The sequence below is a fragment of the Nostoc sp. DedQUE04 genome, from assembly GCF_034530995.1.
Lineage (GTDB): Bacteria > Cyanobacteriota > Cyanobacteriia > Cyanobacteriales > Nostocaceae > Nostoc.
The window spans coordinates 57,672-115,342 of sequence record NZ_JAVRCA010000012.1; the positions used below are offsets into that span (position 1 = coordinate 57,672).

Consider the following 57,671-nt stretch of genomic DNA (forward strand, 5'->3'; position numbering starts at 1 on the left):
ATTGATTCCATGAACGTTCATGTCGTGCAAGATGAGTCCAAATAATTTGACGACGGAGTGGAGGATGATAACTATCTTTGCGATTTAATAAACTATCCCAAGTTTGTAAAGCAAGTTCATGCCTTCCATATAAAGCATCAAGTTTGCCTCGACATTCTAATTCTAATGGGCTTGGTTCCCCTTGCCCTTCACGATTACGCCTAACCTGCTCCAAAAGATATTCAGCACGTTCAAGACTATTTAGCAAGAAAGGATCTATACCGGGAGTTGAAAGGTAGCCAAGAACTCCATTCTGATGTTTTGTACCTACATAATCTAAAATCTTAGCAAGCAATTGTACTTCACTAATGTGTCCATGTTCATCATCTGGGCTTTCTTTTCTTGCATCTTCAAAAGAACTGCTGGCAATTTTTGCAAGAGCTACAATGGCTTGTAAATCACTTTTTTCTTCAATAAGGTTATTGATTTGATAACGTATAACCATACCCTTCATATGATGAAGAACATGATCTGTTCCATTAGTTAGTAATATTGCTCGTTCAGCACATTCAAGAGCTTGTGTATAATTTTTCAACTGAGAAGCATAAAAACGTCCCAGATGCGCCCAAAAATGAGCTTCTTCTGGATAAAGTTGAGTTAATTGCCGTAGTGTCTCAAGCCTGCCTTCAGGCGATGGAATATCTTGTAACAATTGTGAAAAGCTTTGAAGTGCTGGTGCTATCATTTTTTCAGTTCCCAGCACATCATAATTATTACGATAAATAAATGCACGTCTGACTAACTCTAACATTTCCTCACTAGGTATCAAGCTACTGCCACGGCAGAACTCTGCAAAACTTTTTGCCAAGATTGACAAACTTTGCTTCCATGTTCGCCTATCTGCACTAGCAGCTATTAACCCTTGTTCTAACACTTCTTGCGCTACTAAATGGTGCGTTGTGCGCCAAACATTCCCTTCCAATTCAATCAAAAGGTCAAGCACTTCCTTATTCAAAGAGAAAGCATCATTAAGATTAACCTTTTGAGTTGAGGGAATACTCAAGAACTCCGAAAAAGCTTGTGCTTTTATTGGATGTTGAGCATAATAATGTGCAAGTGATAAGAAAACTAAAATATTTTTTTGATCAGAACTTAATTTTTTTAATCTATTAGCCACATATCTTTCTAAACCAAGAAATTCACGTTCAAAAGTTTGTAATCCAAAATAAAAAGCAGTTTTTACCTTCTGTTCCTGACTCGAAACTAATCTTTCTAATTCTAGGCGCTTTCCGGGCTTAAATTGTGAAAATTTTTCTACAAATTGCCAAGATTCTTTATTTGACAATATAGCTTCCAAATAAGTAACTCTTTCCCTCTCAGTTTGTGGTCTAAGACGGCGTTGAACATGCAAAATAACAACCGAAATTTGTCTACTGCGAAGGGAGATATAGAGTTCATCAACTTGTCTTTCAGGAACTTGAGCATTATCTACCAAAAGTAATATTGGCTGTCCAGCTAATGATGCTAATTTAAAAAGTCTATCAGAAGTTTCAAGAGGTTTACTTCGTTTAAGAACTACACATGGATATTTAGTATGTAAATCCCAAATAATACGTCTAGCAACAGTAGTTCCACCTGCTCCTGCTTCATGATAAAGATTCACTCTCCATGCACGTCTGCTTGATAGTTCAGCTTCTATCTGCCGTTTAATTTTATCAGCTTTATCTCGGTCAACATCACAATGCAAGCTTAATTCATGCCAAGTAATTTCTGCTCCACACAAAAAGCGACGACCAATTGGTTCATTTAAATCTGGTATCGTTATGCCTGTATTAAGGTGAACAATTTCCATTTCTTCTTCTAACCATTTCCGGTCATCAGAATTTAGAGGTATAGGTGCATTAGAACTAGAAGGTAGTAAAAAATCCTCAGTCTCCATTCTAACTCTATTAGAAATTAAGGCGCTTAAGCCTGAGCATAATTGGTGAAGGTCAATATTAATTATTTCTACATCAACTTCATCCATTACTTGCTGGAGTTCACCAGGATACTTGGTAGCTATGACAAACTCAACAGCATTTTCAAATGCTACTTGTATTGAGCCAAGGGTTGATTGTAAATGACGAACTAGCTGTGGTTCCTGATACCAAAAAATAATACAGGTAATAGGAGCCGGACTTATAGCTCTTGCAAAATTTTTTAGCTGTTCATCCATTTCACCTTTGTAACTTTTTTGCCAAGTTTTATACTCTCCAGTCTCTACAGTGCCTTCTCTACCTTCTAGCCCACGAGTAAAAAACCAATATGTTGTCCCCTCTGGATTAATAGTTATACGATCTTTCTTAACTAAGGTATGTAAGCTTTTTTTAAGTACACTTTTAACCTTTTTTAGTAAGCCACTTACATCACTTTGAGGATCAAAGTCTAGTACTAATGAACTAGGAATTTCACCTAACACAGATAAGTAATCTATATTTTCTTCTCTAAGTGGACTTACAACCATAATGTATTTTCGGCATAAGTCAAAGCCAGAAGAAGTGTTAATATAAGTCGTTTCTAAAAAATTATCCCACGCTGATCTTATTTGAGATAAAACAGGATAATTTATATCTTCTTGAAACCAACGCATAATATTATAAGTTTCTTCTGGTGTCCTTGTTAGGTCATTAGAAGAACCTCGTCGAAAATAAATATGATTACCTATTTTAATTTTTTCACCATGACTCTTGACAAATTTACAAGGGCCAATCTTTTTTGGAGGGATTGTAATAATTCCAAAATCCATTCCCTCATAATTTAAAATATCAATTTTAAACTCTGGAAAAGGCTCAGTGCGAAATTTCTCTAAAAATAATGCTTGAAGGTCTGATAAATCTAAATGTTGAGAATTAGTATTCGCATCTAAACCAGCAAGAGTATAAGTTCCCCTAGAAGACTTTTTGATACCCAGAATAATATGTGAATTTTCTTTACGGGGAGTATTATACATACATACTATATCTTTCACAAATTCTAGCTTTTTTTCTTCATTTGAAAGATTATAAGCATCCTTTTTAAAGTCAAGAATCTCGCTTTCTTGACGCTCAATAAGAGATAAAAAAAGAGATAAAAGTTCTTGCTGAATAGACATGAAAGATTAATAGCTATGACAGAGAATATTTGGACACTAGTATAACTCAGTATTTTTTAAATGCCTGCGACTTCATTAAAGTCTTCCCTACCTGCAAAATGGTTCAAGTCTCATTAGCTATGGAAAGCATCAAACTTTCTTTTGCTTTCCTTTGCTGCTTCAACTATTTCTTCTAAAGTGCATTGGTACACTTCTAAAAATTTAGGAATGTCCTCAATTGGCAACCTGGGAGTGTGCCGTCCAATATCCCAGTTGCGAACAGTTGACTCGGCAATTCCCAATTTAGATGCCACATCTACTGTTCGTAACCCTGCTTTTTCCCTTAACTCCTTCATATCCATAACAGAATAGTACTACCAATAAAATATCAGTTAGTTAACATGGTTGACAAGCGCAGTTAACTAGCGAATTATAGATACATAAGAGAAGCGCCCATGACTGCGAATCTGAAGCGCTTCTTTTGCCCTAAATTTAAAGAGCCTTCCAATTATGACCCACATTATCTACACAACAGCTGCAACTGAAATCCATTGCCCGTGTTAAGCAAATCTACAGCGAGATCGCCTGCACAGTCGAAGTAAGCGACAAACGCAAGGATGCATGGATTACTGCGATCGCTGAATATCAGTCAAGCAAGATTCAGAAGCTTGTCCCTGTTGCCCCCGACAACCAAGCCCTCGCCCAAGCCGAACTCGACAGCTACATCGCTGACCAAGCCCAAGCCATAGCTCCCGAACCCCTCACAATAGCCGAAATCTCGTTTGACCATCACGAATATTACGCTGATGACAAACTGGTAGCCAGCATCAGCCATGACGACAACCACTTAACGCAACGCTGGGTAGCCAAACCAATTCGCAATTACCAATTCGCAGTTACTTTCTAGTAGGGGCTAGGCTACCCACTAATTTACAATTATCCAATTGGAATTTGGCTAGGAAATTGCGAATTGCGAATTGCGAATTGACAATTGTTTTAGGTGCGTTGCGATCGCTTCATCTGCACTCACTACAAAGATGGCACACTGCCAGTGCAAGAAGCAGAGGTGCAAGGGAGCAGGGGTGCAGAGGGAAAAAACTTACAACAGCTTTCTCCTCTGCCCCTCCGCTCCTCTGCGCCCATGCCTTCCGCTTCTACTGAAAACCAAATCATGGCGCATATCTTCAACGAGTGCCAGAATTATGGGTTTGAAATTCTCAATGATGGCATTTACAACAACAACGGCGTGAAACTGGGGCAAGTCGGATGCACTAACGGGAACTGGTGGGTGAAGAGGCGTTATTCAGTCCAGCAGAAGTATTCTAACTCTGTGTTTGATTCTGTGCGCTCATTGTCGATGGTGGATGTGTCTACTGATAGTAGATCCATTTTTGATGAATATTTTTTAGAGCAACCGTTAGAACAGCTAACTGGCAATAAATTGCAACACCTGCTGGAGAGAGCAGAGTTAGTCACAGCGTAGTCTTAGGCTTCGCTTGGGAAAAGATTAAAGGGGAAGGGGGAAAGGTAAATTTCTTCATTTCCTTTCCAGGGCTATTTCATTCTATTTTTACGGCAGTTTTTACGAATCTTTTTGAGAAAAATAATAATTTAGCAACTAATCTGAGAATTTCATAGTCATGACTTATTTGAGTAGCTGGTTTTATGGCTTTTACTTTTGGCCCAGAGTAAGTTCCGGGTAAATAGCGTCATGCCGATGAATCAGAACGCGCCCGGAACTCTTCAAAGGTTTCGGGCTTTTTTGTTAGTCGAATATAAGGGAGCAGGGGAGCGGCGAGAATAATTAATGCCCCATGCCCATTACGAACAGGTATGACAGTTAAAGCTAGTCTAACGGCCTCAGAAACTACCAGACCAGCATCACAAAACCTATTTAATAAGGAACTTACAATGGTTAAAACTAACCCTGCACAATCTAATAATACTCTTGCCCGATTACTGGTAAGCGTAAAGCTAAATATCATTATTCCAGCAGGAGTAATGCTTAGTTTTTTAGTCTATAGTTTTCAAGCTGCTTCTCATCCTCAGCAGCTTGAACAATCTGCCCAAGTTCAACTTCGCCCCTTTGGTCATGCAGAGTATGAACAGTTGAAAATAGGAATGTCATTAACGGATGTGCGGTCAATCTTATATCAAGGTACTGAGGTTAACAGCTCTGCAACAATAGCAACCTTTGTCTGGGAAAATCCTGATGGCTCTAAAATCACCGTCATTTTTGAGCATGACAAGCTCAAAGATAAATCACAGTCTGGATTGAAGTAAGAAACCAGAGGTAGGCGATCTAGTTGGACTGCGATCGCTTGACTTAAACAGAAAGGCGATCGCACCCCCCATCGGCGTAGGCGTTGGCGTAGCCTCTCGTAGAGAAGCCCGTCGTAGACATCGCTCGACAACTGTGATCGCTTGTGAAGAAAGACTAAAGGTAAAGCAAGAGGAATGACACTGGTCGGCTTAATCATCAAAACGCACTCCAAAATCCACGCCTAAAACTTCTTCAATTTTACGAAGGGTTGGTTCTGGTAAAACATCATTTTCTTCACGTTCAATCCGATACCAATTAGCACGAGTCATATCGGCCGCTTTTGCCAATTCTTCTACTGATCGTGGATCTCGCTCTCTGGCTTCTTTAATTCTTGCTCCGATGCCAGGGGCATCAACCCGTATAACCCGTTCTATTTGCACATCTATAGACATGAACAATCCTCTCTATTCAATCATTTCGTAGATTCTATGTAAATTGTAGAGTGACACTTGACAAAATGTCTAGTGAGAGGATACAGTATAAATATAAAGAAAGCGCCCCGACTGCCAATCTAAAGCGCTTTCCGTCCCGTTAGGAACTTAATCAATCATGACATACCAAATCTACAGCCAACAACAGCTGCAACTGAAATCTATTGGTCGACTCAAGCAAATCTACAGCGAAATCGCCTGCACAGTCGAAGTAAGCGACAAACGCTGTAAGGATGCCTGGATTACTGCGATCGCTGAATATCAGTCAAGCAAGATTCAGAAACTCGCCCCTGCTGCCCCCGATGAACAAGCCCTCGCCCAAGCCGAACTCGACAACTACATCGCTGACCAAGCCCAAGCCGTTACCCCTGAAGAACTGACAACAAGAGAAATATCCTTCTACGATCACGAAATTTACTGCGGCGACGAACTGATAGCCAGCATTACCCATGATGATGACCTAACCCAACCTTGGGTAGTAGTGGTAGAAGGTGTAGAAAAATTCCGCGCTAATACATGGGCTAGATGCTATCGCTTCATTACTTGGCATCACCAGGACACTACACTCAACGAACCCGCCCAAACAGAAACCCCATGCACCTCCGAAAACCAAATCATGGCGCATATCTTCAACGAGTGCCAAAATTACGGGTTTGAAATTCTCGACGATGGCATTTACCACAACGGCGTGAAACTGGGGCAAGTCGGATGCACTGATGGTAACTGGTGGGTGAAGAGGCGTTATTCAGTCCAGCAGCAGTATTCTAACTCGGTCTATGATGCAGTGCGTTCATTGTCAATGGTGGACGTGTCTACTGATGGCAAATCCATTTTTGATGAATATTTTTTAGACCAACCCTTAGAACAGCTAACTGGCAATAAATTGCAACGGCTGCTGGAGAAAGCGGAGTTAGTCACGGCGTAAGTCTTGGGCTTCGCTTGGGAAAAGGTTAAAGGGTAAGGGGTAAGGGGGAAAGGTAAATTTCTTCATTCCCTTGCCCTTTCCCCCTTTCCCTAATTATTTATTCACCAATCCCCCATTAAATCAATGCAACCCACGATCTCAATCCCCCAACACTGGGGCTACCCTCGCTTTGCTTTGGATCAGCGTACTGAACGAGGCACGATTCTAGGACTTTACTACTATCCCTCTGGTACAGAACTGGCTGAACAATTTGATGAAGGATGGCGTTATGTATTGATGCCTAATAAGAATTCTGACGAGATATCGTACTTGCAAGAGAATCAAATCCAACCGCTCACACCAGAAGAATTATTTCAGCAAATTACCGCAGAGATTGACTTTTATCAACAACAGAGAAACATTCTCAACCGGCAGTTAACTGTATTAACTAAGGGTGCAAACAATGGTTAAGGAAGCAAACAACGACTTTGACCGTAGAGCCAATCATTTACTGCGTTCGATTCAACTTTGTGGTGGTTGTGTTCCATTGCATCGTTTACAATTCCAATTCTTGGATTCAGTCATTCAAACTCTGCTGGATAAAGAACTGGTGCAAATACAGAATACGGGACGCGGTTTTTTGTTGGAGATTGCCGAGGATTTTTAGGTTATTAATCCCAGGGGAGAAAATCATGAAACTTTATGCCAAGACCATTGCACAAACTTTACCCAATTGGGCAACTGTAGTTACAAAGAGCGCAGATTTATTTGAGGTTGAAATCAACGATAAACATCCAACCTTTCAATCTCTACTAGAAGAGTTAGAGACGGAAATTGAACCAGTAACTTTTGGTGTCAAGGCAGAAGATTTATGTTTCAGATTGGGTATCGAGATGTCTAACCCACCTCTTCATCGCTTAGTTGAACAAGCTCAAGCTCTGATATCAGAAATTGCTATACACCCACACTACAGACAACTGTTGGACTTGGGATATCAACCTGATTTAAACATTGCCGATGCTCAAACTGGACTGACCTATCTGGAATGGGAGTTAGACCGGAATCAACAGCCTTCTGTTTAGTAAAGAAGCGATTGCTTGAATATCAGCTTTTCTTCAAGCAATCGTAAGGCACTGAAAGTTTACGCTACAAACCACTAATTATTGCATAGGTCAACAAAATATGGTTGCTGAAATTAAACTAGGTTTATGTAACCCTCCTGAACCCGTCTATTTATTTGTCAATCAGGGGGAAGTAGATGGCGAATCTTACGTTTGGTACAAGTTCAATATCAACCAAGACAAGAAAATCCCAGTTCCCCAAAGAGCGTTAACTGGGTACTTGTCAGAACTGCGATTGACCACTAAGGAGTTCAAAGGTAAGGACAACCTTAAACTCGATATTATTGTGAGTGCCGATGAACTTTATGTAGTGAGAACTGGCATTGAAACCAATTTTGCCAAAAGCTTCCTTTTAGCTGCCTCATTAATTCAAGATTTTGACAAGCCACTGATTATCGTTGCTAATGCTGGCGACGAAAACACAGTTTTCTGCAATCTTTACGATGCTGCAACCAAGACCAAGATTTACGGGGAATGGAGTAGAGATTTGAATTGGACAACTATCATTCGTGATATCCAATCTTTATTGGGTGCAACTTCAAACTCGATTCCCGAACCCCCACTGACTCCACCAAAACTTAGTGTAGTTCCTCAACCAGTACATTCTCAAGACTTACGAGTAAAAAATATTCGCACTTTGCTTGATTATCCCCTTGATTTAGTCAAAGAGTGGTTGCAATTTCAGGATGTTGACCGCCCAAGTTTACTTGATATTAACCAGATTAATGAACTAATCAAAACCATATGTTTGGCTTGGGCGGCAAACAAGTGTGACCATTCCAATCATGCCGAATCTTCGTATCAAAAGCAGGTTGTTGATGCTGTTGCTAGCGGAATGGATGAGCTAACAGCAATCAGCGCATGGATGCAACAGGTGCAAGGGGTAAAGACTGGGGCAGTGTAAATCAGAAGTCAAGATTCAGAAGTAAAAATATTCTGAATCCTCAATTAATCACACAGGAATTAAGCCATGAAAGTCATCGTTACAGTAGTCGATAAAATCACAAGTGAAGCGCACCTAAATATTCCTGATGGACTCGATGAGTCGGCAATCAAGCAGCACATTACAGACCTCTACAACAGTGGTGAGATGCTGATTGATTTGAATCTTTGTCAAGTGGAATTTGAATCTCTTAGCGCTCAAATTATCTCAGAACATTCTTTTACAATTCGCAATTCGCAATTCGCAATTTCACACCTCATGTCTAAAGTTAGAGACTTGTATATTGATTGTGGTTTTTTATGATCAATAGGTTGAGGGATTTATATGCAAAGTGAATTAGTTATCAAATTGTGTCTTAATTGCGAATTGCGAACTGCAAATTGCGAATTGTTTTGATAACCCGCCACAATCAATTAAAAAACGTATCACCTCTCTTGATCCAGAAGCAATTAATTACTTGTTAGGGAGAAAAGCATGACAGAAAAAATCACTCCCCTCAAAACTCAAAAAGTTCTTGACCTCTGCTCTGGTATTGGTGGCTTCACCCTCGGTCACTTGATTAGTGGTGGTTTTGAAACTGTGGCATTTTGCGAGATTAATCAGTACTGCCAACAAGTTCTAAATCTGCGCTTCCCACATATTCCAATTATTCCAGATATCCATGACATTACAACTGAGTCTTTGGCAAGAATCGGAGTTGGAGAAGTTGACGGTATCATCGCCGGACTTCCCTGCCCTCCATTCAGCCTCGCGGGGAAACGCCTTGCTTCCCAAGACTCGCGCAACCTGTTCGGAGAGTTCTTTAGAATCATTTGCGAGGTTCGACCACAGTGGGCAATTGTGGAAAACGTACCCGGATTGCTCACTGCTGAAGGCGGTCAATTTTTCCGCGCTGTACTATGGGAGTTTGCCTCGTTGGGGTTCGATATTGAATGGGGAGTGCTTTCGGCGAACCAAGTGGGGGCCATTCATAAGCGTGAAAGAGTTTGGATTATTGCCCACTCCCAAAGCTCAAGACGGCATACATCCTGGTATTCAGAAACACAAGAGCGGACAAACGCTGCATCTGTCGGCGGCTGTCATACCCACGCCAACCAAGATAGATGCCAACAACAATTACAGGAAACCAACAAAAGGGGACACAAACCAAGGTTACGAATTGGGCAGTACGAAATATCGTTCTCTCAATCCACTTTTCGTCAACAGTATGATGGGCTATCCAAGCAACTGGACAGATATCTCATGCGACAGCCAGACGTTGATGGATGGCTTAGTGCTGCCTCAATCCCCAGCTTTAATCGGCTCAATTGTAATGAAATTGCAGCGCTTACACCAGATTGCCAGAAGGAATATCGCCAACTCTATGCAGAATACCAAAGCATCAGAAGACAACACAAGCAACAGTTAATGGCTCTGGGCAATGCCATTGTTCCCCAATGCGCTGCACTAATTTTTGAACGATTGAAAACAATTTTTAAGCAACAACAGAAAAACTCATGATTGACCATATTTACTCTGAGCGTAGTCGAAGGGTTAACGCACTTCAAACAAGTTGGTATCTCTCCCCACCTTGGGGGCAAACAATTCCACCTGTTGCAGTTAATTTACTGGAGAGAGTTTTCCTACGCACAACAAGAACATTCGGCTATTGCTGCGGTATGCAATGGAAACACGAATGTTGGGTTTATTCAATTGATTGTGGAAAAGAAATACTCCACGCTACACAGAACCAAATCATCGGGACGGGAGAATTAGAAGCCATCAAAGTACAAAAACCTGCTTTTGTTCTGGGTGAAAGAGTAATCCTCTGTTCTCACGATAAAGGAACAAAACAACGGCTGATTTTGGGGATTGCGCTGGTGCATGATTCTTGGTTTTACCTTGTTGAATTGATGTCGCCAACGTTAATTAAGACACCAACTATATCTAATCGTTTCTCACTGGTTGGTGAAAAAAGTTTGGTGCGGGTAAATGCTTGAATTTCTTAGATTGCAATTCCTCTTTCTTCATTCTTTGAACAATAACCAAGGAGTTAATTATGTTGATACACAAATGGCGTGACTCATATATCAACCAAATGCCAGAAGTTGGGCAGCTAGGCAAATACAGCATACCCAAAGGCTACGTGAATGCAACTCAGATGTGCCATGCAAATAATAAGTCTTGGGGGCATTACAAAGAACGGAAGTCCACAAAAGCTTACTGGATGGCACTTTCAAACGACATCGGAATCCCGATATCGTCTCTTGTCATCGAAGTTGAGGGCTATGGCAGTTCTCAAGGGACTTGGATTCATCCAGAAATCGCAATTGATTTAGCTCAGTGGGTTTCTGTCGAGTTCCGCATCTGGGCTAACAGAACCTTAATGAAAGTGATGATGAGTCAAGAGCCTGTACAGCAGCAATCAATGACTCAAGTACAGTTACTCGCTGCTCTAGCACAACAATTGGCAGAGCAAGAACAGCATTTACTTCAACAACAACAGCAACAGACCGAAATTTTGCACCGACTAAAAGCGGTTGAAGTTGAGCAAGACAGAGTAAACACCCCATGCGGTCACAAATATAGTGTTGTTGGATTCGCTAATCTTCAAGGGTTAGAAATATCTGTAAAGGAAGCGGGTACTAAAGGTCGAAAAGCCAGTGCATTGTGTCGGAAACAAGGAATAGAAATAGAACGCATTCATGACCCACGTTTTGGGAAAGTTGGTTTGTATCCAGAAAGCATTTTGGTTGAGGTTTTTAAAGCTGAACAGAACTAATAGCAGTTTCAAAATTTGAGAGAACTACCATGCAACAACTCACACTTTTCTCTGAATCTGTACCACTTTTACCAGCCATCTACTACCCCGATTTCTTGAGTCTTGAACAAGCCAATCAACTCTACCAACACTGCTTGAAACTGGAATGGCAGCAAAATCAAATCAGGATTGCGGGTAAAACAATGCCCGTTCCCCGCCTGGAGTGTATTTATGGTGATGCCGGATGTGATTACCTTTACTCGAACAGCGTGTTTTTGAAACCACTATGGTGGACAGAGGCTCTGCAAGTAATGCGCGATCGCATAACTGCGCTAACTGGCTACAAGTTCCGTATCGTCATCGGCAACCAGTACCGCAGTGGACAAGACAGTATCGGCTGGCACGCTGACAATGAACCATTGATGGGATCTAACCCTGCAATCGCATCGGTAAGCCTGGGGTCATGTCGCAAATTCCAAATCAAACCGAGAAATGGCAAACCTACTGACTTCTGGCTGGAACATGGGAGTTTACTTGTGATGCACCCTGGCTGTCAATCTACTCATCTGCATCAGGTTCCTAAAACCAATAAAGTTGTTAGCACGCGAATTAATCTCACGTTTCGACCGCACACCGGAGGCGAGAGATAACGCTATAGCTGGCTTAATGACGACTTCATAGCCAGCTATAAGCATCGCAAAAAGTTTGAACTGGCGGCACAGACTCAAGTGCCGCTCCATTTCCATGCGTCAAAAAATAGAGGAAATATGCGTACAATCGAATCTGATTCTCAAGCTAAACATCTACAAGAATGGCTCAACAGTGGCGTTGACGAAGAAATCATTGCCCTAAATGTGCGTTCCCTTCCAGGGTTGCCGCAGGCATCGCTATACGGGACAACACCCTACGAATATCTGCTCTACAGTCCCAAAATCTCTCGTCGCAATGATGGGCGGCTCAGAGACAGGGACTTAAAGAAATACCAGCACATTGAATTAGGCGGCTGGTGGTGCAATGGCGTTGACCCCCTCAACGATTACAAATTAATGATGTGGGGCTGCTTCAAACCCGACCATCCCCGACGCGACCGCCAAAAGATCCACAAACTCATCAAGTACGAACACCCCTACAGAGAAGAAACACGCGCTTTCTTCCTCATAGTACCGAATCGCATCTGGGTAAAAGTCTCAAATCGCTCTGGTATCCCCATCACAGAAGAAGACTTGCAGCATCCTGGTGGGTTCTGGCACTGGGTTGTCAGACATAATGTACCAGTCACAATTGTAGAAGGAGTCAAGAAAGCGGGGGCATTACTGACTGCTGGTTATGCAGCGATCGCTATCCCCGGTGTTAACGCTGGATACCGCACACCCCATGATGAATACGGTACAGCTAATGGCAAACCATACCTCATCCCAGACTTGAAACATTTTGCAACACAGGGGAGACAGGTTAATATCTGCTTTGACCAGGACAACAAACCTGAGACAGTCCAACGAGTGAGAACCGCTATCAGTCGCATGGGACGGCTGCTGGTAAATGAGGGCTGTTCCTTGCGAGTGATTGATTTACCGTTAGGTACAGAGAAAGGGGTTGATGATTTTATCGTTGCTCACGGTCAACCGGCATTTGATGCACTCTACAACACTGCCGTTGCACTGGAGTTGTGGGAGATTAAGCTGTTCACTCTGCTGACTTACCCTCCGTCCATCGCACTCAATCAACGTTTCTTGGGCCAGCTTTTCGTCCCCGAAGGTGAAAAACTAATTATCCTCAAAGCCCCCAAAGGTACTGGTAAAACCGAATGGCTGGCAACTGAGGTGACAAAAGCGCATGACCAAGGGCAGAGAGTATTAATCATCACCCACCGTATTCAATTAGGGGAGGCACTCTGTAATCGGTTTGGTGTGAACTATGTTACTGAAGTCCGCACTTCGGGAACAGGCACATTATTGGGATACGGGGTGTGTGTTGATTCATTGCATCAAGAGAGTCAGGCGCGATTCAACCCTAACGACTGGGTGAATGATGTCATTATTATTGACGAGTGCGACCAAGTATTCTGGCATTTACTCAACTCTGGTACGGAAGTGCAAAAGCGTCGGGTATCCGTTCTCAAAAACCTCAAACAACTGGTACAGAATGTTTTGGGCAGCAGCCAGGGAAAGATTTACCTGTCTAGTGCCGATGTTTCCGACACAGATGTGAAATACGTTCTTTCTCTTGCGGGAGAATATCGAGTTAATCCATTCGTCATTGTCAACAATTATCAGGATAGTGCTGGCAACTGTTACAACTATTCTGGGAGTAACCCGAAAAACCTCATCGCTGCACTCGACAAAGCTATTACCAAAGGGGGGCATTATTTACTCTGCTGCTCTGCTCAAAAGGCAAAATCCAAATGGGGGACGCAAGCATTGGAGGAACGTTTTCGCCGCAAGTTCCCTCACCTGCGAATCCTGAGAATTGACAGTGAATCTGTTGCTGACCCTTCTCATACGGCTTTCGGTTGTATCGCTCACTTGAACGAAATTCTTACCCAGTATGATTTGGTTATCGCATCTCCAAGTTTGGAAACTGGGGTCAGCATCGATATTCGAGGACATTTTGATAGTGTTTGGGGAATTTTTCAGGGAGTGCAGCCGGTTAACTCGGTGCGGCAGATGTTGGCACGGGTTAGGGAAACTGTTGACCGCCACATCTGGGTCAGAGAGTGGGGGATGTCGGTTGTTGGGAATGGCTCTACATCTATAGGTGGATTATTGAGAAGCCAACACGTCGCAACACAAGCGAACATTGCGTTGTTGTCGGCAGCGGATAATGATGATTTGAGTTACATTGACCAGAATTTTCAGCCCGAATCTTTGCAGACTTGGGGCAAGCGTGGTTCTGTGATTAACGTTGAGATGCGGCGCTATCGAGAATCTGTACTTGCGGGATTAGTCGAGGATGGCTACACCATTATTGATGCAGCCGATGCTGATGATGATGAGAGTGGGGCAGTAATCGAGTCGGTTAAAGCGGCAAGTCAAGAATTGTATGCTGCGGAGTGTAAAGCGATCGCGGATTCTCCAACCATCTCTGATGCCGAACTCAAGAAGCTCCTTGACACAAGGGCGAAAACCAAGACCGAACGATACCACCAGCGTAAGGCGGAATTGTCCCGTCGCTACGAAATTGACGTAACCCCTGATTTGGTCGAGAAAGATGACGACGGCTGGTATCCTCAACTGAGAATGCACTACTATTTGACGCTGGGGCGGGAATTTCTGACCAACCGTGATGCTAAACGGGCTAAGGCACAAGCCGAAGCTGAGAATAATGCTATCTGGAAGCCGGATTTTAACAAGGGGCAGTTATTACCTGCTGTGTTGTTACTTGAAAATCTGAATCTGTTGCAGTTTCTCACGCCAGACGTTCAGCTGCGTGGCAGCGACGAGAAGATGCTGGAGTTTAAGGCACTGGCTGTAACGCATCGGCACGTTATCAAGAATTACTTGAATGTCAGTATCTCAGAAAAACTTACTTCCATAGCGATCGCACAGAAGTTACTTGCCAAGATTGATTTGAAACTGGATTACGTCGGTCGGTTGGGTAAGCGTGAAAACCGGGAGTGCGTTTACCAGTTTGTTGCACCTGATGATCGGCGTGATTCGATTTTCCGCCAGTGGTTAAATCGGGATGAACTGTTTCTTAGTGAGTCGGTGTCAGTCACGAATAATATAAGTACAACTACACCAGTAACTGACACAACCTCCCAAATATTAGAAGAGGTAGTGGAAAGTCCCCAAGGACAAACCTGGAAAGGGCTGAAGCTGAAATTGCAGCAAGGCTTGGACAACGCTGGCTCGTTCTACAATCAGTTAGTCTCCACAATCGGCAATGCTATTGGAGTGGCTGATGGGGAGCCGTTTTGGAATGGGTATCTGGGGCAGTGGCAGATTGCTGTTAACTTTGCTTCGGGATGTAAGTCTGTACTGTGTGATTGGTTGATAGTGGTTTAATTGTAGATATATTTGGAAGGAGCTTCCACAATTAAATGAGTCGTCAATTCATATCTTCGGGTTCTATCTTTGAGCAAGAAATTGGTTATTCTAGAGCCGTTATTGATGGAGACTGGGTTTTTGTTTCTGGTACCACAGGTTTTGATTACAGTTCGATGACCATATCTGATGATGTTGTAAAACAAACAGAGCAGTGTTTTAAAAATATTAATGCTGCACTAACAGAGGCAGGACTGGTAATGCAGGATATAGTGCGAGTTCGTTACATTTTACCCATTCGAGAAGACTTTGAACAAAGCTGCCCAGTAATTCGTAGATATTTAGGAGATGTCAAACCGGCAGCAACAATGATTGTTGCAGGGCTTTCAGATCCGAGAATGCGGATTGAGATAGAGGTGACAGCAAAAAAAAATAGGGGCTAGGTTTGAGGAGCAATTTTGTGACAAATCACCTAACTTCTTGGCTACTCGTATTGCTGAGAAACACACCCTTGTGTTTGAGTTTGGGGGAAACCTTGTTAAAGAATTACTCAGTATCCTAACGATTGATGAGCGTTGCGGAGTGACGCTGGAATTTGAAGACGCAAGACCTGACAAATTTGCTCCAACTGGTGACAGATACGCCGCATTAGACTGAGTGGATGGCGCGATCGAGTTGGGCACAGAAAGCGATCGCTAAAAGGAAAGTCGGCACGTGTCGTCCCCAACTCTGGACGATGAAAAATCGGTTCCCGTTGTCTAAGTTCGTTCAAAACATTTAGTATCTTTGGATCTGTGACTAAATTAGGTTCCATATTCTTTGACACAATATCACAGTCAATACCCCCTAATATTAGATGGGGCGGCTCAAAGTCGTTTGAATTTTTCTGGAGAAATCTTAATGACCATTTCAATGTACCAAGCTTTAATACCCGTATCTATTCGCGCACTGAATAATCTTATAAACATTCTTGAAAAAGGTGCTGCTTATGCTGAAACTAAAAAAATAGATCCGAATGTCTTGATTAATAGTCGTCTATCCCCAGATATGTTTCCATTATCAAAACAAGTGCAAATTGCCTCTGACATAGTAAATAGAGGTGCTGCACGGTTAGCAGGAATAGAACCACCTAAATTCGAGGACAATGAAACTACATTTTGTCAACTTATTGACCGCATTCAAAAAACTATTTCTAATTTAAATACTTTTAAACCTGAGCAAATTGACGGTTCAGAAGAGAAAGAAATTACTCTACAAATGCGTGACAACACTCTCTCTTTTCAAGGAATGCCATTTCTCCTATATTTTGTTTTACCAAACCTTTATTTCCATGTCACAACAGCGTATGACATTCTTAGGCACTGTGGTGTAGAACTTGGCAAAGGAGACTTTCTTGGTCAGCCTTAATCAGAGTAATATCTAACGCAATTTTTTCGAGATTTTCCGATCTTGCTTGGGTTAGTAAAAAATAGACTTCTTCACTTCAAGGCATTGTGGGGAAAAGTTTTTTCTTCAACATTTCCCTTTTCTCTTTCTCAGTAATTACACTGGCTTGAATTTCGCCGATTAATTAGTAAAATCTAATACTACATCAAATTCAATATTTGTTCGGTTATGAGTATGATTTCGTTTAGACCAATGATATTGATTATAGGCATAAATATTGGTTTACTGCCTCTGTTGTCCAACTGGCACGTCCTTGCACAAAATCAATCACAAAACATTGAGCTAAAAGTTTATAGTGAAAACGAGCAAAAACAAAGCTGTCCAGACAAAGTAATTGTCACTGAAAGACCCCATCCTTATCAAGAAGGCAGTTTTGCAACAGATGGCTCTGTTAACCTGAGTGCCTACGCCAGTAATATCTCTGTTCAAGCCAGTAATAGCTTTAGCGTTACATGGGTTGGTACACTCAAGCCGAGATATGCTAAATGCTTTGCTTCTGCTGGAATGACTAAGGTTGATGGACAAGCCTACTCTCTTCACCTTAATTATTTACGGATGCACTTCGTTAAAGGTAAGGTTTACTTCATCTTAGATTTAGCTGGTGGCTCCGATCCAAATAATTATCCTCTAGTCGTGCTAAACAACAGTTTCAAGAATGGCAATCCTGCCTGGACTTGGGGTGGAAGTGACTAAAGGTCATACTGACACCATCCCAGATGTCTATTAGAAGTATTCCAAGAGCAAAAGTCTGTTGCGCTGTCTGCTGTTGTGGAAGTTCTACCCGATGATGAGCCTTACACAGAACGCATACCTGGGGCAGTGGCTCCTTTGGGCTAAGTTTGCAGACGAGTGTAGGTCTGTGGTTTGCGATTGGGTGGTCGTGGTGTAGAGCGAGAAAGCTTTGATAAAGAGTTGAGTAATTCATGCTTTACTATTTCATCTTACCAGTTTTTTTAGAGACAGCAATTGCACCAACTCCAAACAATAGACCTAGTAGGGAAGCAGGTTCTGGTACTGATGTAGATGAAGAACTCAGGGTAATATTGGCAGCAGAATCTTGATAGATGTATGTTCCTGCCCGTCCCACTTCACCCGTTAAGGTAATTTCAGAGCTTGAAGTTTTTTCTAAGGTATATCTTGGAGCATCAAAAGCAATGCCAAAATCAACTACTAAATTCCAATTCGACCTAGAATCAAGCTCAAAATCGACATCTGGGGTTAAGTTACCGCCATTAGTAGATCCTCTCTTCAAATTCAGGTCTAGATTGTTGACGGATAGCTCCCAATCGCTCAAAGTCCCAGACTCTGAATAAACCACGAATCCAGAATATTCGCTCTTGAATGGCAAAGAGTTCGTAAGGAATGGGCTAGTAGCATTGACTAAGGTAAAATCACCTGAAAATTCTTGTCTAGTTAGAATCGCTCCCAGCACAGGAGTAGCATGAAATATGCTTGCAACTACCAAACCAATCACGGCGACGCTAACTTTGGGGAGTCGAACTTGATTCATGGATTGGGTATGCTACTTAAATTTGTTGAAGGTATGCTATCACATCCTTGGCAACTCAAGATACACTCATGTCTTGTCCGTCGCTTAAAGTAATCTGCTACTGAAAACCTTGATATCACTCCATTGTGGCAACCCAAGTAAAAACCTCAGTTTTAAAGTTTCTTACTAAGAGGTTTTTAAAAGCATTTTTCGCCTCTGCTTGCGGCTGGCGATCGCTAAAAAGAAGAGATGGAAATATCAATTTTGTCGTTAAATGTCTAGTACAACACGGCGGAAATAAACCAAACCACCTATTCACAATCAGTGAAATGCTTGCGCTGTATTAATTTGGAATTTGGAATTCCGCCTTGCGGTACTAGTGTCCTTCGACACTAATCTCAACTTGCTGCCAATTTTGGGATTAGTCTGAGTGTATTAGCAGTTTTAGCTGTTACCTGATTGTGTTCCCACAGCATCGGGTGATATTCAATCTTGCGCCAGGGGTCAACCATGTCGTTGTAGTGGCTATGGAAGGCATGACCTGATTGTCCGGGGGTATGAATAGCTAGTGAATTACCGAGATTTCCTAAATCTACAATCATCCGCAAAGAAGGAATATCAGTCACTTCAAAGGATTTGTTTGCTCTCCAACGATTAGCATTCACGGTTTCCCCATTACCAGCAGTGGCGAAGGAACCACGATTAAACAAAGCCTCAATAGGTGCAACTCCAGATTTGCCCAAGGTAGCATTGCCAAAAGTAATGGTATGCAGTTTACCCCAGTTCCAATTTTTTGAGTCTTTGCCTTGAATATTTTCTAATTCTTCTACAGCTTCGGTAAAAGCAAGTCGCAGAATTTGGTCGCGGTTCTCTACTTTTAAGGTACTGCGGTTGTCCCACCAGTAACTATCTGGCTGTTTAACGAGATTTTGGATTACAGCATACCAGCGATCGCCACCATCAGGAAAATATTCTTTAGGCAACTGGTCATCAAAGGTATCTGCTAGCAAATGTTTCCAGAATACTTCAAATAAAGCAGCTGTCGGCGATGTCATTCCTAGCTGTAAGTTCCAATCTCGCAGGAGTTTTTGGGCTGTTTGCAACTGGGGAGTATCAAAAGAGATCGCTTGTAGTAATGGCACTAAGGTCTGGGCATTCAAATTGCGATTGTCGCCCTGTATGCGCTGCACATCAGTGATGGAAATTGGCTCTTTTTGCTGTGTAATCATTTCAATAATGCGCTGTGCCCGATAACCATAAACCCAATCTTTGGTAATCAGGTAAGGATAATCATTGGCGACTAAATTATTGGCGGTAGCAATATAACCTTGTGATGGATTGAAACTTTTAGGTAATTGCTCAAAGTCAATATAGCCTTGCCACTCATATTCATCTGTCTAACCGGGAATCGGATAGCGTCCATCTCCCTGCTTACGAATCGGGAATTTCCCTGGCATTTGATAGCCAATATTACCTTCAATGTCAGCGTAAACCAAGTTCTGGGCAGGTACATCAAAGTTACTTGCAGCCGTGCGAAACTCTTGCCAGTTTTGGGCGCGATTTATTTGGGGAACTGAATACACAAGCCTGGATGGTTCTAAAGCTGTCCAACGCAGGGCAACAGCATAACTTTGTGTTAGTTTTATCGCTCTACTTGAGTTGAACTGCTGTAAGTTGCGTGAAACATCCGAGAGAATTGGCCCGTGTCGGGTGTAGCGTACTGTTTGCACAATTGGTTGACTCCCAGCAACTTGAATTGTCTCTGGCACAAGTTGCATATCCACCCATTTACCATTGACTTCGTACTGATTGGCGTTGTTGGGGTTGATTTTTTCAATGTATAAATCCATGACATCGGATTGTACATTAGTTACACCCCAAGCAATGCGATCGCTATGACCAACTATCACCCCCAGCATCCCAGCAAAGGAAAAGCCAGTCACGTTGTAAGGACATTCTGCACCTTTAGGCGTGCAGTGTAAACCAACCTCATACCAGATAGAAGGTATTTGCACACCCAAGTGGGGGTCATTTGCCATCATTGGCTTACCTGTAGTCGTGCGTTTACCAGATATGACCCAGTTGTTAGAACCAATGCCTATTCCTGTAGGCCCGATGAGTTTCTCTAAAGCCATCATTGGCTGAGTAATTGTCTCGAAAGTGGGGGCTACAGCTTCTGCTACCAAAACATCTAGAGTAGAGGACTGTAAGGGTAACGTTGAATGATTAATTTCCTCCCCTGTGCCAATACCTGCTTGAAATTCAGGTAAAATTACAGGCAAGTCTTGAGGATATGGTGGAAAAAGCTCGTCTACCTGAGCAAGTGTGAGGGTTTTAAGCAAGATGGTACGCTCAACTTCGCTCTGAAAGTTTCTGCCCAAGTCGTAAGCCATCACTTTGCCCCAAGTGAGGGAATGTAACGGTTGCCAAGGCTCTGGTTTATACCCGGAATTTAATAATTTTAAGACAGCATATTCTAAACTGAGGGCGCTGCCTTGATGTTGTGCTAGATAAGCATTAACACCATCAGCATAAGCTTGCAAATCTGCCTTCATTTGGGCATCCATTTGCTGGATTTCTTGCTGTGCTACTCTTGCCCAACCCATTGTCCGCAGATATCTGTCAGTTTCTACTTGAGATAAACCAAACATTTCTGCTAGTCGCCCTGAACCGATGTGTCGCCAAAAGTCCATTTGCCAAAAACGGTCTTGAGCATGGGTATAACCTTGCGCCATGAATAAATCATGAGAGTTAGCAGCCCAAATATGGGGAATTCCCCAGTTGTCTCGCTGAACTCTAACTTCAGATGTCAGTCCAGACAGCACAATCGTGCCACTTTCTACAGGAAAAGATTGGCGCACAGTATCAACAGTAAATCCAACTAGCGACAGCCCCAGTACTAACACCCAAACCAAGCCGATTTTGAGTTGATTACGCAACCAACGTTTCTGGGACTTTTTCATCTATGTAGGTATTGTCGCATCATTAGTGAAACCACGCGACATTATACCAATTCAATTAATGATTGCAACACATCCTTGTTCCACCACCGACTGTTGTTGCCGAACGTCATAAATCGGAACGGGAGCGATTAGCTATTTGCACGGACTGGAGCAATCATTCTACCGCGTGGTTAATGCGTCATCGGCTCGGACTCAGGGCAGTCTTGATCGATCTGATGGCTGGGGTTGAGATTAAAGGCGACGAGGCGATGATTCAGGCTTTGGCAGAGTTCTCCAAACGCAATGCCTCTCACGTTAAGGGTATTCTCAATCTGACCATACCGCTATCGGAGTCTGCTTTGTGGATTTTAGGACAATTCCTCTCGCAACTGGGTTTGTCTACTGAGTCGCGGCGACCAATGGAGGATGGGCAGAGGGTTCGGTATTATCGGCTCAATACTTCTGATGTCGAGTTTGCCCAAAAGGTATTGGAGTATCGTCAACGGCAGAGGGAGGACAGGGAAAGGAAGCGGCAAGAATCACTTGAGCTTCAAGCTACTTATGCTGCTAGAATGCAATCTCAATATGGGATTAATGCTCCGTCCACACCCCCCATTAATGAAGATGGAGATAATAATCGGGGGGGTATGGACACAGATCCAGAACTCAGTGATTATTGGTGGGAGCAGGTTAAATATTATGCTCGACTTCTCTTTTGGTCTGGGAAAAGGTTAAAGGGCAAAGGGGAAAGGTAAATTCAAACCCTTTCCCTTTCCCCCTTTCCCCTTAACCGAAAAGTATTGAGTGTTAACCTTTAAAAAACGCAGTAATTCCCGAATTACAGCCATCATTAATGGATCTTCCTGTTTTTGCACAGTAAATTGGATTAAAGAATCAAATTGATCTGCATTATGCATATTTAATTTATTTAAGAACCTTCCGTTATAGCTCCTAGTGCCAAAAGTGACGATCGCACAGATTCTGTCAAACCAACGACCCCTGTAATATTCATGCCTTCATAAGGTCTAGGAGTTCTGAGAATTTTCAGACATTCACCTGTTTCGACATTCCATAAGCGGATGGTCTGGTCTTCACTGCTGCTAGCAAGAATTGGACTTTTAACCGGAGAATGGACAAATGCGATCGCAAAAATCCATCGTGTGTGTCCAATCAATACTCTTAAGCACTTCCCAGTTTTCATATCCCAAATTCTCACGGTTTGGTCGGTTCCTCCGCTTGCCAGCAGATAACCATCGGGACTGGCAGCACTGATCGCAGCATCAGTATGTCCTTCCAAGGTTCTTAGACATTGGCAAGTCTTGAAATCCCAAATTTTGATGGTTGCATCTTGACTGCTACTATACAAAGTTTGCCCATCTGGACTAAATTTAGCTGACCACACACCGTTTGTGTGCCCACGAAAAATTTTCAAGCATTCCCCTGTAGCAACATCCCAAGCTCGAATTAGCGAATCTGCACAGCAACTAATTAGCATTTTGCCATCAGGACTATAAACAAGTGATGAGACAATATTAGTGTGATTACATAACACACCCAAGCAAACACCTGTTTTGACATCCCAAATCCGTACTTGCTTGTCGCTACCACTACTGGCTAAGGTTTGTCCATTGGGACTGTAGGTAACTGAAAGTAGCCAGTTTCTATGACCTCGTAAGACTTGTAGACATTCTCCTGTCTCTATGTCCCAAATTCTCACTGTTTCATCTGCACCGCCACTGGCAATGGTATTACCTTGGGGATGAAAAGCTACGGTTCGTACCCAATTAGTATGACCAGTAAAGGTTTTGATACACTTACCAGTATGAATATCCCATAATTTAACTGTTTGGTCTTCACCACTGGCTAAGACTTGGCTGCGGTCTGAATCATCAAATGGAGAAGTCGCTAATGCCCACACACCGCTACCATGTCCGCGAAAAGTTCGGAAACACTGTCCTGTATGAATATTCCAGAACTTAACAGTTTGGTTGTCATCACTGGCAATCAAGGTTTTTCCATCTGGAGTGAATGTCAGCGATCGCACTGTGTGGGTGTGCCCTGACAAAGTTTTCACACATTCTCCAGTGTGAATATCCCACAAGCGAATTGTTGTATCAGCACTGCCACTTGCTAGCGTTTGACCATCAGTACTACAACCTACACACCAGACATGGCCTGTATGACCTTGGAGAGTTTGCAAACACTGCATTGCTTCTAAATCCCAAATCCTCACAGAGCCATCAGCGCTACCACTTACCAGCATTTTATCATCAGCATTAAATGCTACAGACCACACAATACCCATGTGTCCTTGTAGTGTTTTCTGGCACTCACCTGTATTGAGATACCAAAGTTTGATCGTATGGTCGGCGCTACCACTTGCTAAAATTTTACCATCTTTACTCAAAGCGATCGCCCAGATCCAATCTGTGTGTCCTTCAAGACTTTTCAGACATTCCCCTGTCTGAATGTCCCATAATTTAACCGTTTGATCCATACCACCACTGGCAAGGACTGAATAGTTTTCTTGCCGAGCCTGGGCTACAGACCAAACAAAGCCTGTGTGCATCCTGAATACTTGTAAGCATCGACCTGTGAGATCCCATTGTTTAACAGTTTGGTCATCACTGCCACTAAATAAAGTTTGTCCGTCAGCACTAAATACAATAGAACGCACCCAACCTGTGTGTGCTTCCCAGGTTAAGCATTGCTGTCCATCTGTTGTTTGCCATAGGGAAATTTGACCAAGGGTATCCCCGATTGCCAGAAGATTGCCATTTGGACTAACTGCTAGCGTAAAGGTATAGCTGAGATTTGCCGTAAAAGTAGATTTAGTTAAATCTGAGTAGGCGAAATTGGTTTGGTGTAAATTCACACCTTTTAAATCAGCTTGCCAAATCGTCAAACTAGAAAAGTTGCGATCGCTTAAATCCACTTGCAGCTGACGAAGTAAATTAATCGTGTTTCCACCCACATAACCAGCATCCATTGGCTTTTTGCCACGAAGTGGTGCCAGAATTGTCATCAGTTGAGCTTCAATCCGATTTGCCGTTCCGAACAAAGAAAGCAATTTTTTAATCACAGGGTTGAGAATTAAGTAAAGCTGAATTTCTTTGATATAATCTTTCGCAGTCGCTTTGATCAGTGCATGGGTTTTGAAGAGAGAAATATTTTGAGTTTCAACTTCAACACAAACCTCTTGAATCAAACAAATGGTAATGTACTCCATCAACACAGGCTGTAGTGTGAATAAACCACTACCTTTTTCAATCAGGCTGCGTCTTTCTAAAGCTGACAATGCTTCTAGGAGTTGAGAAGACGCAATCAAGGATAATAAATCAGCCTGTATTTCGGGAAAATTTACAGGTTCGCGGTTGATTGCCAACCAATACATGACTGATTTCTCTAAAGCTGATAAGCGTTGAAACTGTTGTTCGAGCAAATCTTGAATATCACCGAATACAACAGTACCTTGAGCAAGAAAATTAGAAATATTACTATCAAATAAATCCCGGATGGTGGTTGCCACAATCTTCAGTGCCAGTGGATTACCTGCATAGGATTGAATTAGAGTTTGCCATTCATCAGTCGATCCAATAAAGCTACCTTTACAGCTAAAAATTGCTTGTCCATCAGCGATTGATAAACCAGATAATTGCATAGTTCTAACAGGCAACTTTTCGCCCTCAAGTACTGCCACCTCTTTAGGCTTTTCTCGACTCGTCAGCACTAAACAACTTTGGTGGCGAAACTCACCAATTCGCTTAAAAAGCTCACCATATCCTTCGTAACCAGAGCGATATTGACCTGTTCGACCCTCATTGCTGCTTAAGATTGTCTCTGCATTATCGAGAATTAGCAGACAGCGATGTTTTTGGAGATAGTTAAGCAGTCGAGAAATGCGATCGCTGACAGATTCGGATAAATCCCCCTGCTGTTGGTGAGAGAGAACTTGAATCAAGCTAGTCAGTAACGCTTCAATAGTGGGGGCATTATAGAGCGATCGCCAAATAACATACTCAAATCCCTGAAGTTTCTCACTCAACTTCACAGATAAAGAAGTTTTACCAATTCCCCCAATCCCCAATAGTGCCACTAATCGACAACGGTCTTGATTAATCCACTGCTCTAAGGTGGCAATTTCTTGGAAACGTCCGTAAAAAATCGAAACGTCGAGCGCTTCACCCCAGTCTTGATAAGTTTTTATGGGATTATCAGGCTTGATTTCTCCAGTATTCTTCTGACGATAACACCATCTTCTCAAAGACGAATGGAGGTTATCTTTAGTAACTTTCTCACCCATCGCATGGGAAAGCATTTTCCAGAGTCGAAAGCCAACAATTTTGATGTAGTCGGCATCATAACCAAACTTTTCCGCAATCTCTGGATACGTTTTCTGTTCCCATGACTGTCGAAAAATAATCTCTTGCAAGTCATTTAGAGATGTTTTTCCCAGAATTATTTCAACAATGGCTAAGGCTTCTTCGACGGTCATTTATCCAGAGGTTGCTTACTAAAGTTAACTTCAACTTGTAACTTTGAATAACTATTAGTTACTGCAAAGATTTAACAACTTTTTTAAGATGCTATCAGTTGTTGATTCAGGGCGAACAACAACTTTAAATCATCAACAAAATCCTTGAAATTATTCTAAACTATGACTACTACCTTACAAAGACGCTCTAGCGCCAATGTCTGGGAGCGCTTCTGTGAGTGGATCGCCAGCACCGATAATCGTCTATACATCGGTTGGTTCGGTGTCCTGATGATTCCCACCCTGCTAACAGCTACCACTTGCTTCATCATCGCCTTTATTGCTGCACCCCCCGTAGATATCGATGGTATCCGTGAGCCTGTTGCTGGTTCTTTGATTTATGGCAACAATATTATCTCTGGTGCGGTTGTTCCTTCTTCAAATGCGATCGGCTTACATTTCTACCCCATTTGGGAAGCAGCTTCCCTTGATGAGTGGCTTTACAACGGTGGCCCCTACCAGCTAGTAATTTTCCACTTCTTAATTGGTTGCGCTTGCTACATGGGACGGCAATGGGAGTTGAGTTACCGCTTGGGAATGCGTCCCTGGATCTGTGTAGCTTATAGCGCTCCCCTGGCTTCTGCGACTGCTGTCTTCTTAATTTATCCCATTGGTCAAGGCTCTTTCTCTGATGGTATGCCTTTGGGTATTTCTGGAACCTTCAACTTTATGTTGGTCTTCCAAGCTGAACACAATATCCTGATGCATCCATTTCATCAGTTAGGTGTTATTGGTGTATTTGGTGGTGCTTTAATTTCTGCGATGCACGGTTCTTTGGTGACTTCTACCTTAGTTCGTGAAACTAGCGAAACCGAATCTGCAAACTACGGCTATAAGTTCGGTCAAGAACAAGAAACCTACAACATCGTTGCGGCTCATGGCTATCTCGGACGGCTATTTTGGCAATATGTCAGCTTCCAAAACTCCCGATGGCTGCACTTTGTCTTAGCAGCTTTACCTGTGATTGGTATCTGGTTTACTGCTTTGGGTATCAGCACGATGGCATTTAATTTGAACGGATTCAACTTCAACCAGTCTGTCATCGACTCCCAAGGACGCGTAATTAACACTTGGGCAGATGTGATTAACCGTGCCAATTTGGGTATGGAAGTAATGCATGAGCGTAATGCTCACAACTTCCCTCTAGATTTGGCTGCGGGTGAAGCAGCACCAATAGCTTTCAATGCCCCTGTCATTCACGGCTAAGGTTTAACTGTCATTTTTTATAAGTGCTTACCTCGGCTTACTTTGTTGAAGCCGGGTTTTTTAACGTCTCCCTATCTCGCTAACGCTGCGCTATCGATACAATTCTTTTTTTTAACTGGGCAATAACCCAGAACTAAAGTTTTTATTAATACTTCTTTCCTTCTGCCTTCTGCCTTCTGCCCTCTGCCTTTCTTGTAACTTCTGTAATTCCTTGAAGACATCAATTGCAGCTAGTGATTTCAACTGAGATGTATTGGTTGGGGTCTGAATCCCCATCCAATTGTTCCTTCTGCCCTCTGCCCTCAGCATAGCTGCCTTCTTCAAGAGGTCGATGTCAAATCTTACTATTTTCTGCTGGGCCTACATTAGCTATTTTATAACCATCTGGATAACTGCGAATAGCATGATCGATAAAGTAGTATGGCTGATTTCGTGGAGGAAAGTAACGTAATAATCGCGCCCTAATTTTGAGGATATTTGCTAGGAGCGATCGCAAAAAAGGGGAAGGATGTTCAAACCCAAAGGCATCGAGCATGACATCATCAAGTAAGGCATATACCAAAGGTTTTAAAGCAAAACTCATCCAGCCGGGAAACCAACTCAAAAATAAATTTCGCGTTGCTTCTCCCACACGTCTATTGGTATCTGAATAACGAAAGTTTGCTTGCTCGTAATCACGGTTATAGCGTTCAAATTCTGCGTAAGTTTCAGGGATATTCTGGATATGCATTCGCTTACCCACTTCCCGCCAGAAGTAAAAAGCTGCTAATTTTTCTTGTTCGCACATCAAGCGCCAACCAAAACTTGCATTCCAGCGAATTGGATCGTAAATAAAGGTAGAGAGTACATACAAAAAATCGGCATTATTAATCTTAAAGCGTCCGTGGATGGCATTCATGCGTTGCATCGCTTCTTTGCCGCGATCGCTATCGTAACCCCACTTACCAATTTCCCCTATAATTATACCTGTATCGTCGTAGCGTTTTTGTGAATGCTGATAAAATTCCCCTGTTTTATCCAATAATTTAGAAATGCTAGGAACACAATAAGTTCGCATCAAAGCCACTTCCAGCGCTCTTGTCATTTCCCATGAAAAATCATAGCCAATCATTATAGAGTAAATTTGGCAATGAGCTATCACAGGATCGAGCTGCTGAATCAGATGGAGATTTTTGTAGCGATTAAAAAGCATCTGAGATTTTTCCTGCGCTCAATACAAGCAAACTTCAAACTTCCATAATCATACCTTTTCAGGGGTTAAAAATTAATGCACAATCCTTTTCTTTCCTGGCTGAGTAAAATTTGCAGTGGGAAAAGTTATTTTTCGCGTTCTTTAAGTAGTGAGTAATTTCTTTAATTAATGAGTAATAGGGGAGAAAGTAGCGAAGCTGCTATGAGCCGCCATGCAACGGCTGAAAACGCTATTGTCGGTGGAACCATAATATTGCTGTTTTTACGTGCTTATGCTTCTAATTCAAATTGGCAATATTATCGGTTCTTGGCAACTTTTGGTGATGATCAAAGGTTACGCGCTTTAAGGCAGAAGGCAGAAGGGTTTTAAGATTTTGCCTGTCGTCGTATGCCGCCACTGTTGGCAAGTTGGCAAGATATGCCTAACCTGATTCTGAAAGAAAACAATCTGAAACACGATAAGTTGCAAGTATTTGCTCAGTTGCTGACCCCCTGACATCTGACGGATAGATTGGAGAACATGGGATGTAGGAACAGTAGTTGCACGTATTTGGCATGGTCAAACACTTATCAGTAAATGTTTAACTTTGATTTTAATTCTTGACCGTGCAACTCCTACACCCTCTCATCCTGCAACATTAAGGATTTGCGCTTTTCAAGCGTACCATTCAACCCCAGTAGCTTGTTGTAATTAGGCTATTGTCGGAGTGCGTCACTCAACAGCCCCAAAAAGTAGGTAAATATCGCAGCAAGTGTATGCTTTCATGCAATTATGTATGCTTTTTCAAGAAATCGGTTTGACTTCTGGTTGAATCAGGTTAAGAACAGTGTAAGGATCGCGACCAGAAAATAGCAGCTTAATCACAATTGCTGCCGCAGACTCTAACAATCGAGCATACTTCAACTCCCCCAAATCGACTGGCTCACTCCCAACATCTTCAATCAGCGAAGCCACTTGACGTTTCGCATCAGTATCGTCGCCGCAATAGAGCGTTACTAACCGCCGACCATCGAAATTAGGCTGCTCCATCTGCCAAACTTTTGCCTGACACATATTGAACGCTTTCACTACCTTAGCCTTGGGAGAATAAGCAGCGATCGCTTCTGATAGTGATACTCCATCATAAGTTTGCGTTAAGTAATTACCGTTAGAGGGGTCAACAGGATTATTTATGTCTAATAGAATCTTGTTTGCAAAAGCTTCACTTCCTCCAGCTGCTTCCATAGCTTCAAATACTGCTTGGTGAGGAGTCGCTAAAACAATGACTTCACCAAACTCTGCTGCCTCTTGAGGGGAACCAGCTTTTGTCCCCTGAGCAAGCCTACTTGCCAAACTCTGTGCTTTGCTAGAATCTCGACCTGCAACAAATAGCTCGTGTTTTCCTACCCAACGTGAGCTTAAAGACTCTGCCATGCTGCCATAACCGATAAAGCTGACCTTCATTGCTATTTCTCCCTAATACAGTTCAATGGAAATAAAAGCACTATTTTTCATCTAGATTTACCACTGTAATTTTATGGGACCGCCAAACTGACGCATCTCTGCAAAAAACTGTCCTTGCGCTCCTTCATCTGGAAGTGTTGCTAAATAAACAGCAGTTTCGGCTCCTTGCTCTGCTGTAAACGGCGCATTCTCTCCTCCCATATCAGTTTTCATCCAACCTGGAGAATAAGCATTAACGAGAATATTAGCGCCAAGGAGTTCTTTTGCTAAAAGAACAGTTAGACCGTTCACCCCTATTTTGGATAGTCGATAGGAAGGTGCTATTGGGTAGTAGTCACTAGTAATTGCAGCCAAAGATGCCATTTCGGTTGAGACATTGACAATGCGACCGTAGTTGTGAACCTTCATCAACGGAATTAATGCTTGAGAAATTCTCAGGAGCGCTAGAACATTGGTGTCAAATGTAGAGCGCATCGTTTCTAGTTGAACTGTCAATAAACTAGATTCCTCTGGCTTGGTTGTAGGATTGATGCCGGCATTGTTCACCAAAATATCTACCCTGCCGTAGGTTTCTCTTAGCCATTGAACAAACTCTGCCACATTCAAATCACTCGTAACGTCCAGTGTGTGATAGTTTACATCAAGTCCTTCATTAGATAATTGTTCTTTAACAGCAAGACCATCTGTTTGGTTACGGCTTGTTAGAACAACATGGATGCCAATTTGGGACAATTTCCGAGCTATGGCATATCCTAACCCACGATTGCTACCTGTTACTACAGCAATCTTTTTCTGGTTTGTCATCTTAATAAATTTTCGCAACTTTCAGTTTTACTTTACTGAAATGTTTTAAATTAATCAAATTGATTGAAATAATATATTTAATCGATGCGATTAATAGACTTGTCTGCCATTGATCTGAACCTTCTAGTCGCCTTTGAAGCACTTTTTGAAGAAAGGAGTGTAACAGCAGCAGCAACACGATTGTATTTAGGCCAACCAGCAATGAGTGCGGCACTCGCTAGGTTACGCATTCTATTCCAAGATGAATTATTTATCCGAATTGGCAGGCAAATGCAACCCACGGCAAAAGCTCTGGAAGTTGCTCAAGGTATAAAAGCTGCTTTACAACAAATTCGACAGACATTGGAAACGAGCCAAACATTTGACTCTACTACTTCTAAAAGTACTTTTACAATTGGCAGTTCAGATTACACTAGCTATGTTGTTATGCCCAAGCTTCTTGAAGTTTGTCGTCGAATTGCACCAAGCATTAATTTTCGATTAATTAGTTTTGCAAAAAACTTTGTCGGAGAACTATTAGAGCGACGAGAGATTGATCTAGCTTTGGGTGTTTTTCAAGACCCACCCAGACAAACAATACAAATGCCATTATTTCCAGAACACTTTGTCGGCATCTGTCGTCTTGGACATCCCATTCTTTTGGAGGACGTTATCACACCAGAAATCTTCGCTAATTTTCTTCATGCTCTTTTTACTCTTAGGCAAGATGAAGTTGGTGAAATCGATAATGCGCTCGCCCAGTATAACCTCCAGCGTCGAGTTGCTTTGACAACTCCTCACTTACTAGTGCTACCAGCAATCATTTCATCAACTGATTTAATTGCTGCTGTTCCATCACGATTGCTAGCACCCTTGGCATATCAAGATGCATTAGAAATTTTTGAACTTCCAGTACAAACTCAACCGTGGATGATTTCAATGCTATGGAGCAAGCTTACAGAGCAGGATCAAGCCCATTGCTGGTTACGACAGATGCTCATAAGCGTTTGTGAGGAAATTTAATACATCAGAGAAGTCTTTTAACATTAAAAATCTTGCATTGACAATTTTTTGAACTCTAAAAAGTTTAAATCACCGAGTCAAAAACTTGTTGTGCGGTTAGATTCAACTGCAAAAAAGTAGGAGACACTATAAGGTTTGTTTCTCTAAAGGGTGTCATTTGATATTCACCATCAATAAGTTCACAGACAAAAATAGTCGGAACTTTGGGACTACCAATAAATACACGTCCACCCAAAGCTGCATAATCCACAATCCAATATTCAGGTATACCCATAGCTTCATAGTCACGAAGCTTATCGTAATAATCATCCTGCCAGTTGGTTGACACTACTTCAACTATTAGTTTGACCGAACTAGCATTATGGATAACTGATTCTTTCTTCCAGCGCGTTTCAGTATCGATAGTTTCTTGATTTAAAACAATAATATCCGGTTCGTACCCTGATTTGTCTCGGTATGGTTTAATAATGGATTCTTTTGGTATAGTCCAGATACCGCGTTTACCCATCTCTCTAATTGTGAACAGTAATTCTTCAATCAAAAAACCAGCCAAATCAGAATGCTCCCCTTTAGGCTTTGGCATCTCCACAATCACCCCATCATGTAATTCGTAACGTACTTCTGAGTTTTCTGGATACCATTCGATAAATTCATCGAAGGTCAGTAGCTTTAGTTCCGATTGTGTTTGATTCATAAAACTTACTGGATTTATTTTTACTCCTACTGTAAGAACTGCCTAGAACGCATAATTCTCACAAAATCGCGTTGTTCCTATATTATCTGTGAATTTCTCTTGACTGAGATTGAGAAGAAAAGTAAGTCTTGTCAAGAAGAGAGTTAGCTCCTTCAAAAGTTTTTATGATTTCAGGCGTGACTTGTGAGATATGCACTTTGCCTGATTCAACACCTAAAACTATATCTCCATTTTTCTGTTGGATAGTCAAATCTTTGCGCTCAGTGTTAAAGCTGAGGTCATAAACCTTGCCTTTAACTTCAGTGAAACCATCTTGCCGAGATTGTCCCAAAACCATGCCAATTTTTTGAGCAATTTGAGTCAGCCGACTGATGGCTTCAAGCTCAAATGTATCTTGATTCATTACTGTCAACGCTTCGGCTGATAATTGCTCACCAGCTTTAAACCCATTAGCCACTTCTACAATGCGTTTTTTGTAATTATCGGACTTCCCTAACTTCTCGGCCGCATTGTACCAATTTCTCAAGTCATCAATAGTGACTGATTGAGGTTGGACTTTTTGGTTGGGTATGGCTTTGTTTTGTGGTTGAGGAAACGGGATTATAAAACCCTCCACATAATCCCCCAAGGGTTCAAGATGTAGTCCCCAGACCTGCCCTTTGCCGGTGAATAATTCTGGTAATGCTTTGGGTGAGTGCTTTTCCATGTCAGCCCATTGCTGTTGATAAACAGGGTCAGCAATCATATCAGGTGTGATTTGATACTGCTTACCGACTCGAAAGGCGACTTGTTTATCAATGCCTGTCGCCAGAGCAATATCGCCTTCCTTAAACCCATACTGTTTGTAAGGTTGATAAGCTCTAGTGGTGTGAGTTCGACCATATCCTCTCATCGCATCAATGCAAGTATCCACGGGTAAAAGATTGGTGTCACCATGCATCATTAAAGGGTAGTTCATCGGAATCGGTTTGCCTTTGATGACAGGAGAGGCGACGGCGAGATTTTGAACCTCTTGGTTGGGGTGGAATTGAGCGCTTTGTTGAGGCGGGGACAATGCTGATTGAGATGGAGGTTTCAAAAACTGTGGTCGTGTGGCGAGGGAATTAACTCTTTGTTGATAGTCACTATCCGATTCAATAATTGACCCAAATTTCTTGGTCATGTTCTCCAAAGTTTTGGAGGGAATTGAACTGCTGACTAAGTGAAATACTGCTAGACCTTTTTTAGTTTCCCTGATAACATCTTCTGTTGGTACTTGCTGCCATTCAACTTTTTGAGCAGTTAACCATTTAGTCACAGTATCAGCTTTCTGGTTGTCAACAGCCAAGCCCATGACTCCAAGTTTTTTGTTTGATTGGGTAGAAAATAAGAAAGTTGGACGCTCTTTAATATGATGTAGAATTTTTGCACTACTATCAATCATATACAGTTGTTGAGGGTTAACCGATTGAGTCCCAAAAGCCTGAAATTCCTTCGTCCAAATAGTAGGATATTCAACGGTATTAGGGTCAATTTGAGCGCAAATCACAGAGAAATTACTTTGAATAATAGCGGGGACTGGGGTAAGTTTTCCGGTTTTGAGCAATCCAAGTTGTCTGAGCGCGTCTTTGTCTTTTTTGAAGTGCAATACTCCCAAGGGTTCACCATTCAAAAATACAGCATCTCTAGTTTTAGAAGCTGAGGTTTCGATAGTCAGTTTTCGGTAATCTTGATCATTGAATGTCTGACCAGAAAAATCATAAAAGTTAATTTTATTAATTTTGAGAAGATTCCCATTGGGAGATTCACCCAGAACAAAAGCTTGATCTCCAGTTTCGGAGATAGAAGTAAGTTTTAACTTTAGAGGATTACCATTTTTGAGATAATTAATTTCTTTTAACTGTTGGGCAGAATCACTGTCTAACTCACCCAGAGTTTTCCCATCAAGTTTGATTTTTACTGTTTTGTCAGGAATCAGCACAGTACCAAATTCTAAGTTGACCGGTTCGGCGTTAAAAACAAGTCCTGCATAAGAGAAGTTCTTGAGTTCACGGATAGTAATTTCAACCGGCTCGTTTCCTGGTAGTCCAATAGTTGCTTTGGCAGTGGCAGGTTCTACCCCAACCATACAAGAGAGCGCTTTCGTACCAATGGGAAGCTGTGCAGTTCTGGTTTCAAGCATGGCGAATTCCTTATATTTGCCGTCACTATCCTGGACAAACATTAGCCTGGAAACATGGCGCTCATGTCCGACTAGGTGGTGAGAAGCTCTGATTTCTATAGGATGTTTTTCGGTTGGATTCCATTCTCGACCCAAAAAATGATTCGCTTCATTATTTAATGTGACTAACTTCGGCTCAGTAAATTGCAATTTATCTAAGCGAGAAATAATCTCATTGGGGAAAGCAGCGAAGGCGAAATTGGAAACTTTTTTAGCGATCGCCTGGGGGTTTGCGTTTTCTTTTCTTGCAACTTCCAGTTCATCCTGGCGGGATGCACAGATGTTCCAGGCGGCGGCAGATAGAGCAAGTTTTTCTGACTCTGGGATCTTCGCATAAAATGCGAGAGCCGCCTCTAGTGCCTTGTCGAAAAGTAATTTAGTTTGGCTTCTAGTAAGTTCTGGTTTTAGTTCTAAGAGTTTAGCTCCCTGCATGGACATCCCCGCCTTGAGGTTGTGGTCAGTTACAGATTGCTGGCTAACTGTCCCCAGGTTGCGGTAAGCGGGTTTTCCATCTGATCCAACCTCGCCATCTATCTGTGCAACTGCTAATAATTTATGGGGGCGTTCACTGTTTGTGAATTTAATCTCATCTAGGCGAATATTAAGTGTCTGGGCTTTCCATATTAGGGGATGCCCGTAGCGGGTGAGGTTGGTAATTTCGAGTTGCGTTCCTGAATCCGTTTGAATAATTGCGCTAGGGCCAGACTCTGTTTCTCGCCGCCTTGAGGCACGAACCGCAGCGTTGAATTTCAGATCAAACTCGTACTTGGCGGCGATCGCTGCAAATTTTTGCTGTGGTGTAAATTCTACTCCTTGAAACAAGTCTTTAAACTGGACTATGGGGCGCGATTCTAACTGTGATTCTTGGAAATATTTATTGGTTTGGCTAATCAATAATTCTACTGGTGAGTAGCCCTTTGGTGTTATCCCCGTGTTTAAATAAACTGACGAAGATTTCTTATCTTTAATATAATTAACATCACGATACAAATAGCGGCTGTTTTCCCGGATTTTATTCATCTCAGGTTTTTTTGCACTTTTGAATAAATCAACCGCTATTTGGTTTTGATAACATCCCTCACCAATCATTTATCGGTACATCAGGCGGTTAACATCCATCGCCTGATGAATAATCTCTGGCGTTCTGTTAGGATTCTCTGCTAGAACTACAACAGATTGGATGAAGGGTTTGTACTCTGCTCTAATTGGTTTGGGCTTTTCGTCATGTTCCTGTTCAAATAAACTTTGATAATGGCTAGATACTTGGTCTAAATAAGTTGATTGTTGTTCGATAGTCCCATAAGTTTTAAGTACCTCAATTTCCGATTCTAATGCTTCCAGTGCAGTAACTTGATTGTTGATTATGCCCACGCTGATGCTATCGCTCATGTGGATAGCGATTTTTTCAAATGGGGGCTGGCTTCCATCTTCCAAATAAAATGATTGTTTTTTGAGCTTAACCGTGGGCGAATAGGCGTTTTGGGGAAGATTTCTTCGCTCTGCCTCTGCTGTTAAATTGGGATATAAGCTAGCTCTTGCTATACCTATGCAGTCACCATCGTAGTCTCGTGCTTGGCGTTCTGATTCGGTTTCTGCTGGGTCTATTTCTTCAACATCAATCCCTTGCGCTTCTAACTCTGTAATTCTGGCTTGTATGCGCTTGTGGTCTTCGTCATTGACTACAATTATGCCTTTGAGGTCTTTACCATCTGGGCCGAGTCGATCTTTAACGTGCTTGTTAGCAGACACACACAATCCGTTAGAATTCAGAAAAGGAGAACGGAAGTTAAGAATTTTATCTTCATTCTTTTCCCATGAAACACAAATTTCACCATTTTTAAGTTCCTTGGATGGAATAATCATCCCTCGGTCAAAAGTAAGCGTTTTCCCCAGAGCGATATCTCGCCATTGGCTCTGTAAAAACCGACTTAATTCCTGTTTAACTTTTTCCGTTTCTAAAAGTTGTTGATGACCAAGTAAGTCAGTTTTGATGAGTTTGTACATGAACAAGTCATCTTTAGTACTCTCGTCATCTAATTCCTCATCTGTATCTAAATCGTCATTTGTCCCTAAGTTTTTAACATCTGGTTCAAGGTTTGTGACCTCTCCTATTTTTAATTTACTTTGGTTCAATAATTCTTTGCGTTTTTCGTATTTTTCACAATAGTAAGCAGCAACAATTCTAGGGTCATCTTGAATAGAGGCTAGTTTTTCAGCTTGTAGCTCTAATTCTTCGGCAAAATCTTTAATTCCTTGGGGGAAAGATGCCAATAGTTGGGAGATAGACATCTGACCTTGCTGAGATTGTCCTTTTTCGGCTAACCAAATATCTTGCTGATACAAACCTGGCTTAATTTGAGGTTTAGTCGCCCCTGTTGGTCTATCCTTATCTGTTCCCTTAAAACTACTTATGGGGAGAATTATGTCTATTTTTGGTTTGTTATTTGGCTCTGCATATTCTATTTTATCTAGTTTGTATGGTCGAAGTGTTCCTTTACCAAAGCGGTATTTGCTAGTATCTTCTCCGTTTCCTTCCCTCCAGCCGAATCGATGCTGGATAACACGGTAGCTTTTATCTTGTTGTGATTCTCTTGAAGTGAGCTTGTCATAAAGTTGTGTTGAAATTTGTCCATAACAATCGCCAACTAGTTTATATGCTAAATCATTTGATAATATCCCTCCATTTTGACCGGGATTATTAGTAGAATCATCTACTACTAGAATGTTTAGCTTTTCGTGAATCGCATTTTTACAAGCCCCAAGAAATATCGAACCATAAGCTCCACGATCTTTACTATCTGGACAAATCTTTTGAATCGTTTCTAAACATTCTTTTTCTCCATAAAGTAAGCGAGTTTTAGAAGATAATAATAAGATGTGTCCGTCTGGATGATTCCTTAATTCTTCGTCTGTACTGTATTCATCTGAATGTCCAAACGAGAATTCTTTATCAGGAAAGTAAAATTCTAGTAAAGTATTACTGAGCTTTTCGGTTAAAATAGTTTTACGCTTATCTGTATAAATCCATTGATTGAGCCGGGGATCAAAATGCTTCAATTCCAGAGTCATGATTTTAAGAAATTGATGAAAATTGGTTAATATTTTAGGGGGTTTTATGTCAAGAATTAAGCGTTGGATAAATATGAATAAAGAAGAGTTCAATGCAGATGGAACTTTAAAAGATGAAGTAAGACAACAAAAGTTATCTCGTGGCGCACATCCAGAAGCAATCGATGATTATGCTCGTAGATTAAAAGAAGAGTACGACGAGTGGAAGCACCTGGACGAGACTGATCCAGAGCCGTGGCCAGTGTATACAGCTTACGATTTTTTCAGCGAACAAGAGAAAAGAGAGTTTAACCCTGACGGCTCTCTCAGACCTGAATATGTAGACTACGCTCGGCAAATTGGCATCAGTGAAAGTGCCCTGGAACAGCTTGAGTGGCGTAAGAAAAACGAAGTCGAGAATTATAATGCTGTGTCTGCCGATCATGCAGAACAAGGTATTAACTTTGGTGAAGAACGGATGAAAGAAAGGATTGAAGACAGCAGAACTTACGCCCAACGCCTCCGCCAAATGGAACAGGACTTGCGGAACTTTGAGCCGGAAGATAGCTTGCCTTTTGATAAAAACACCTCCTATTAAAGTAGGTGAGTTTACGCCGTAACTCCGTTTTATCCATCAAATGCAGTGATTTTATCTGAATATGTGAAAGAAAGCGATCGCCAACGACAGACACGAAAGTAAATATTCAAAAACTGCCTTTTTACTTCAATCAGTAATTGCAGTGCGGTCAAGAAATATACCGCACTGCGACTAGATTTATTTATGATGTTTTTTACCGTGTGGTGGGGTGGTTTTTGATAATTGTTTGCCAAGAGATAATTCCGACGGAGAATTACTAGATATTATTGATGAAGTAGCTATTTTATACATAGCAAAACAGCAAGAAATAGCAACTAGAGAGATTAAGGTAGCCTGACCAATTATTTGCCAGGAGTTGAAAGTCATTTTAGAATGAACTCGCCTAAAGAAAACAGACTCCAACTTCTGGTGAGTCGTGCAATTTTTCAAATACTCTAAAACTTGCAGACATTCAGATATGTCCTCGCCTTTGTGTACTTTTTGGCACAGCAGAATTTCTAAGCGCTCAATGCGACGTTCAGGAGTAGACAAATTAATATCGTCCCAATCATCCCAAAGTTTGATTTGTTGTTGTTCGGACATAATATGATTCAGATGTTGTAATTAGAGAAATTTCTCAATGCTTACTTACTAAATTAGTGACGGTGGCGATGAGGTTTATTTTTAGAGCGTTCGTACTCTATCAATAATTGCTTTGCTTGTTCAGGGAGAATCACCTGTTTTTTGTCAATCCGCAATTGGTAACAGTAGCTTTTCTTATCAGGACAAGGGATAGTATTGGGGGTATTAATTCCAATCATCACAGAACCAAGAGCAACTGCGGAAATGGTAATCGAATAAGTAACCATCCCAGAGCGACCGGAACCGACCCAGCCACCAAACCAAAAAAGAAATCCTTTGATTTGTTCAAAACCTTCTTGTCGAAGTTTTATCCATGCTTGGGACTTCTTCAACTTTTCAACAGCTTTAGTATTGGATACTTTTTCAATTTGGACATCAATGGTAGACTTGACACTGTTTATTTCTTGTTCTAATCGGTACTCGTTCCATTCTCGGACACGTTGGGCGATAGCATCGGCGTGGGCGAAGAAAGCGGAAAATCCCTCATCGGATAGTGATTCGCCATTAGAGTTTTCAATGGGGACTTTCCCTCAATGCGCTCCAATATACGTTGTTCTAGTCCAGAATAGAAATTCTTAATATCCTGTTTGTTTTCCGAAAGTGCGCGGAGTACATTCTTAAGATACATTTGGTTGACTAGCCCGGGAATATTTTGAGCGCGTTTTCGGGTAATACTATCCACTAAATTGACCAATTCCTCTTCAGAAACAGATGCTTCTTCACCAAAAAACTCAGCAATTAACTGGCTCTCATCTTGGGGTTGGACTATACCAAAGTGAGTAGCTACATCAAAATATGTTTTATTTTGCTCTTTAATTAGGTCGCAAGCTTCGAGAAAGCGCTCACACTCCAACTGACGATATTCCTTCTGATTTGGAGATAGTCCACAAGCGGTGATAATCTCAATTGCTTCAGTTAGTTCTAGCTCAATGCCGTACTCTGATTTGATGTGAGTTAACATCTGTAGGATGTTCATTGGTGGAAATTCAGTTTTATCAGCACGTTTTTTCTCTTGTCGTTGGAAGTGTGCTGCCGCTTGCTTATAGGTTTTACCCTGTTGAATTGACGCTCGGATCACATCAAAACGGGACTGAATTTCTTCATCACTGTAATCAGCTTGGTCAATAGGTAAATTACTTGCTGTCAACGTGGCATCAACATCTTCTACAGAGAGCGAATATGTTTGTTGTAGCAGTTCTTTGGTATAAGGCATAAATTTATTCCTAGTTAAATGCATTTTCTAGTAAACAATCATCATCCTCGTGAGTAGGTGAAGATCCAAAATGTGTATCAACCTTGTCGGTAGGGTTTGCAACGATTAGATGGCTCTCCAGTTCTTGCTCCAAGTTAAAAGTTTGAGCTAAATAAATAATTTGTTGTTGCAGTTGGTAAATTGAAATTCTTGCCTTTGATTTTAAATCTGATTCTGAGAACCCTCCTAACCACCGACAAGCTATCGGGTGCCAAAAGGCAGCGATTGCCCAGATAATCATGTTTTGTCTCGGAAATTCAAGAGTTTTATTTTTGGGACTCAGATATTTTAAGAGGGGAAGATAAGGAGATGAAGTACTGAACTGAAAACGAAAATCAACTTGTTCAGGCATGATTTACGACCTGTTGAGAATTTTTACAAAGATAGGAGAAAAAACCGTAGTTATCAGTTAAGCGAAAGGATAAATCTGATTTAGGTCTGTCAGATAAAAATTCTTGCTGTACTAAATATTCCAAGGCATCACAGGAAATTTTTTCAGGACGTGGAAATAATCGATTCAATTCACTCTTGAAATAGTGGGCAGTTCCACCAGCAAAGATAATCTCATCAATATCTGATGGAATATAACGATGCAAATAACTTGAAAGCACTCCCCAATATTCTTCACGAGCAATATTGATTGCTGATTTAATTGATTGAATTTCTAATTCTTGTAGCAAAGTATCTTCGACTCGAACTAAAGGTAATAAGGCTTTGAGATTTATTTTGGAACCAGCAGCACTAATCGCAGCCGCAAGAGTCAGAGATTTCTGTCCAGCTACCCGACGCTGTACTGATGATACTAACTTCTGAAACCCTAAATCTTCTGTAACTCCATTTGTCATCGCACCCTTATCCATAATCAAAATAGAGGCATTGCGATAGCCAATCATCACTACCGCTATTTTGCGTGAACGCAAGTTATGAGTAGTTGTACGTCCTCGTGAGAGTAATCCAAATCCTTCAGGGCGGCAAACAAACTCCACTAGCTTGAAAGAGCGTTTTTCACCTCTCCATTTAAAGTTGAGCAGAGCGCCTGTAATCGATATCTCAAATAATTTACGATCCGAGTATTCTCCGTAAGGAAACAAGATGCCCAGACGAATACTTGCACCGTTGGCTAACGACTTCTTTTGGGCGATCGCACCTACAACAGCCAAGGTTTTATAAATCGCTAGCTCAAATTTTGGCTGCTCTAACTTCAAATTTGCAAAAAACCTCTGACAAATTAATCCTACACCCCAGCATTGCTGATTGTATTCAATCCAAGCTGAATTCTCTGGAGAAGATACACCAATCGCATCCTCCTCATAACTTAAAAGGCTTTGTTTCGGGATTAATGCTGTGTAGGGTTCCATCAAAAGCAACTCCGGCTTACTTGAATCTAGAGTAAAAAAAACTCTACTCAACGATGCTCCCGGATCGAATGAGATTATTAAATCTGCCATCTACTTTCAACAAAAATTACTCAACCATTTCATCAAATCATAAGTCGTTAATAGCGCAATTATGGCAAATTTATGGAATTTGATAAAAACAGGCTCAAACTCATATAAATCCGGCACAACTCTGGCACAATTCTAGCATAAATCTGAAATCTTAAATAGTATTTATCAACAATTTAATTTTATTGATAATCAAGTACTTTTTTCTCAAAAAAATGGCACAACTCTGGCACAACTTTGGCGTAATCCCTCTAAATACAACCGTTTCCGAAATATATACTATTACAATGATATTATTCTTTCGACAAAGCAATAATAGCAAAACCTTACGCACAGTACGCCAAATTTGGCAGAAAGTTTTAGACGATAATTTGCTATATTTAAGTGCATGAGAGTTGGTGAATAAAAAATTTGTTGCAGTCAAAGTCTCATCAAAAATTTGTAACTCGGCATCAAACCAAAGTGAGTTTGATGACGGTGATCAGCAATGACTTCAATATTTTTTGGGAGTTGTCCAATAGGAGTCGAGTTAAGTTATGTAAATCTCATCGCAGAGGTGAGCGATGCTAACATCTGCTAACGTGTCATCAGAAATGGCAGTGAACTACTTCATCAAGAACTACTATCACCAAGGCAAGTCTCGCTGGAGTGGTAAGGGTGCTGAGAAATTGGGTTTATCAGGGGCAGTTGAAAATCAGCAAGCTTTTAAAAATGTAATCTCTGGGCGATCGCCCGATGGTCGTGAGCAGCTTAATGCTAAGGTACTGAAGCCCAATGAACGCAGGGCAGCGTTAGACTGTACATTCTCTGCGCCTAAGAGTGTGAGCCTAATGGCGTTGGTAGGTGGAGATGAGAGATTAATTGCCGCGCATCATCAGCGTTGATGGAACAACGTTATGCCATAACGAGAGTGACACAAGGAGATTCTCGCCACAGGGTAAACACAGCTAACTTGGTGGTTGCAGAGTTCGACCACATTGAGAGCCGTTCTTTAGATCCACATCTGCATACCCACTGCTTAGTCATGAACACAACTGAGGCTTCAGGCAAGTGGATGAGTTTGGTCAATAGTGAGATATTCGCCAACAAGAAATTCCTGGGCATGGCATACCAAAGTTATCTGGCAACAGAAGTGCAGAAACTAGGGTATGAAGTCGAGCCACGTCAACATGGACAATTTGAGATCAAAGGGTTCAAGGAACAGGATTTGGAGGCGTTCTCAAAACGGCGACAGCAAATCATTGCGACGGCGGGTGCATCAACTACATGGGCAGAACGCGAAAAAGTCTGGGATACTACTCGGCAGCGCAAGCAAAAGGTAACAGAATCGGAACTCAAGTCACTGTGGCATGAAGAAGCTGCGGCGCTAGGCATTAGTTTTGTTCAACCTTCTGAGCCAAATAGTTTTGTACAAGATTCTTTTTCACAACAAACTCTAGAAGATGCTCTAGATAATGCAATCGCACATTGTAGTGAGAGGAATGTAGCCTTCAAGCAGGAGGATTTAGAGAAATTCATTCTAAGAGAAAGACTTTTTACTGATGTGACTGCAATTGAGCCATTGATCAAGCAACATCAAGAGTTAATTGCTCTGCCTGGAATGCAGCTGCAATACACAACATGGGCGGCAGTAAAGCGAGAACTAGCAACGATTGAATTGATGCAGTCGGGACAAAGTAAAGTAAACCCTATCTGCTCAAAGGAAGTAATTGAAAGGCAGTTAGAGAAAACCTCACTAAACCTTGGGCAGAGGCAAGCAGTTAGTCTAGCTGCAACCACAACAGACCAATTCATTGCCTGGCAAGGGGTAGCCGGGGCGGGTAAGACTTTTGCCCTCAAAGAATTAAACGCGATCGCACTCTTCCAAGGCTATACAGTCAAAGCTTTTGCCCCTTCATCAATGGCAGCAAAGGTACTGAGTGAGGAACTGGGCATACATTCTGAGACTGTAGCCAGCTTATTGGTAGGAGAACCAGCTAAAGTTGTAGAAGCAAACCAGATTTGGATTGTAGATGAGGCAGGTTTACTTAGTGCCAAAGATGCTCATGCCCTCTTAGAAAGAGCTACACTTCTTGGAGCAAGACTATTACTAGTTGGCGATACCAAGCAATTATCAGCTGTAGAAGCGGGAAACCCGTTCAAATCTCTGCAACAAGCTGGCATTCAGACCGCGCACTTAACACAGTCGAACAGGCAGCGAAACCCAGAGTTAAAGATCGCAGTAGACCTTTTGGCAGACGGGAGAGTAGAAGCGGGATTTAAGCAGTTAGAGACAATTGGGAGTATTTTAGAGGTATCACCTGATACGAAGTTAGAGACAATTGCTGCTGACTATATAGCATTAGCGAAAGAACAACGAGCAAGAACGCTAGTACTCGCTGGCACAAATGTTGAAAAATTAGCACTTACCCAGGCAATTCGAGGCAAGTTAAAAGAGGAAGGAAGTTTAGGGGCGACTGCAAACATCAGCCAGTTACAAGCAAAAAATCTCACTTTAGTTCAGATGCGCTACACCCATAACTTTGAACTGGGTGATGTGGTGATGCCGACGCGCAACTATAAGCGCCGGGGTTTAGAGAAAGGTCAAATCTATGAAGTCGTCAACAAGGATCTTGACCGACTAACATTAAGAACCTCTGCGGGGACACATTTAGAAGTAGATACCAATTTTGACAAAGCGGTTTACCAGTGTGATGAAATTGAGATTGCTGTAGGCGATCGCTTGCAATGGAAGAAAAATGACCGCCAATTACAAAGGCGCAATGGTCAAGAATTTGTAGTCACGGCGATTGAGGGAGACTCTGCCCAAATTGAGTACAAAGACACCAAAATTACTGAGACTATCAACCTCAAACAGGCGCAAAACTTAGACTATGCGCTTGTCAGCACAATCTACAGCAGCCAAGGGAAAACTACTGATTTAGCGTTGATTGCAGCAGATTACACAATTGGACAAGAAAGTTTTTATGTGGCAATTAGCCGAGCTAGGCATAACGTCAAGCTGTATACCAAAGATAAATTAGAATTACTAGAACTGGCGCAAGAGTCTAAAGCCAAAGATAACGCCTTAGAATTGCTGATGAATTCCTTAAAAGTGGAACTACAGCAAAAATCACAATCAGAAGCGATAACTGCCTCGGTCAGTCCAAGAGCTAATCAGCCAGTAGTAAAACTTGAAGTAGCAATAGCAGAGCCTGTACTGAAAGCTCAACCGCCAGTCACAGAACAAGTCTCCTTACCAGTTAGTCGGCCAGTTCCATTAGTTACAACGAGTTTAGAAACTGTAGCCAAACCCACTCTCAAAGAGAAACATAGAGATGATAGAAAGTCTCCTGTTTTTGAAAAACCAGTATTAAAGACTGCTGCCCCAACAGAAGCATTTTGGATACCTCAAAAATCAGAAGAAGTACCCAATTTTATTGAGCCAAAGCACTGGCAAGAGTTTGAAAATAGCGCCATTCACCCGGACATTGCGGCAAAAAACTTTGAAAGTCTTCAGTTCAACTATGCAGGTGGTGAGCATGAGGCTTGGGAAAGACTCATGGTTAGTGAAAAACTTAATCGTACAAATACCGGGAGGTTAACGGAGGGATTAATTAGAGCATATTCTCATCTTGATGCTGGCGGTTGGTGGTGTGATGCTGGAGTTGATGCGCGTTCATTTGCTGATTTAACACCAGGTGATAAACCTGCGATTAAAAGATGGGGATGTTACAAGCCGAACACACCTAGACCCAAAAAAGATGAGTCTGGGCAAATAATTGAAGGGAAATTCATTAAATATGAGCATCCCCCAAAAGTTGAATTAAGTATCTTCTTGCTAGATGTCCCTGACGATATTGCCGAACGCATTTACTCCAAACACAAGGTGAACCCCAGTGATAGCGATCGCCAATCAGGATTTTGGTACTGTGTCTGGAAACATAATATCCCCTGTGCTCTAGCAGAAGGCGCGAAAAAAGCAGCTAGTCTGTTGAGTCAGGGTCATGCTGCCATTGGTCTACCTGGGATTTCGGCGGGATACCGAACTCCCAAAGATGAGTTTGGCAAGAAAATTGGCAAGTCTTACCTGCATGAAGAGTTAGCAGTTTTCGCCACACCTTCTCGAGAAATCAAATTCTGCTTTGACTATGAAACCAAGCCCGAAACAAAACTCCATATCGAACGAGATATTTCCGTAACTGGAAGATTGTTACAAAAATCAGGAGCCAAAGTCAAAGTTGTCAGGTTGCCAGGGCCTTCTAAAGGTGTTGATGATTTCATAGTCGCAACTGGGCCACTAGCTTACGAGAAATTGAGTCATGAAGCAAAGCGTTTAAGAGACTGGCAACAGCAGAATCAACGCTTCTTGAGTGCGGCTTTTCCACCACTGCCTCATCTGACACCAGAACAACGTTCTATACAACTTGAGGGAACAGGCAACAGGGAACGGGCAACAGGGAATGACAAATTGGATCTCTTACCAACACACAGGGAAGAGGAAATAGAAAAAACTGTTGCCTGTTCCCCATTGCCTGTTCCCTATCTTTTACAAAATAAACCACAGGTACAAACCCATGACTTTAACCAACGACAACAACCCAACACAGATACAGTTGCTAACCGAGAAGATAGAGCAATTGACCCAGAAAATCGAGCAGTTACAAACCAACAGCCAGCAATTGACCCAGAAAATCGAGTTCTTAGAAACGAGCCAAGCCGAGAACCTAATCGAAATAAGCGCGAATCAGTCGAACTTCTTGCAGCAATTAACCGAGATGCTGAACTCGAAAAAGTCTTCGAGCATGGAGACGATATTGCAGGAATTAACCAAAGCTCTACAGATGATGGGCTTCGAGGTCAACGAACAGAGAAACTCTCAAGACAAGTTAACGGACAAAATTCAACAATTTTTAATAGAGAAGCAAATTATGTCCATTCTTCACAACCAGCCACCAGACAACTCTTAAATACAATCTCTGATTATATTGAGCAATCAGCTATTGAGTCTGCTTTAACCCAAACAGTATTAGGGCTAACAGAACAAATTTCTCAATCTCATCAACAACTTGTTATTGCTAAAAGTACATTCAATGAGTTTGAAACAGCATTGACGGCTGAGTTGCAATCTCATGCAGAAAATAAAGCTATTCTGTCAATCTCTGATTATGTTGAGCAATCAGCTATCGAGTCTGCTTTAAACCAAGCAGTATTAGAATTGACAGAACAACTTTCTCAATACAAAGAGCAACTCGTTGCTGCTAAAAGTACATTTAATAACTTGGAAACAGCATTGACGGCTGAGTTACAATCTCATGCAGAGAAAAAAGCTATTTTGTCAATTTTTGATTATATTGAGCAATCAAGTATTGAATCTGCTTTAGCCCAAACAGTATTAGGATTAACAGAGCAATTTTCTCGATCTCATCAGCAGTTAGTTAAAGATCAAACTGCATTTAATGACTTTGAGGAAGTATTGACGGCTGAGTTGCAATCCCATGCAGAAAAGAGGGCTATTTTATCAATCTCTGATTATATTGAGCAATCAGTTATCGAGTCTGCTTTAAACCAAGCAGTATTAGGATTGACAGAGCAACTTTCTCAATCTCATCAACAACTTGTTATTGCTAAAAGTACATTCAATGACTTTGAAACAGCCTTGACTCAAGAGTTAAAACCTCATGCAGAAAAAGGAGCTATTTTATCAATCTCTGATTATGTTGAGCAATCAGCTATCGAGTCTGCTTTAACCCAAACAGTATTAGGGCTAACAGAACAAATTTCTCAATCTCATCAACAACTTGTTATTGCTAAAAGTACATTCAATGAGTTTGAAACAGCATTGACGGCTGAGTTGCAATCTCATGCAGAAAATAAAGCTATTCTGTCAATCTCTGATTATGTTGAGCAATCAGCTATCGAGTCTGCTTTAACCCAAGCAGTATTAAAATTGACAGAACAACTTTCTCAATCTCATCAGCAGTTAGTTGAAGATCAAACTGCATTTAATGACTTGGAAACAGCCTTGACGGCTGAGTTGCAATCTCATGTAGAGAAGAGAGCTATTTTGTCCACCTCTAACTCTGTTGAGCAATCAACTACTGAGTCAACCTTAGCTAAAACATTACTAGCAGAATTAAAGTTGCATCTCAAACAGATAATTCAGGGTTTAGATATTGAAAAATTGGCAGAAGTAGTTATGGAAGTAGGAAAATATGTCAAAGGTGAAAAGGTAACAGAAGCAAAGGTCAGCGAGTTATTTACGAGTTTTACAACTGATGCCAAAGCTTTGAATTTTGAGCAGAAAATGAACATCGTTAGGCAACTGATTAAAGATGACAAACCATCGATTATGAAAAGATTGGGAATCAACTCGCCATCGCCAGATGACAACGAGGAGCATCTAAGGTTCCGGCGCTAACTTATCAGTTATCAGTGAATAGTGAATAGTGAACAACTAACCCATCAATGAATTGATGGGAATATCAGATATCTGATACCTGATAATTGATAATTGATAATTGATAATTGATAACTGTTCACTGATAACTGTTCACTGACTTAACTGGTATTGTTATCCCTATTATCTTCAACTGCTCACCTAAAACAAAATTTACCAGTTTCTGACCGCTCACTAAGATTATTTTGTCGGAGCGACGAATCAACTGTTTTGATAACTGTCCAGTTATGCCAGTATGCACGAAGAATCCACCACTAGCTCTTTCACTTTCAATACAGGACAGGAAATCTTTGATGTGTTCTGGGCTAATGTAATCAGCGTAACGCTTAACCTGGATTACATAAAGCTTTCCCAAAATCAACACGCGACCATCTATCCCGCCGTCACCGGTGTACCGAAAGTTGCGTTGAATTTGCCAGCCCTGTTTTTTGCAGCAAGTGAGTACCAATTCCTCAAAAACGTAGGGTGATATCCTACGCAGTGTGGCGATTACTACTGGCAATTTGGCTATAGGAATTATGCTACGAAGCTCAAGTAATACTTGACTAGCGTACTCAATATTATTCAAGTGTTTCTTAAGATTTTTAGATAATCTAACCCTTGGTGTTCGCGCTGGGCTTGGTAGTAATTGCTTCTTAAAATTTTTAGCTAAGAAAGCCTTTTGCGTTGGTGCTGGGCTTCGTCGTACAAAATTTTGAGGTGAAATGTCAGACGATTTCGTACTCTTAGGTGGTAATGGCGATTGCTTAAAACCTTGGGAGCGATACTTTGGCTTTAGCATTGAAGGTGGAAATAACACAAACAGCCAAGCTAGAAAAATTATTCCACCCACTGCAAACAACAAACCAATGGTTAGGATTAGTATCATTTTTACGCTCCCTCTGCTTTATCTGTGCATACTTCTAAATTGTGATTCTTGTTGAGAATCCTGCTGAATTTGATGATGCATATCAACAGCAGATTGAACCTTATCAAGTGCCTGTAACTGTTTCTCACTTACGTTAGGTGATAAAACTCCATCAGCGAATACAGCCTCACCGTTTTTAGCACGGACAATTACATTATCGTCAAGACGTTCAAAATCAAAATTTGTACTTTTAAAACTCTTAGAACCATCAGGGTTATCTTTGCCCAAAATGTTAAGCAGGGCTTTAACACTTTGCTCGATAGCTTGGCCCTTGGCATCCTCAACAGCAGCCCGCAGTTCAGTTCGAGTATTGTCAATGGCTGACTTAACACCCATAAGGCTTTCATCAACCGTGTTTTTAACACCGTCTACCTGTGTACGCAACTCTTGAGTTAAGTTATCAACTTGTTGATTGATTTCATTCCTGACGCTATCTGTGTTTTCTCTGACTTCATCTAGTCGGTTAGTAACTTGTTGCTCTATGTGAGCTTTCATCTGTGCAATTTCTTTCCTTAGCTTCGTGACTTCAGGGGTCAGAGCATCCTTAAGACGCTCAAATGCATTTCTAGCTGTTTTCTTTACCTGACGTTCAACTGAACCAACCCAGTTTTGAAGAACCGTATTTTGAACTTGTGGCAAAAATCCTTCATTTGCCTGGGACAATGCTTTTTGGGTATTCTCAATTAACTGTTGCTGCTTCTCCAAGGATTTACTCATTTCGGCAACTTGAGCAGCTAGTTGTGACAAAGATTCAGGTGAATTCTGGTTTGATTTAATGCTATCAACAAGTTTTTGCTGTTCACTAAGTTTCTTCTGCAACACTTGCACTTGCTTTTGTAAAGATTCTACGCTGTAGGTTCGTTGTTGCGGTGCTTTCTTCTGTTTTGCAATTGCCGGATCAACTAGTCCTAAACTGTCGAGCAATACTTCTCCATTCTTACTATGAAAGACTTTCTCGTTATCAATCTTGATTAGGATAGTACCGTTAAAGCTTTGAGGATCAGAGAGCGATTTATTTAAAATCTCCGTATTTTGAGAATCTAAATAATTAACAGATGGTTGTTCTCCTCTGTCAGCTTCGTAAACCTTTTTACCTGATATGTATACTGATAAATGCTCCTTTGGGCGTGGACGAAGTGAATTACTTTGTTCTGGAGTATTGTTTTTCTCTTTATCCTTGTTATTTTTCTGCTTAAAAATGTATTCAAGTATGTCTAGATAATCACGTTTAACTTCCTTAGCATCTCCATCATTAATCATCATTTTTACCCGTTATTATTGTTTGAAGTAATTCGGTTATATTAGTATTGATTTTTGGAAGAATAGCACCGCCAATATGATTAATTATCTCTCTGCCTTCAATTTCAATGTAAGCAAAGTCTCCATCAACTACTACGGTTACAGACGAGGGATTGGCTTCGGTTGGGCAAGGTATATAACCAACTAAAACATTATCTGTGATAGAAATTACGGCATCTTCAATCTCAGCAGTATAAACTTCGATAGTCCGAGGGATATATCCTTCAGGAAAAGGTTTTTCGTCCCAACTATCAGAAATATTTACTAGTTCTGAAGGATATCTATCGGCTAAGGCTGCTATATCAGAAGGAAGCCTTAAAATTCTTTTTCTGTCTGTTTCTGAGATGCGGTAAGAATTATCTGCCATAGTTTCTCTCCCTGATTTATTTAATAGTAACTTGAGTGAACTATCTGATTTTAAATCAAACTAGCATATTCTGATAACTGCTCTTGGTTTTCTATTAAAGGCAATAATTCCAAAGCAGCTTGCCGACGAATTTTCATTTCTTGATCTGCTGGAGGTTTCAAAATTGATTTAGATGCCGATGACTTTTGAAACTTGTACCAAGCTCCCACACTCGTTGCCTCTGAGTCAATTTCATGTTGAGGAATATGAATATTTTGTAATATTGGTATACTTATCTGTCCACGAGAACGAAACCCTGGACTAATAATTACGGCTTTTCCTTCTGGTAATGTATTAAATTGATTAATATCAAATAACTTGCGAGTACTGTTTTGGTCGGAGTTGGAAATACTTGCACCACCCTTTCCGCCTGATGAGCGGGAACGCTGTTTATACTTAATCTCTTCATCACCTAAAAACTTACTAAAACGTTCTGCCGCTACATCATCTTGGGGATTAAAGAATGCTTTGGTAGCGCATCCCCCAAATATGGCATTCGTTGTATTTTCTCCATAAGCCTCAATCAGCATTGAGAGATTTTGTAAACCTAATATTGAAATTAGCCCATCTTCCCGATTTTGGTTTAACCAATCCACCAGGGCTGGTAAATATAATGTCGGTAATTCATCAATCCCAAGCACCAGAGGACAAGTGCGTTTATAGGCGACATTTCTGCTTATTATTAAATGCAGGATGGAGACAAGCAGCGGTGCAATTACATCACGCTTTTCTTTGTTCATCCCAAATATCACCATCTGTCGCCCTTTCAAGTCCAGTGGAATATTGGTTTTTCCGCAGAAAGCTGCCAATGCTGCCGGAACCATGAATCGGCTGAACAATCCACTAGCTGTACCCACGATGCTAGCCGCTGTTTCTGGGCTACCAGCAACAGATACAAACTGTGCGAAAGCTTCCCTAACCATGAAATTAAGATTTTCTGCTTGTTCCATGCGCTTAACTAGCTTTGGCAATCCCAATAGGGCTTGGCACATCATGATATCTGGGTATTGTGTTCCCTTCGCCAACATGAAAACAGCTTGTACTAGCTGATCTCCGGCATTCGTGAAGAAGCTGTTTCCTGAATCTTTTTCACCTAGTTGAAAGTTGCGGTTGAGAGTGATCGCAAGCTGCCGCGCCATTTCCGAGTCTTCATTATTGCGAAGAAAGTCTATTGGATTAGCAACTGCCGATTCTGCAAAACCTGGGGCTAAGACGGTGACTTGATAACCACGTAAGAGTGCATATCCTGCTAGTACTGGCGCTTGTCCTTTAGATGGAGAATAAGCTGATTCTTGCTCTGCGTACTTGAAATCGTAAAGTGCTAAGGGGAACCCCTGATCTATTGCTGAACGCAGCAGAGGGTTAATCATTGAAAATGACTTTCCACAACCAGGCCCACCACAAACGAAAATCCCCCGTTGCGCATCTGGTAAGTACAGTGTTTTAGAATCTGAAGGAATTTTTGTTTTTCTGATTCCACCCACAACTTCACTGCTTGTATTCTTGGGAGTGCCAACGTACAGCGACACACGATTATGTTTACGTTTATTGATTTGTTTACAAGCAAGTTTACGAGCTGCTGTCTTCTCTGCTGCTCCACCCCATCTTGCAGTCGCCAATTTAGCAATACCTGCTTTTGCATCAATATATTTAGCCACTACAATTACTGCACCACAGGCGAGTAATCCAAGTCCTGCCGGAGAAATTAGCACTGACTCAATACCTGATGGCAGCAATTGATTTGGGTTAACTGATTGAGAATTTGTTGGTGTCATTGACCAGTCCCCACAATTACTAAATTATTCTCCTTCACCCCAATCCACGGCACTGGGCCAATAAAGTAGGGCGTACAGGTCTTGGGCATAAAGGGGGGACGGGCACAGATTCTAAAGAATAAACCAAAGTCTGCTGTACCTGTTGACTCATTAACTCCGGTCAATGCAACCTTGAAGCCACTGCCATAAACCAATCGTCCTGTTGGTTCAAGACCTCCGTTTACCGCAGCCAAGAAACCGTAACCACCTTTGACCTGCTGAGATGAACCAGATGCCCAACGCTTTCCATATAACGCACCTTTTGAACCTGCAAAATCTCCTAATTCCAGATAAGAGCATTCTTTACCTGATGAACAGGCTACTGGTGTGGTGGTATCACCGCGCTTCACACTTCCAGAGATAAAGTAGTTTGCTCCCACTCTTGCCTCTCCATGTTCTGATGAACCAAAAACTGTTGATGCCACACCAACCACACTAAGATCCGAATCAATCGGCTGGGGCATTTTGCTAAAAGGAACTTGATTGAGTCCTGGTACTTGAGAAATATAACTCTGCTGCCACGATTTGAACTTATTCAATGGAGTTTTTGTTAATTCTGGTACAGATTCAATTGCATACTTGCTTAAATCAAGCTTACCCAAAGCCAAATTTGCCGCTTGAGGATTCGACCGTAAAATTTGAGAAATTCTTTGCCTACTCTGTACCCCATTTCTAGACAATAATGCAGCTATTGGTGGGACTTGCTTAACACTGAGATTTCCTAAATTAGGAATAGCTTTGACTAATGATGCTGGAGTCTGCCATTGCATTAATCCAAAATCTTTCAATGTGAGTTCTTTGGTCGGTACTACGAGCGCACTTATCGATTTTAGGCTAAAATTAGACATTTTGAATGCATCATCTGCATCCCCTAGCATGACAACAGAATCTACCTTTTGACCTGCTGACCATGAGCGTGAAGGATCGTATCCAAATACTGAGAGCAGATTCTCTGGAATGCTTAAATATCCTGCCTGTTGTAAAGGTGGGAGATTCCCCCAAGTGATACGTGACCAATCAGGAGCTTGGGTTTTATATTTACCTTGCGAATAGGTGATGGTAGGAGTATCAGCAGAAGATGGAGCAGATAAGGTAAATGGAATTAAAGCTGTAGCTATTAACAAATATTTGAGAAATTTCATCTAACTTACCTTCCAATTAACTATTACTTTTGCCCTTTTCTATATGATTCATGCCTATACTTGTTCATTATCTCTGTCCCCACTCGATTAACTGATTAAAAATTTCTTCTGAAATACCAGAGTGGGAGATAGCTATTTCTCTACTCTTACCAAGTCGGAGCAATTTAATTGCATCTTGAACTTTATTCCATGTCGCATCTCCAGGCTTGATCTGACCATTGCGCCCAGCGTTCGCTAATCCGTAAACAAGGGCATTAGCATCATTTCTTGCTTGGGGAGTACCAGGGGATATTGTAGAGTTTATAGTTTTTACAGGTGTAACAGCAGCCACTCTTTCTTGCGGTGGCGCTGTAGTTGTCACAGGCATTTTGTTTTCTCTAACTGTTGGCACGATTTGCGGTTTAGTTCTGATTACCGACAGTGGTCTCAGAACGTCCGGCTTAATCACCAAACTGGTATATGATGGTTGCCCTGTTGCAGGAATTAATTTAAACTGATATTGTTTCTGCCCATCCGAACCACTAGTAATCACGGTAATTTGGGTACTGCCATCAATGCTATTGGTGATATTGGGGAAACTTATTGGTTTGATTTGACGTAGAAAAATAACTGTTGCATTGGCTTGACCACAGTTAGAAGTCGAATCATTTGACGAAGAATTATCAGTTTTTTGGCATAAGCTTCCATTTGAAGTAAAAGAGATACGAGTGGGATCTCCAATCCAGACTTGTTTAATCGTTTCACCAGTCGGAATGAAGTTAATTGTTAAGCCATATCCACGCCAAACTTTCAACTCAATTCCTGCCGAATTAATCCCTTGGGCTTCTCTTTGATAAACTATTCTAGCTCCACTACCAGCTAAAACTTGAATCGGACTCAGAACTAATAAATTGAGAAGGCAGAAGGCAGGAGGCAGAAGGCAGAAGGGAAACCCCATAAATAAATTTAGGGGATTCAATAGGGACGTAGTATTTCTTCTCCCAAGGGGAGACGCAAAACGCGATGCGCTGCGCCACTCGTTATACATCTTTTTTTTTACTGGGCAATAACCCAGAACTAAAGTTTTTTATTTCTATACCCCACACCCTACACCCCACACCCTTTTCTTTGTAAGTGCAAGCTACTTTTCATAGAGAAATCGTTTGATTTACGAATATTTGAACAGTTGTCTGGGCTGGCACTACAAACACTTTGCTATCTGACTGTAAAGATTGTATTTGTTGAGTATTTGATGACTGGATTGATTGTAGTACTTGGCTAAAACTTCCTTGAGCAAACCCAGCTAATAAATTTTTATTGTCATTACTCACGGTACTAGTCGAAAATCCAGATGAACTTATAGTAGTTTGGCTGTTGGGATTATTTTCTACTTCAGCAGCTTTCGATACCCCCGCGATTAATGCTGTCATGAAATCGCTACCCAAACTACTGCCTTGACGTGATTGCCCCCTGAGAGTTTCTCCATTCTTATTGAGAATAATAATGGAATTCTCCGGTATAGTCTTTTCTAATGTCTGACCATCAACATTAATTAAAGCTGCGATGGCAGACATTTGAATATATTCGCCACTATTTGAGCCATTCGGCACAACAACCAGATAAGAATCTACGGGTAAAACCTCACTGCCATCTGATGCTTTTAATACTGAGGTTAGTCTAATCAGATATTTCTGAACTTGATTTGCATTGCCAGCACTTATCGCAATTGGGGTTTCTATTTTGCCCTGTATCCGAGTTCCTACTATCACACGTCTAGCATTATAATCAATGTTTTGTGACTCATTACTTGAAGTTTTTACTGTCACATTAGGTCTACCAGTGCCACCTGATAGCCCTTGGATACTAATTGGTTCTTCAGCCGTAGTATCAGTATTATTAGCGCTGAAACTACCGACATTAGAAACAGTTAACCATTGTTGCATTGGATCTAGGTTTGGTTTATTGCTTGATGATGAAACTAAAGCTATGGATTGAGGTTGCGGTCTAGGCGAAAGGGTGGAGAAAGACTTTGTTGCTAGAGGTTCTCTAGATATAGTGGGATTCGGAGGAATAACTATTGGTTGGGATGGACTAATAGAGGCGTACTGTCGTTGGGTTGGTGGTGAAACTATTGGTGGAGAACTAGTTGATGCAGTTACAGGACTACTTTTTACAATGGTGTTTTCTTCCTTAACTGGGGCTTTGCTTCTTGAAGTATTACGAAGACTTTCTAATTCCGGTTTTTGGGAAGTAATCGCTAGTGCCGTCTTAATCTTGCCAGGATTTTCTGATTGTGATTCTAAATCTTGAGCGTTGCCAGATACCTCTTGCTTTTTCGCTTCCGGTTTGACTGTGGTGGAATTGCTTAAAGCATCCATAGAAGTATTAATCATCCCACCTGCCACTGCAATCAGTAGAAAAATTCCACTCCCGATTACCCCAGCTTTGAGTAAGGGATGCTGAGAAATGACGCGAGTGGTTACAATCTCTTCTGGTTGTGGGCGCGTTTGAGGTTCATTTGCTTCTTCTCTATCTGAGAACTCAATTTCAAAAGTTACGCCATTCATCGCCGCAAAACTTTTTTTATCCTGGGGGACTTTGGGAGTTGCCAAAACTGATTCCTCTAACGCATTTATTGCGTCATTTTCTTCAATAGATAGTACATCTGTGACTGCCATTTGATTACTTCCCGATTTCTAAATCTTGGATCTTATAAATTTCTAATTCCGCTTTGCGAACGCTATATGCAATTCGTTGAATGTCGGATGAGTTAGACGGAGGACTTGGTGTATCAATTGCTCTAACAAATACGGTTTTATTAAATGCGATCGCTTGACCAACTTGATTGCTGCCCTGGAAGACTACGAGGTTGGCTACCATATCAATTGACCAGTGACCCGGTGCCAATTTCTGGGGTTCCGAGAAATACCGCACGGCCAAAACTGATTGCGTCGTGCCGTTGAAAACGTCAACTGGTGTCAGATTGCCTAATTCCTCTAAGAAATTACCTCGAAAATCTTCAGATAATGCAAATCCTGTAACCCATACATTCGTCGTGATTTTTTTCTCCCCCACTTGTACACCAGCATCTAGTACCGCTTTTTTAGTTGGGTCGGAGTTGGAGTCATCAGACTTTGGAATTCCAGTCCAGCTTAGTAGCCCCGTCATTGTCTGTCCCACAAAATAGGTAATCGCTTGTGGCGATCGTTCGTCATTGGCAATGGGGGAGACTCGTATCGAAGACCCATCATTTAGTTCAACTAGAGTCGGTGTTTTGTCATTTGCAACTCTTCCGAGCCGAGCAAAATTAATTATTTGAATTAAAAGTAGAACAATAAGTAAAACTGCGTTACCCATCAGAAATATGGGAGTTAAGTTTATTTGTTTTTTCTCCAGTAGTTGCATATATTAAAGTCCTTCTCTACTCTCCCGTGTGCGAACTAGGTAAATGTTTGGATCTTCTCAATACCTTTAACAAATTTCGTAGGTTTAATTCTGACTTCCGACTTCCGACTTCTTCAATTATTCCTTGGCATCACCACAAACTTGGCTGCACTGGTAAAACCAGAAAATAGAGCCATTCCTCCACCCGTTCCAATTGCTACTGCAAGTATGGGTGAAAATATTGCCTCTATTAACTGTAGAAGTAGTGGATTGTTTGACGGAGAATTAACTATAGAACTAGCAGCTACACCAACAATAATTGAGTAAGACATAAGGATTAATGTTAATGCTAACCACCCCGAAAGCCAAGCAAAAATCGGCTTGGCTCCGATTGGCAGCATAGACAATACTAAGAATATCGGTGCTACATAAGCTGTCAAAAGAAAAGAAAACTGAACGAGAAACTGAAAAGCTGCCGATAGACCACTAAAAATTATATAAGATAGTCCCTGAACAATTGTATTGACTGCTCCTCCAGCGACATCTAAAGGGTTCCAATTATTTTGCACTTGAATCCTTTTCTTTTGTTTATACTCTTGTGATTGAGCGTCAATTTCTTGAGCTACCTTATTTTTACAATCTTTCTTAGGAGTAATTTGATTGCCATTTTTATCTATTTCTACATCAGTTAGTTTTTCACATTCTGCCATTGCCGTCTTCGCAGCGAGAATAAAAGTTTGATCTGTATTAACACTCCGAATCGCTTCTTTGAGGGTTATACCATTTCTCGTAACAGTCAATACACTAGAGTTTAATTTATTTGAAACATTTCTTAATGCTAGAGAAGTTGTA

50 protein-coding genes and 3 pseudogenes (2 of these 53 cut by a window edge) are annotated in these 57,671 nt (G+C 41.5%); 22 read left to right on the plus strand and 31 right to left on the minus strand.

Annotated features, from left to right (window positions below; translation table 11 throughout):
- From RM049_RS11015 to RM049_RS11025, 3 genes are all read right to left on the minus strand, one after another.
- Positions 1 to 3,109 carry the 5' portion of an ATP-binding protein gene (locus RM049_RS11015; RefSeq protein ID WP_322704201.1) on the minus strand. 614 nt of this gene lie to the left of the window's left edge, so only the first 3,109 of its 3,723 coding nucleotides appear in the window; the start codon lies at positions 3,107 to 3,109; the stop codon falls past the left edge of the window.
- A 113-nt stretch (positions 3,110 to 3,222) separates the two neighbouring features.
- On the minus strand, positions 3,223 to 3,450 hold the full coding sequence (locus RM049_RS11020) for a helix-turn-helix transcriptional regulator (RefSeq protein WP_322704202.1): 228 nt from the start codon (positions 3,448 to 3,450) through the stop codon (positions 3,223 to 3,225).
- Positions 3,451 to 3,737: 287 nt separating this feature from the next.
- Positions 3,738 to 3,923, minus strand: a complete 186-nt coding sequence (locus RM049_RS11025; RefSeq protein WP_322704203.1) for a hypothetical protein — start codon at positions 3,921 to 3,923, stop codon at positions 3,738 to 3,740.
- Positions 3,924 to 4,088: 165 nt separating this feature from the next.
- Between RM049_RS11025 and RM049_RS11030 the strand changes: the two genes are divergently transcribed.
- Positions 4,089 to 4,571, plus strand: coding sequence for a hypothetical protein (locus RM049_RS11030; RefSeq protein WP_322704204.1), 483 nt, complete (start codon positions 4,089 to 4,091; stop codon positions 4,569 to 4,571).
- 226 nt (positions 4,572 to 4,797) lie between these two features.
- On the opposite strand, the gene RM049_RS11035 is transcribed toward RM049_RS11030, so the two are convergent.
- The 3 genes from RM049_RS11035 to RM049_RS11045 form a co-directional block, all read right to left on the minus strand.
- Positions 4,798 to 5,073, minus strand: coding sequence for a hypothetical protein (locus tag RM049_RS11035; RefSeq protein ID WP_322704205.1), 276 nt, complete (start codon positions 5,071 to 5,073; stop codon positions 4,798 to 4,800).
- Positions 5,074 to 5,241: 168 nt separating this feature from the next.
- Complete coding sequence (locus tag RM049_RS11040; RefSeq protein WP_322704206.1) at positions 5,242 to 5,568, minus strand: hypothetical protein; 327 nt, start codon at positions 5,566 to 5,568, stop codon at positions 5,242 to 5,244.
- Positions 5,561 to 5,803, minus strand: coding sequence for a helix-turn-helix domain-containing protein (locus tag RM049_RS11045; RefSeq protein ID WP_179070305.1), 243 nt, complete (start codon positions 5,801 to 5,803; stop codon positions 5,561 to 5,563). The genes RM049_RS11040 and RM049_RS11045 overlap by 8 nt, the downstream gene beginning before the upstream one ends.
- 157 nt (positions 5,804 to 5,960) lie before the next feature.
- On the opposite strand from RM049_RS11045, the gene RM049_RS11050 reads away from it, so the two are divergent.
- The 12 genes from RM049_RS11050 (at position 5,961) to RM049_RS11105 (ending at position 15,976) form a co-directional block, all read left to right on the plus strand.
- A complete protein-coding gene (locus RM049_RS11050) occupies positions 5,961 to 6,767 on the plus strand; it encodes a hypothetical protein (protein WP_322704207.1) in 807 nt (268 codons plus the stop codon).
- 123 nt (positions 6,768 to 6,890) lie between these two features.
- Positions 6,891 to 7,217, plus strand: coding sequence for a hypothetical protein (locus RM049_RS11055; RefSeq protein WP_322704208.1), 327 nt, complete (start codon positions 6,891 to 6,893; stop codon positions 7,215 to 7,217).
- Positions 7,210 to 7,413: a hypothetical protein gene (locus RM049_RS11060; protein WP_322704209.1), complete on the plus strand. Its 204-nt coding sequence runs from the start codon at positions 7,210 to 7,212 to the stop codon at positions 7,411 to 7,413. Before RM049_RS11055 ends, RM049_RS11060 begins: the two co-directional genes overlap by 8 nt.
- Positions 7,414 to 7,438: 25 nt before the next feature.
- Complete coding sequence (locus tag RM049_RS11065) at positions 7,439 to 7,828, plus strand: hypothetical protein (protein WP_322704210.1); 390 nt, start codon at positions 7,439 to 7,441, stop codon at positions 7,826 to 7,828.
- Positions 7,829 to 7,928: 100 nt separating this feature from the next.
- Positions 7,929 to 8,771: a hypothetical protein gene (locus tag RM049_RS11070; protein WP_322704211.1), complete on the plus strand. Its 843-nt coding sequence runs from the start codon at positions 7,929 to 7,931 to the stop codon at positions 8,769 to 8,771.
- Between the two features lie 66 nt (positions 8,772 to 8,837).
- Entirely contained in the window at positions 8,838 to 9,113 is a 276-nt protein-coding gene (locus tag RM049_RS11075; protein WP_322704212.1) for a hypothetical protein, read from the plus strand.
- 171 nt (positions 9,114 to 9,284) lie between these two features.
- On the plus strand, positions 9,285 to 10,310 hold the full coding sequence (locus RM049_RS11080; protein ID WP_322704213.1) for a DNA cytosine methyltransferase: 1,026 nt from the start codon (positions 9,285 to 9,287) through the stop codon (positions 10,308 to 10,310).
- Positions 10,307 to 10,789 carry a DUF1392 domain-containing protein gene (locus RM049_RS11085; RefSeq protein ID WP_322704214.1) on the plus strand — a complete coding sequence of 161 codons (483 nt, stop codon included), beginning with the start codon at positions 10,307 to 10,309 and terminating at the stop codon, positions 10,787 to 10,789. The genes RM049_RS11080 and RM049_RS11085 overlap by 4 nt, the downstream gene beginning before the upstream one ends.
- A 59-nt stretch (positions 10,790 to 10,848) precedes the next feature.
- Positions 10,849 to 11,571 (plus strand): KilA-N domain-containing protein, encoded by a 723-nt coding sequence (locus RM049_RS11090; protein WP_322704215.1) that lies wholly within the window; start codon positions 10,849 to 10,851, stop codon positions 11,569 to 11,571.
- A 29-nt stretch (positions 11,572 to 11,600) separates the two neighbouring features.
- Positions 11,601 to 12,200 (plus strand): alpha-ketoglutarate-dependent dioxygenase AlkB, encoded by a 600-nt coding sequence (locus RM049_RS11095; protein ID WP_322704216.1) that lies wholly within the window; start codon positions 11,601 to 11,603, stop codon positions 12,198 to 12,200.
- 117 nt (positions 12,201 to 12,317) lie between these two features.
- Positions 12,318 to 15,554, plus strand: coding sequence for a plasmid replication protein, CyRepA1 family (locus RM049_RS11100; protein WP_322704217.1), 3,237 nt, complete (start codon positions 12,318 to 12,320; stop codon positions 15,552 to 15,554).
- Between the two features lie 35 nt (positions 15,555 to 15,589).
- Entirely contained in the window at positions 15,590 to 15,976 is a 387-nt protein-coding gene (locus tag RM049_RS11105) for a RidA family protein (RefSeq protein WP_322704218.1), read from the plus strand.
- 107 nt (positions 15,977 to 16,083) lie between these two features.
- Here the strand turns inward: RM049_RS11105 and RM049_RS11110 are convergent, their stop codons facing one another.
- Positions 16,084 to 16,347, minus strand: coding sequence for a hypothetical protein (locus RM049_RS11110; protein ID WP_322704219.1), 264 nt, complete (start codon positions 16,345 to 16,347; stop codon positions 16,084 to 16,086).
- A gap of 86 nt (positions 16,348 to 16,433) precedes the next feature.
- Here RM049_RS11110 and RM049_RS11115 point away from each other — a divergent pair, with 86 nt between their 5' ends.
- Positions 16,434 to 16,940: a DUF1993 domain-containing protein gene (locus tag RM049_RS11115; protein ID WP_322704261.1), complete on the plus strand. Its 507-nt coding sequence runs from the start codon at positions 16,434 to 16,436 to the stop codon at positions 16,938 to 16,940.
- 231 nt (positions 16,941 to 17,171) lie between these two features.
- Positions 17,172 to 17,672, plus strand: coding sequence for a hypothetical protein (locus RM049_RS11120; protein WP_322704220.1), 501 nt, complete (start codon positions 17,172 to 17,174; stop codon positions 17,670 to 17,672).
- 238 nt (positions 17,673 to 17,910) lie between these two features.
- Here RM049_RS11120 and RM049_RS11125 read toward each other — a convergent pair whose 3' ends face one another.
- Positions 17,911 to 18,489, minus strand: a complete 579-nt coding sequence (locus tag RM049_RS11125) for a PEP-CTERM sorting domain-containing protein (RefSeq protein WP_322704221.1) — start codon at positions 18,487 to 18,489, stop codon at positions 17,911 to 17,913.
- Between the two features lie 377 nt (positions 18,490 to 18,866).
- Positions 18,867 to 21,431 (minus strand): annotated as a pseudogene (locus tag RM049_RS11130) (penicillin acylase family protein).
- 62 nt (positions 21,432 to 21,493) lie between these two features.
- Between RM049_RS11130 and RM049_RS11135 the strand changes: the two are divergent.
- Complete coding sequence (locus tag RM049_RS11135) at positions 21,494 to 22,165, plus strand: hypothetical protein (RefSeq protein WP_322704222.1); 672 nt, start codon at positions 21,494 to 21,496, stop codon at positions 22,163 to 22,165.
- Positions 22,166 to 22,338: 173 nt separating this feature from the next.
- Here RM049_RS11135 and RM049_RS11140 read toward each other — a convergent pair whose 3' ends face one another.
- Positions 22,339 to 25,905 (minus strand): NB-ARC domain-containing protein, encoded by a 3,567-nt coding sequence (locus tag RM049_RS11140; protein WP_322704223.1) that lies wholly within the window; start codon positions 25,903 to 25,905, stop codon positions 22,339 to 22,341.
- A 162-nt stretch (positions 25,906 to 26,067) separates the two neighbouring features.
- On the opposite strand from RM049_RS11140, the gene psbA reads away from it, so the two are divergent.
- Complete coding sequence (gene psbA, locus RM049_RS11145; protein WP_322704224.1) at positions 26,068 to 27,150, plus strand: photosystem II q(b) protein; 1,083 nt, start codon at positions 26,068 to 26,070, stop codon at positions 27,148 to 27,150.
- 111 nt (positions 27,151 to 27,261) lie between these two features.
- Here psbA and RM049_RS11150 read toward each other — a convergent pair whose 3' ends face one another.
- On the minus strand, positions 27,262 to 27,426 hold the full coding sequence (locus tag RM049_RS11150; RefSeq protein ID WP_322704225.1) for a hypothetical protein: 165 nt from the start codon (positions 27,424 to 27,426) through the stop codon (positions 27,262 to 27,264).
- Positions 27,427 to 27,484: 58 nt separating this feature from the next.
- The gene (locus RM049_RS11155) at positions 27,485 to 28,342 is read right to left on the minus strand and encodes an oxygenase MpaB family protein (protein WP_322704226.1); all 858 of its coding nucleotides are present in this window, start codon (positions 28,340 to 28,342) and stop codon (positions 27,485 to 27,487) included.
- A gap of 168 nt (positions 28,343 to 28,510) precedes the next feature.
- Here RM049_RS11155 and RM049_RS11160 point away from each other — a divergent pair, with 168 nt between their 5' ends.
- Positions 28,511 to 28,711, plus strand: a complete 201-nt coding sequence (locus RM049_RS11160; protein WP_322704227.1) for a hypothetical protein — start codon at positions 28,511 to 28,513, stop codon at positions 28,709 to 28,711.
- A 414-nt stretch (positions 28,712 to 29,125) separates the two neighbouring features.
- Here the strand turns inward: RM049_RS11160 and RM049_RS11165 are convergent, their stop codons facing one another.
- Both RM049_RS11165 and RM049_RS11170 read right to left on the minus strand, forming a co-directional pair.
- The gene (locus tag RM049_RS11165; RefSeq protein ID WP_322704228.1) at positions 29,126 to 29,785 is read right to left on the minus strand and encodes an NADPH-dependent F420 reductase; all 660 of its coding nucleotides are present in this window, start codon (positions 29,783 to 29,785) and stop codon (positions 29,126 to 29,128) included.
- 57 nt (positions 29,786 to 29,842) lie between these two features.
- Complete coding sequence (locus tag RM049_RS11170) at positions 29,843 to 30,589, minus strand: SDR family oxidoreductase (protein WP_322704229.1); 747 nt, start codon at positions 30,587 to 30,589, stop codon at positions 29,843 to 29,845.
- 84 nt (positions 30,590 to 30,673) lie between these two features.
- Between RM049_RS11170 and RM049_RS11175 the strand changes: the two genes are divergently transcribed.
- Positions 30,674 to 31,591: a LysR family transcriptional regulator gene (locus RM049_RS11175; RefSeq protein ID WP_322704230.1), complete on the plus strand. Its 918-nt coding sequence runs from the start codon at positions 30,674 to 30,676 to the stop codon at positions 31,589 to 31,591.
- Positions 31,592 to 31,655: 64 nt separating this feature from the next.
- Here RM049_RS11175 and RM049_RS11180 read toward each other — a convergent pair whose 3' ends face one another.
- The 3 genes and pseudogenes from RM049_RS11180 to RM049_RS39260 form a co-directional block, all read right to left on the minus strand.
- Entirely contained in the window at positions 31,656 to 32,285 is a 630-nt protein-coding gene (locus RM049_RS11180; protein WP_322704231.1) for a Uma2 family endonuclease, read from the minus strand.
- Positions 32,286 to 32,367: 82 nt separating this feature from the next.
- Positions 32,368 to 35,505, minus strand: a complete 3,138-nt coding sequence (locus tag RM049_RS39255) for a hypothetical protein (protein WP_416212632.1) — start codon at positions 35,503 to 35,505, stop codon at positions 32,368 to 32,370.
- Positions 35,506 to 35,838: 333 nt separating this feature from the next.
- Positions 35,839 to 37,554: pseudogene (locus tag RM049_RS39260) on the minus strand (hypothetical protein); the annotation flags it as partial.
- Positions 37,555 to 37,600: 46 nt separating this feature from the next.
- Here RM049_RS39260 and RM049_RS11190 point away from each other — a divergent pair.
- Positions 37,601 to 38,131: a hypothetical protein gene (locus RM049_RS11190; RefSeq protein ID WP_322704232.1), complete on the plus strand. Its 531-nt coding sequence runs from the start codon at positions 37,601 to 37,603 to the stop codon at positions 38,129 to 38,131.
- A gap of 177 nt (positions 38,132 to 38,308) precedes the next feature.
- Here RM049_RS11190 and RM049_RS11195 read toward each other — a convergent pair whose 3' ends face one another.
- From RM049_RS11195 to RM049_RS11215, 5 genes are all read right to left on the minus strand, one after another.
- The gene (locus RM049_RS11195; protein ID WP_322704233.1) at positions 38,309 to 38,713 is read right to left on the minus strand and encodes a hypothetical protein; all 405 of its coding nucleotides are present in this window, start codon (positions 38,711 to 38,713) and stop codon (positions 38,309 to 38,311) included.
- A gap of 53 nt (positions 38,714 to 38,766) precedes the next feature.
- The gene (locus RM049_RS11200) at positions 38,767 to 39,084 is read right to left on the minus strand and encodes a hypothetical protein (protein ID WP_322704234.1); all 318 of its coding nucleotides are present in this window, start codon (positions 39,082 to 39,084) and stop codon (positions 38,767 to 38,769) included.
- Positions 39,085 to 39,161: 77 nt separating this feature from the next.
- Complete coding sequence (locus RM049_RS11205) at positions 39,162 to 39,965, minus strand: hypothetical protein (RefSeq protein WP_322704235.1); 804 nt, start codon at positions 39,963 to 39,965, stop codon at positions 39,162 to 39,164.
- A 10-nt stretch (positions 39,966 to 39,975) separates the two neighbouring features.
- Positions 39,976 to 40,356, minus strand: coding sequence for a hypothetical protein (locus RM049_RS11210; protein WP_181927299.1), 381 nt, complete (start codon positions 40,354 to 40,356; stop codon positions 39,976 to 39,978).
- On the minus strand, positions 40,349 to 41,452 hold the full coding sequence (locus RM049_RS11215) for a ParM/StbA family protein (RefSeq protein ID WP_322704236.1): 1,104 nt from the start codon (positions 41,450 to 41,452) through the stop codon (positions 40,349 to 40,351). The genes RM049_RS11210 and RM049_RS11215 overlap by 8 nt, the downstream gene beginning before the upstream one ends.
- Before the next feature lie 590 nt (positions 41,453 to 42,042).
- Here RM049_RS11215 and mobF point away from each other — a divergent pair.
- Both mobF and RM049_RS11225 read left to right on the plus strand, forming a co-directional pair.
- Positions 42,043 to 43,685: pseudogene (gene mobF / locus RM049_RS11220) on the plus strand (MobF family relaxase); the annotation flags it as partial.
- 1,305 nt (positions 43,686 to 44,990) lie between these two features.
- Complete coding sequence (locus RM049_RS11225) at positions 44,991 to 47,849, plus strand: DUF3854 domain-containing protein (RefSeq protein ID WP_322704262.1); 2,859 nt, start codon at positions 44,991 to 44,993, stop codon at positions 47,847 to 47,849.
- Positions 47,850 to 47,967: 118 nt separating this feature from the next.
- Here RM049_RS11225 and RM049_RS11230 read toward each other — a convergent pair whose 3' ends face one another.
- The 9 genes from RM049_RS11230 to RM049_RS11270 form a co-directional block, all read right to left on the minus strand.
- Positions 47,968 to 48,756, minus strand: a complete 789-nt coding sequence (locus RM049_RS11230) for a restriction endonuclease (RefSeq protein WP_322700434.1) — start codon at positions 48,754 to 48,756, stop codon at positions 47,968 to 47,970.
- Positions 48,757 to 48,774: 18 nt separating this feature from the next.
- Positions 48,775 to 50,058, minus strand: a complete 1,284-nt coding sequence (locus tag RM049_RS11235) for a hypothetical protein (protein ID WP_322704237.1) — start codon at positions 50,056 to 50,058, stop codon at positions 48,775 to 48,777.
- Complete coding sequence (locus RM049_RS11240; protein ID WP_322700432.1) at positions 50,048 to 50,461, minus strand: hypothetical protein; 414 nt, start codon at positions 50,459 to 50,461, stop codon at positions 50,048 to 50,050. Before RM049_RS11240 ends, RM049_RS11235 begins: the two co-directional genes overlap by 11 nt.
- Before the next feature lie 50 nt (positions 50,462 to 50,511).
- Positions 50,512 to 52,275, minus strand: coding sequence for a type IV secretory system conjugative DNA transfer family protein (locus tag RM049_RS11245; RefSeq protein WP_322704238.1), 1,764 nt, complete (start codon positions 52,273 to 52,275; stop codon positions 50,512 to 50,514).
- Positions 52,272 to 53,456, minus strand: a complete 1,185-nt coding sequence (locus tag RM049_RS11250) for a hypothetical protein (RefSeq protein ID WP_322700428.1) — start codon at positions 53,454 to 53,456, stop codon at positions 52,272 to 52,274. The genes RM049_RS11245 and RM049_RS11250 overlap by 4 nt, the downstream gene beginning before the upstream one ends.
- Before the next feature lie 67 nt (positions 53,457 to 53,523).
- Positions 53,524 to 54,393 (minus strand): hypothetical protein, encoded by an 870-nt coding sequence (locus tag RM049_RS11255; protein WP_322704239.1) that lies wholly within the window; start codon positions 54,391 to 54,393, stop codon positions 53,524 to 53,526.
- A gap of 190 nt (positions 54,394 to 54,583) precedes the next feature.
- Positions 54,584 to 56,113 (minus strand): hypothetical protein, encoded by a 1,530-nt coding sequence (locus tag RM049_RS11260; protein ID WP_322700426.1) that lies wholly within the window; start codon positions 56,111 to 56,113, stop codon positions 54,584 to 54,586.
- 4 nt (positions 56,114 to 56,117) lie between these two features.
- On the minus strand, positions 56,118 to 56,840 hold the full coding sequence (locus RM049_RS11265; RefSeq protein WP_322700425.1) for a hypothetical protein: 723 nt from the start codon (positions 56,838 to 56,840) through the stop codon (positions 56,118 to 56,120).
- Between the two features lie 113 nt (positions 56,841 to 56,953).
- Positions 56,954 to 57,671, minus strand: partial view of a hypothetical protein gene (locus RM049_RS11270; protein ID WP_322704240.1) — the 3' portion only. The gene runs 356 nt beyond the window's last position; the window shows 718 of its 1,074 coding nt (coding positions 357–1,074); its start codon lies off the right edge, out of view; the stop codon is at positions 56,954 to 56,956.

Bases quoted from the DNA above. Each gene is read 5' to 3' on its own strand.
- RM049_RS11020 (WP_322704202.1), bottom strand. From the start codon at position 3,450: ATGGATATGAAGGAGTTAAGGGAAAAAGCAGGGTTACGAACAGTAGAT.
- RM049_RS11025 (WP_322704203.1), bottom strand. From the start codon at position 3,923: ATGGCTGATGCTGGCTACCAGTTTGTCATCAGCGTAATATTCGTGATG.
- RM049_RS11035 (WP_322704205.1), bottom strand. From the start codon at position 5,073: ATGATATTTAGCTTTACGCTTACCAGTAATCGGGCAAGAGTATTATTA.
- RM049_RS11040 (WP_322704206.1), bottom strand. From the start codon at position 5,568: ATGATTAAGCCGACCAGTGTCATTCCTCTTGCTTTACCTTTAGTCTTT.
- RM049_RS11045 (WP_179070305.1), bottom strand. From the start codon at position 5,803: ATGTCTATAGATGTGCAAATAGAACGGGTTATACGGGTTGATGCCCCT.
- RM049_RS11050 (WP_322704207.1), top strand. From the start codon at position 5,961: ATGACATACCAAATCTACAGCCAACAACAGCTGCAACTGAAATCTATT.
- RM049_RS11055 (WP_322704208.1), top strand. From the start codon at position 6,891: ATGCAACCCACGATCTCAATCCCCCAACACTGGGGCTACCCTCGCTTT.
- RM049_RS11060 (WP_322704209.1), top strand. From the start codon at position 7,210: ATGGTTAAGGAAGCAAACAACGACTTTGACCGTAGAGCCAATCATTTA.
- RM049_RS11065 (WP_322704210.1), top strand. From the start codon at position 7,439: ATGAAACTTTATGCCAAGACCATTGCACAAACTTTACCCAATTGGGCA.
- RM049_RS11070 (WP_322704211.1), top strand. From the start codon at position 7,929: ATGGTTGCTGAAATTAAACTAGGTTTATGTAACCCTCCTGAACCCGTC.
- RM049_RS11075 (WP_322704212.1), top strand. From the start codon at position 8,838: ATGAAAGTCATCGTTACAGTAGTCGATAAAATCACAAGTGAAGCGCAC.
- RM049_RS11080 (WP_322704213.1), top strand. From the start codon at position 9,285: ATGACAGAAAAAATCACTCCCCTCAAAACTCAAAAAGTTCTTGACCTC.
- RM049_RS11085 (WP_322704214.1), top strand. From the start codon at position 10,307: ATGATTGACCATATTTACTCTGAGCGTAGTCGAAGGGTTAACGCACTT.
- RM049_RS11090 (WP_322704215.1), top strand. From the start codon at position 10,849: ATGTTGATACACAAATGGCGTGACTCATATATCAACCAAATGCCAGAA.
- RM049_RS11095 (WP_322704216.1), top strand. From the start codon at position 11,601: ATGCAACAACTCACACTTTTCTCTGAATCTGTACCACTTTTACCAGCC.
- RM049_RS11100 (WP_322704217.1), top strand. From the start codon at position 12,318: ATGCGTACAATCGAATCTGATTCTCAAGCTAAACATCTACAAGAATGG.
- RM049_RS11105 (WP_322704218.1), top strand. From the start codon at position 15,590: ATGAGTCGTCAATTCATATCTTCGGGTTCTATCTTTGAGCAAGAAATT.
- RM049_RS11110 (WP_322704219.1), bottom strand. From the start codon at position 16,347: ATGGAACCTAATTTAGTCACAGATCCAAAGATACTAAATGTTTTGAAC.
- RM049_RS11115 (WP_322704261.1), top strand. From the start codon at position 16,434: ATGACCATTTCAATGTACCAAGCTTTAATACCCGTATCTATTCGCGCA.
- RM049_RS11120 (WP_322704220.1), top strand. From the start codon at position 17,172: ATGATATTGATTATAGGCATAAATATTGGTTTACTGCCTCTGTTGTCC.
- RM049_RS11125 (WP_322704221.1), bottom strand. From the start codon at position 18,489: ATGAATCAAGTTCGACTCCCCAAAGTTAGCGTCGCCGTGATTGGTTTG.
- RM049_RS11140 (WP_322704223.1), bottom strand. From the start codon at position 25,905: ATGACCGTCGAAGAAGCCTTAGCCATTGTTGAAATAATTCTGGGAAAA.
- psbA (WP_322704224.1), top strand. From the start codon at position 26,068: ATGACTACTACCTTACAAAGACGCTCTAGCGCCAATGTCTGGGAGCGC.
- RM049_RS11150 (WP_322704225.1), bottom strand. From the start codon at position 27,426: ATGGGGATTCAGACCCCAACCAATACATCTCAGTTGAAATCACTAGCT.
- RM049_RS11155 (WP_322704226.1), bottom strand. From the start codon at position 28,342: ATGCTTTTTAATCGCTACAAAAATCTCCATCTGATTCAGCAGCTCGAT.
- RM049_RS11160 (WP_322704227.1), top strand. From the start codon at position 28,511: ATGAGTAATAGGGGAGAAAGTAGCGAAGCTGCTATGAGCCGCCATGCA.
- RM049_RS11165 (WP_322704228.1), bottom strand. From the start codon at position 29,785: ATGAAGGTCAGCTTTATCGGTTATGGCAGCATGGCAGAGTCTTTAAGC.
- RM049_RS11170 (WP_322704229.1), bottom strand. From the start codon at position 30,589: ATGACAAACCAGAAAAAGATTGCTGTAGTAACAGGTAGCAATCGTGGG.
- RM049_RS11175 (WP_322704230.1), top strand. From the start codon at position 30,674: ATGCGATTAATAGACTTGTCTGCCATTGATCTGAACCTTCTAGTCGCC.
- RM049_RS11180 (WP_322704231.1), bottom strand. From the start codon at position 32,285: ATGAATCAAACACAATCGGAACTAAAGCTACTGACCTTCGATGAATTT.
- RM049_RS39255 (WP_416212632.1), bottom strand. From the start codon at position 35,505: ATGAATAAAATCCGGGAAAACAGCCGCTATTTGTATCGTGATGTTAAT.
- RM049_RS11190 (WP_322704232.1), top strand. From the start codon at position 37,601: ATGTCAAGAATTAAGCGTTGGATAAATATGAATAAAGAAGAGTTCAAT.
- RM049_RS11195 (WP_322704233.1), bottom strand. From the start codon at position 38,713: ATGTCCGAACAACAACAAATCAAACTTTGGGATGATTGGGACGATATT.
- RM049_RS11205 (WP_322704235.1), bottom strand. From the start codon at position 39,965: ATGCCTTATACCAAAGAACTGCTACAACAAACATATTCGCTCTCTGTA.
- RM049_RS11210 (WP_181927299.1), bottom strand. From the start codon at position 40,356: ATGCCTGAACAAGTTGATTTTCGTTTTCAGTTCAGTACTTCATCTCCT.
- RM049_RS11215 (WP_322704236.1), bottom strand. From the start codon at position 41,452: ATGGCAGATTTAATAATCTCATTCGATCCGGGAGCATCGTTGAGTAGA.
- RM049_RS11225 (WP_322704262.1), top strand. From the start codon at position 44,991: ATGGTTAGTGAAAAACTTAATCGTACAAATACCGGGAGGTTAACGGAG.
- RM049_RS11230 (WP_322700434.1), bottom strand. From the start codon at position 48,756: ATGATACTAATCCTAACCATTGGTTTGTTGTTTGCAGTGGGTGGAATA.
- RM049_RS11235 (WP_322704237.1), bottom strand. From the start codon at position 50,058: ATGATGATTAATGATGGAGATGCTAAGGAAGTTAAACGTGATTATCTA.
- RM049_RS11240 (WP_322700432.1), bottom strand. From the start codon at position 50,461: ATGGCAGATAATTCTTACCGCATCTCAGAAACAGACAGAAAAAGAATT.
- RM049_RS11245 (WP_322704238.1), bottom strand. From the start codon at position 52,275: ATGACACCAACAAATTCTCAATCAGTTAACCCAAATCAATTGCTGCCA.
- RM049_RS11250 (WP_322700428.1), bottom strand. From the start codon at position 53,456: ATGAAATTTCTCAAATATTTGTTAATAGCTACAGCTTTAATTCCATTT.
- RM049_RS11255 (WP_322704239.1), bottom strand. From the start codon at position 54,393: ATGGGGTTTCCCTTCTGCCTTCTGCCTCCTGCCTTCTGCCTTCTCAAT.
- RM049_RS11260 (WP_322700426.1), bottom strand. From the start codon at position 56,113: ATGGCAGTCACAGATGTACTATCTATTGAAGAAAATGACGCAATAAAT.
- RM049_RS11265 (WP_322700425.1), bottom strand. From the start codon at position 56,840: ATGCAACTACTGGAGAAAAAACAAATAAACTTAACTCCCATATTTCTG.